57 protein-coding genes and 2 tRNA genes (1 of these 59 only partly in view) are annotated in these 55,269 nt (G+C 65.1%); 36 read left to right on the forward strand and 23 right to left on the reverse strand.

All coding sequences use genetic code 11. The features are described 5' to 3' along the window. Positions 1-329, reverse strand: a 329-nt coding sequence (locus tag VIF40_RS12850) for a hypothetical protein (protein ID WP_331937906.1), incomplete at its 3' end; no start/stop codon positions are given. 182 nt (positions 330-511) lie between these two features. Beyond that, positions 512-604, reverse strand: a tRNA-Ser gene (locus VIF40_RS12855). Between the two features lie 338 nt (positions 605-942). Here VIF40_RS12855 and VIF40_RS12860 point away from each other — a divergent pair. Then, positions 943-1,797: an outer membrane protein gene (locus VIF40_RS12860; RefSeq protein ID WP_331937976.1), complete on the forward strand. Its 855-nt coding sequence runs from the start codon at positions 943-945 to the stop codon at positions 1,795-1,797. A gap of 208 nt (positions 1,798-2,005) precedes the next feature. Here the strand turns inward: VIF40_RS12860 and VIF40_RS12865 are convergent, their stop codons facing one another. Together VIF40_RS12865 and VIF40_RS12870 are read right to left on the reverse strand one after the other, a co-directional pair. Next, positions 2,006-3,271, reverse strand: coding sequence for a glycosyltransferase family 1 protein (locus VIF40_RS12865; protein WP_331937907.1), 1,266 nt, complete (start codon positions 3,269-3,271; stop codon positions 2,006-2,008). A 20-nt stretch (positions 3,272-3,291) separates the two neighbouring features. Beyond that, positions 3,292-5,196 (reverse strand): glycosyltransferase family 2 protein, encoded by a 1,905-nt coding sequence (locus VIF40_RS12870; RefSeq protein WP_331937908.1) that lies wholly within the window; start codon positions 5,194-5,196, stop codon positions 3,292-3,294. Positions 5,197-5,416: 220 nt separating this feature from the next. Here VIF40_RS12870 and VIF40_RS12875 point away from each other — a divergent pair, with 220 nt between their 5' ends. Next, positions 5,417-8,032 carry a plasma-membrane proton-efflux P-type ATPase gene (locus VIF40_RS12875; RefSeq protein WP_331937909.1) on the forward strand — a complete coding sequence of 872 codons (2,616 nt, stop codon included), beginning with the start codon at positions 5,417-5,419 and terminating at the stop codon, positions 8,030-8,032. Positions 8,033-8,056: 24 nt separating this feature from the next. Then, positions 8,057-8,920 (forward strand): polyphosphate kinase 2 family protein, encoded by an 864-nt coding sequence (locus VIF40_RS12880; RefSeq protein ID WP_331937910.1) that lies wholly within the window; start codon positions 8,057-8,059, stop codon positions 8,918-8,920. Between the two features lie 20 nt (positions 8,921-8,940). Here the strand turns inward: VIF40_RS12880 and VIF40_RS12885 are convergent, their stop codons facing one another. Both VIF40_RS12885 and VIF40_RS12890 read right to left on the reverse strand, forming a co-directional pair. Beyond that, a complete protein-coding gene (locus tag VIF40_RS12885; RefSeq protein WP_331937911.1) occupies positions 8,941-9,195 on the reverse strand; it encodes a hypothetical protein in 255 nt (84 codons plus the stop codon). Between the two features lie 141 nt (positions 9,196-9,336). Beyond that, positions 9,337-10,002, reverse strand: coding sequence for a hypothetical protein (locus VIF40_RS12890; protein ID WP_331937912.1), 666 nt, complete (start codon positions 10,000-10,002; stop codon positions 9,337-9,339). Between the two features lie 357 nt (positions 10,003-10,359). Here VIF40_RS12890 and VIF40_RS12895 point away from each other — a divergent pair, with 357 nt between their 5' ends. The 14 genes from VIF40_RS12895 (at position 10,360) to VIF40_RS12965 (ending at position 22,259) form a co-directional block, all read left to right on the forward strand. Beyond that, complete coding sequence (locus VIF40_RS12895) at positions 10,360-10,599, forward strand: hypothetical protein (RefSeq protein WP_331937913.1); 240 nt, start codon at positions 10,360-10,362, stop codon at positions 10,597-10,599. 403 nt (positions 10,600-11,002) lie between these two features. Further along, on the forward strand, positions 11,003-12,253 hold the full coding sequence (locus tag VIF40_RS21505; RefSeq protein WP_414684801.1) for a tyrosine-type recombinase/integrase: 1,251 nt from the start codon (positions 11,003-11,005) through the stop codon (positions 12,251-12,253). Continuing rightward, positions 12,250-12,855, forward strand: coding sequence for a hypothetical protein (locus VIF40_RS12910; RefSeq protein WP_331937914.1), 606 nt, complete (start codon positions 12,250-12,252; stop codon positions 12,853-12,855). The genes VIF40_RS21505 and VIF40_RS12910 overlap by 4 nt, the downstream gene beginning before the upstream one ends. A 141-nt stretch (positions 12,856-12,996) precedes the next feature. Then, positions 12,997-13,239: a hypothetical protein gene (locus VIF40_RS12915; RefSeq protein WP_331937915.1), complete on the forward strand. Its 243-nt coding sequence runs from the start codon at positions 12,997-12,999 to the stop codon at positions 13,237-13,239. 209 nt (positions 13,240-13,448) lie between these two features. Next, positions 13,449-13,679 (forward strand): hypothetical protein, encoded by a 231-nt coding sequence (locus VIF40_RS12920; RefSeq protein WP_331937916.1) that lies wholly within the window; start codon positions 13,449-13,451, stop codon positions 13,677-13,679. After that, positions 13,676-14,122, forward strand: coding sequence for a hypothetical protein (locus VIF40_RS12925; RefSeq protein WP_331937917.1), 447 nt, complete (start codon positions 13,676-13,678; stop codon positions 14,120-14,122). The genes VIF40_RS12920 and VIF40_RS12925 overlap by 4 nt, the downstream gene beginning before the upstream one ends. Further along, the gene (locus VIF40_RS12930; protein WP_331937918.1) at positions 14,119-14,424 is read left to right on the forward strand and encodes a hypothetical protein; all 306 of its coding nucleotides are present in this window, start codon (positions 14,119-14,121) and stop codon (positions 14,422-14,424) included. The genes VIF40_RS12925 and VIF40_RS12930 overlap by 4 nt, the downstream gene beginning before the upstream one ends. Positions 14,425-14,465: 41 nt before the next feature. Then, positions 14,466-15,605, forward strand: a complete 1,140-nt coding sequence (locus VIF40_RS12935; protein ID WP_331937919.1) for an AAA family ATPase — start codon at positions 14,466-14,468, stop codon at positions 15,603-15,605. Between the two features lie 528 nt (positions 15,606-16,133). Next, the gene (locus VIF40_RS12940; RefSeq protein ID WP_331937920.1) at positions 16,134-16,589 is read left to right on the forward strand and encodes a hypothetical protein; all 456 of its coding nucleotides are present in this window, start codon (positions 16,134-16,136) and stop codon (positions 16,587-16,589) included. 64 nt (positions 16,590-16,653) lie between these two features. Then, positions 16,654-17,259, forward strand: coding sequence for a hypothetical protein (locus VIF40_RS12945; protein ID WP_331937921.1), 606 nt, complete (start codon positions 16,654-16,656; stop codon positions 17,257-17,259). Further along, positions 17,256-18,920: a phage major capsid protein gene (locus VIF40_RS12950; RefSeq protein ID WP_331937922.1), complete on the forward strand. Its 1,665-nt coding sequence runs from the start codon at positions 17,256-17,258 to the stop codon at positions 18,918-18,920. The genes VIF40_RS12945 and VIF40_RS12950 overlap by 4 nt, the downstream gene beginning before the upstream one ends. Positions 18,921-19,024: 104 nt before the next feature. Beyond that, positions 19,025-21,574 carry a hypothetical protein gene (locus VIF40_RS12955; RefSeq protein ID WP_331937923.1) on the forward strand — a complete coding sequence of 850 codons (2,550 nt, stop codon included), beginning with the start codon at positions 19,025-19,027 and terminating at the stop codon, positions 21,572-21,574. An 8-nt stretch (positions 21,575-21,582) separates the two neighbouring features. Next, on the forward strand, positions 21,583-21,834 hold the full coding sequence (locus VIF40_RS12960) for a hypothetical protein (RefSeq protein ID WP_331937924.1): 252 nt from the start codon (positions 21,583-21,585) through the stop codon (positions 21,832-21,834). Further along, complete coding sequence (locus tag VIF40_RS12965; RefSeq protein ID WP_331937925.1) at positions 21,831-22,259, forward strand: hypothetical protein; 429 nt, start codon at positions 21,831-21,833, stop codon at positions 22,257-22,259. Before VIF40_RS12960 ends, VIF40_RS12965 begins: the two co-directional genes overlap by 4 nt. Here the strand turns inward: VIF40_RS12965 and VIF40_RS12970 are convergent. Both VIF40_RS12970 and VIF40_RS12975 read right to left on the reverse strand, forming a co-directional pair. Next, entirely contained in the window at positions 22,252-22,692 is a 441-nt protein-coding gene (locus tag VIF40_RS12970) for a type II toxin-antitoxin system PemK/MazF family toxin (RefSeq protein WP_331937926.1), read from the reverse strand. The genes VIF40_RS12965 and VIF40_RS12970 overlap by 8 nt on opposite strands. Before the next feature lie 66 nt (positions 22,693-22,758). Beyond that, entirely contained in the window at positions 22,759-23,019 is a 261-nt protein-coding gene (locus VIF40_RS12975) for a helix-turn-helix transcriptional regulator (RefSeq protein WP_331937927.1), read from the reverse strand. Positions 23,020-23,235: 216 nt separating this feature from the next. Here VIF40_RS12975 and VIF40_RS12980 point away from each other — a divergent pair, with 216 nt between their 5' ends. From VIF40_RS12980 to VIF40_RS13000, 5 genes are all read left to right on the forward strand, one after another. Then, on the forward strand, positions 23,236-23,436 hold the full coding sequence (locus VIF40_RS12980; protein WP_331937928.1) for a hypothetical protein: 201 nt from the start codon (positions 23,236-23,238) through the stop codon (positions 23,434-23,436). Continuing rightward, positions 23,433-23,720, forward strand: a complete 288-nt coding sequence (locus tag VIF40_RS12985) for a hypothetical protein (RefSeq protein WP_331937929.1) — start codon at positions 23,433-23,435, stop codon at positions 23,718-23,720. The genes VIF40_RS12980 and VIF40_RS12985 overlap by 4 nt, the downstream gene beginning before the upstream one ends. 53 nt (positions 23,721-23,773) lie before the next feature. Beyond that, the gene (locus VIF40_RS12990) at positions 23,774-24,139 is read left to right on the forward strand and encodes a hypothetical protein (RefSeq protein ID WP_331937930.1); all 366 of its coding nucleotides are present in this window, start codon (positions 23,774-23,776) and stop codon (positions 24,137-24,139) included. Between the two features lie 175 nt (positions 24,140-24,314). Beyond that, positions 24,315-25,196 carry a hypothetical protein gene (locus VIF40_RS12995; RefSeq protein WP_331937931.1) on the forward strand — a complete coding sequence of 294 codons (882 nt, stop codon included), beginning with the start codon at positions 24,315-24,317 and terminating at the stop codon, positions 25,194-25,196. 21 nt (positions 25,197-25,217) lie between these two features. After that, positions 25,218-25,445 carry a phage antirepressor N-terminal domain-containing protein gene (locus tag VIF40_RS13000; RefSeq protein WP_331937978.1) on the forward strand — a complete coding sequence of 76 codons (228 nt, stop codon included), beginning with the start codon at positions 25,218-25,220 and terminating at the stop codon, positions 25,443-25,445. 487 nt (positions 25,446-25,932) lie between these two features. Here the strand turns inward: VIF40_RS13000 and VIF40_RS13005 are convergent. Further along, a tRNA-Ala gene (locus VIF40_RS13005) sits at positions 25,933-26,008 on the reverse strand. Positions 26,009-26,236: 228 nt separating this feature from the next. Here VIF40_RS13005 and VIF40_RS13010 point away from each other — a divergent pair. The 3 genes from VIF40_RS13010 to VIF40_RS13020 are packed head-to-tail and all read left to right on the forward strand — an operon-like array spanning position 26,237 to position 27,947. Beyond that, a complete protein-coding gene (locus VIF40_RS13010; RefSeq protein ID WP_331937932.1) occupies positions 26,237-26,527 on the forward strand; it encodes a YggT family protein in 291 nt (96 codons plus the stop codon). 1 nt (position 26,528) lies between these two features. Next, positions 26,529-26,876, forward strand: coding sequence for a DUF167 family protein (locus VIF40_RS13015; protein WP_331937933.1), 348 nt, complete (start codon positions 26,529-26,531; stop codon positions 26,874-26,876). Between the two features lie 18 nt (positions 26,877-26,894). Beyond that, positions 26,895-27,947: a MaoC family dehydratase gene (locus tag VIF40_RS13020; RefSeq protein WP_414684804.1), complete on the forward strand. Its 1,053-nt coding sequence runs from the start codon at positions 26,895-26,897 to the stop codon at positions 27,945-27,947. A 74-nt stretch (positions 27,948-28,021) separates the two neighbouring features. Here the strand turns inward: VIF40_RS13020 and VIF40_RS13025 are convergent, their stop codons facing one another. After that, positions 28,022-28,222 (reverse strand): CsbD family protein, encoded by a 201-nt coding sequence (locus tag VIF40_RS13025; RefSeq protein ID WP_331937979.1) that lies wholly within the window; start codon positions 28,220-28,222, stop codon positions 28,022-28,024. 148 nt (positions 28,223-28,370) lie between these two features. On the opposite strand from VIF40_RS13025, the gene VIF40_RS13030 reads away from it, so the two are divergent. From VIF40_RS13030 to VIF40_RS13070, 9 genes are all read left to right on the forward strand, one after another. Then, complete coding sequence (locus VIF40_RS13030; RefSeq protein ID WP_331937935.1) at positions 28,371-29,870, forward strand: S10 family peptidase; 1,500 nt, start codon at positions 28,371-28,373, stop codon at positions 29,868-29,870. A gap of 339 nt (positions 29,871-30,209) precedes the next feature. Further along, positions 30,210-32,714 (forward strand): TonB-dependent receptor, encoded by a 2,505-nt coding sequence (locus VIF40_RS13035; RefSeq protein ID WP_331937936.1) that lies wholly within the window; start codon positions 30,210-30,212, stop codon positions 32,712-32,714. 93 nt (positions 32,715-32,807) lie between these two features. Then, a complete protein-coding gene (locus tag VIF40_RS13040; RefSeq protein WP_331937937.1) occupies positions 32,808-33,491 on the forward strand; it encodes a Fe2+-dependent dioxygenase in 684 nt (227 codons plus the stop codon). Between the two features lie 10 nt (positions 33,492-33,501). Further along, on the forward strand, positions 33,502-34,185 hold the full coding sequence (locus VIF40_RS13045) for a Fe2+-dependent dioxygenase (RefSeq protein WP_331937938.1): 684 nt from the start codon (positions 33,502-33,504) through the stop codon (positions 34,183-34,185). Further along, on the forward strand, positions 34,182-34,976 hold the full coding sequence (gene exbB, locus VIF40_RS13050; RefSeq protein ID WP_331937939.1) for a tonB-system energizer ExbB: 795 nt from the start codon (positions 34,182-34,184) through the stop codon (positions 34,974-34,976). Before VIF40_RS13045 ends, exbB begins: the two co-directional genes overlap by 4 nt. A gap of 6 nt (positions 34,977-34,982) precedes the next feature. After that, on the forward strand, positions 34,983-35,444 hold the full coding sequence (gene exbD / locus VIF40_RS13055; protein WP_331937940.1) for a TonB system transport protein ExbD: 462 nt from the start codon (positions 34,983-34,985) through the stop codon (positions 35,442-35,444). Then, positions 35,441-36,232, forward strand: a complete 792-nt coding sequence (locus VIF40_RS13060; protein WP_331937941.1) for a TonB family protein — start codon at positions 35,441-35,443, stop codon at positions 36,230-36,232. Before exbD ends, VIF40_RS13060 begins: the two co-directional genes overlap by 4 nt. A 52-nt stretch (positions 36,233-36,284) precedes the next feature. Then, a complete protein-coding gene (locus VIF40_RS13065) occupies positions 36,285-37,727 on the forward strand; it encodes an amino acid permease (RefSeq protein WP_331937942.1) in 1,443 nt (480 codons plus the stop codon). A 93-nt stretch (positions 37,728-37,820) separates the two neighbouring features. Further along, complete coding sequence (locus VIF40_RS13070; RefSeq protein ID WP_331937943.1) at positions 37,821-38,501, forward strand: sensor histidine kinase; 681 nt, start codon at positions 37,821-37,823, stop codon at positions 38,499-38,501. Between the two features lie 28 nt (positions 38,502-38,529). Here the strand turns inward: VIF40_RS13070 and VIF40_RS13075 are convergent, their stop codons facing one another. From VIF40_RS13075 to VIF40_RS13095, 5 genes are read right to left on the reverse strand one after another with little or no spacing between them, the layout of a single operon-like run. Further along, positions 38,530-40,974, reverse strand: coding sequence for a glycoside hydrolase family 2 protein (locus VIF40_RS13075; protein ID WP_331937944.1), 2,445 nt, complete (start codon positions 40,972-40,974; stop codon positions 38,530-38,532). An 8-nt stretch (positions 40,975-40,982) separates the two neighbouring features. Continuing rightward, positions 40,983-41,930 carry a DUF1839 family protein gene (locus VIF40_RS13080; RefSeq protein WP_331937945.1) on the reverse strand — a complete coding sequence of 316 codons (948 nt, stop codon included), beginning with the start codon at positions 41,928-41,930 and terminating at the stop codon, positions 40,983-40,985. 19 nt (positions 41,931-41,949) lie between these two features. Further along, positions 41,950-42,861 carry an amino acid--[acyl-carrier-protein] ligase gene (locus VIF40_RS13085; protein ID WP_331937946.1) on the reverse strand — a complete coding sequence of 304 codons (912 nt, stop codon included), beginning with the start codon at positions 42,859-42,861 and terminating at the stop codon, positions 41,950-41,952. 2 nt (positions 42,862-42,863) lie between these two features. Beyond that, positions 42,864-44,021 (reverse strand): acyl-CoA dehydrogenase family protein, encoded by a 1,158-nt coding sequence (locus VIF40_RS13090; protein WP_331937947.1) that lies wholly within the window; start codon positions 44,019-44,021, stop codon positions 42,864-42,866. Then, positions 44,021-44,269, reverse strand: coding sequence for an acyl carrier protein (locus tag VIF40_RS13095; RefSeq protein WP_331937980.1), 249 nt, complete (start codon positions 44,267-44,269; stop codon positions 44,021-44,023). The genes VIF40_RS13090 and VIF40_RS13095 overlap by 1 nt, the downstream gene beginning before the upstream one ends. Positions 44,270-44,782: 513 nt before the next feature. Here VIF40_RS13095 and VIF40_RS13100 point away from each other — a divergent pair. Further along, entirely contained in the window at positions 44,783-46,846 is a 2,064-nt protein-coding gene (locus tag VIF40_RS13100; protein WP_331937948.1) for a GumC family protein, read from the forward strand. Between the two features lie 24 nt (positions 46,847-46,870). On the opposite strand, the gene VIF40_RS13105 is transcribed toward VIF40_RS13100, so the two are convergent. Together VIF40_RS13105 and VIF40_RS13110 are read right to left on the reverse strand one after the other, a co-directional pair. After that, positions 46,871-48,031 (reverse strand): glycosyltransferase, encoded by a 1,161-nt coding sequence (locus VIF40_RS13105; RefSeq protein WP_331937949.1) that lies wholly within the window; start codon positions 48,029-48,031, stop codon positions 46,871-46,873. 79 nt (positions 48,032-48,110) lie between these two features. Next, complete coding sequence (locus tag VIF40_RS13110) at positions 48,111-49,193, reverse strand: polyamine ABC transporter substrate-binding protein (protein ID WP_331937950.1); 1,083 nt, start codon at positions 49,191-49,193, stop codon at positions 48,111-48,113. Between the two features lie 102 nt (positions 49,194-49,295). On the opposite strand from VIF40_RS13110, the gene VIF40_RS13115 reads away from it, so the two are divergent. Beyond that, positions 49,296-49,760, forward strand: a complete 465-nt coding sequence (locus VIF40_RS13115) for an MmcB family DNA repair protein (RefSeq protein ID WP_331937951.1) — start codon at positions 49,296-49,298, stop codon at positions 49,758-49,760. Between the two features lie 31 nt (positions 49,761-49,791). On the opposite strand, the gene VIF40_RS13120 is transcribed toward VIF40_RS13115, so the two are convergent. From VIF40_RS13120 to secD, 6 genes are all read right to left on the reverse strand, one after another. Then, positions 49,792-50,391 carry an ActR/PrrA/RegA family redox response regulator transcription factor gene (locus tag VIF40_RS13120; RefSeq protein ID WP_331937952.1) on the reverse strand — a complete coding sequence of 200 codons (600 nt, stop codon included), beginning with the start codon at positions 50,389-50,391 and terminating at the stop codon, positions 49,792-49,794. A 47-nt stretch (positions 50,392-50,438) separates the two neighbouring features. Then, the gene (locus tag VIF40_RS13125) at positions 50,439-51,794 is read right to left on the reverse strand and encodes an ActS/PrrB/RegB family redox-sensitive histidine kinase (RefSeq protein WP_331937953.1); all 1,356 of its coding nucleotides are present in this window, start codon (positions 51,792-51,794) and stop codon (positions 50,439-50,441) included. 97 nt (positions 51,795-51,891) lie between these two features. Then, the gene (locus VIF40_RS13130) at positions 51,892-52,767 is read right to left on the reverse strand and encodes a phytoene/squalene synthase family protein (RefSeq protein WP_331937954.1); all 876 of its coding nucleotides are present in this window, start codon (positions 52,765-52,767) and stop codon (positions 51,892-51,894) included. 26 nt (positions 52,768-52,793) lie between these two features. After that, positions 52,794-53,174 (reverse strand): Mth938-like domain-containing protein, encoded by a 381-nt coding sequence (locus VIF40_RS13135; protein ID WP_331937955.1) that lies wholly within the window; start codon positions 53,172-53,174, stop codon positions 52,794-52,796. Positions 53,175-53,185: 11 nt separating this feature from the next. Further along, the gene (gene secF / locus VIF40_RS13140; protein WP_331937956.1) at positions 53,186-54,157 is read right to left on the reverse strand and encodes a protein translocase subunit SecF; all 972 of its coding nucleotides are present in this window, start codon (positions 54,155-54,157) and stop codon (positions 53,186-53,188) included. A 13-nt stretch (positions 54,158-54,170) separates the two neighbouring features. After that, a protein-coding gene (gene secD, locus VIF40_RS13145) for a protein translocase subunit SecD (protein ID WP_331937957.1) crosses the window boundary here: on the reverse strand, positions 54,171-55,269 show its 3' portion. It continues 494 nt past the right edge of the window; only the last 1,099 of its 1,593 coding nucleotides appear in the window; its start codon lies off the right edge, out of view — the gene reads right to left on this strand; it ends in the stop codon at positions 54,171-54,173.

The following is a 55,269-nucleotide window of genomic DNA, read 5'->3' on the forward strand; positions in this document are numbered from 1 at the left end:
GCGCCGGTCGCATACTGGCGCAGCGTCTCGAGCGGGATGTCGGGCTTGGCGAGGATGGCGACCGCCCTCTTGAACGGTGGATGCGCGATGAGTTCGCGCGGGTGGGCGGATTTCTCGACAAACGTCTCGATCTCTTCGCTTAGGCGATAGAGTTCCGCGCGGTCGTCCGGCGCCTGCACCTCGGGCGCCGTCGCGGGTTCGCTGGGAGGGTTGCCGGCGCCCGGCAGCGCCGGCGCGAGCACGGCTGCGGCGCGGCGGCGCGCGACGTAGCGGGCGGCGAATACCGCTCCGGCTACGATCGCGGCGCCAAGGAGGATCAGCGGTTCCATTCAGGCCATGGGGCACCTGGTTTGCACCACCAAAGTGACGGAAGGCCCCGCCACCCGCAATGAAGCTGACATTCCTTGCCCACACGCATCAGATGCCGTCGCGATCTGGGCAAAGCGTCCTTGGGCGGCACGGTCAACGCGCGGGACCGGATTCTGGTGTCGCCACACCCCATTCCGTACGATGGCGGAGCCGGGGGGATTCGAACCCCCGATACGTCTTTAAAACGTATAACGGTTTAGCAAACCGCCGCCTTCAGCCTCTCGGCCACGTCTCCGCAGGGCATTCTCCGAAGCTCCGAATCCCGGCGCTTCGGCGAGCGCGAGTTGAGATATGCCAAAGCGGCAAATTCTTGGCAAGTGCGCTTATGCGAGCGGATTATTTTTACAGGGGCTCCAGCACTGTTGCGCATTTGACACAGGCCGGGACAAAAACCACGAATTGCGGCCGCAACGGCTCCGCCTTTGTTGACGATCCTCGTAATGATCCGTAGCTATTCACCACAGACGGCGCACTTCTGTGCCCGGTTGTCGCGGTCGGCGATCGATCGTGCGGAGCTTCGAGGCTTCGGCGGCGGCGGATCGAAGACCCATAAATCTAACTGAGGGCCGTATGATGAAAAAGTCTTTGCTCGCCGCCTCCGCGCTCGCGTTGGCCGTCTCCGCGGGCTCGGCGTTGGCTGCCGACCTGCCGTCGAAGAAGGCGCCCATGCTGATGCCGCCGCCGCCGCCGCCGGCTCTGTGGACCGGCTTCTACGTCGGCTTGAACGCCGGCTACACCTGGAGCGACAGCAGCACCACCTCGATCGCGACCTCGCCGGTCATCCCCGGCGCGCTTCCGGCCGTGCTCTCCGCCTTCGGCTCGGGCCTGCTCAGCACGAACAACGACGGCTTCATCGGCGGTGGCCAGATCGGCTATAACTATCAGTTCGCCAACAGCTTCGTCGCCGGCATCGAGGCCGACATCCAGGGCGTCGCGGGCAGCAACAACGCGGCCACGAGCGTCTCCGGCGTCGGCGGCTTCTCGTCGACTCTCTCGGCTTCCCGCTCGCTCGACTATCTCGGCACGGTTCGCGGCCGCCTCGGCTATCTGATCACCCCGTCGCTGCTCGTCTACGGCACGGGCGGTCTCGCCTATGGCCAGGCCAATCTGACGACCTCGGTCTTCCAGGCGGCCGGCGCTGCGGTCGGCACCGCCGCGGGCAGCTTCTCCGACACCCGCGTCGGCTGGACCGCCGGCGGCGGCGTCGAGTGGCTGTTCCTGCCGAAGTGGAGCGCCAAGGTCGAATATCTCTATTACGATCTGGGCTCGGTCACGACGAGTTCTGCTCTGACCTACAACGTCGCTCCCGGCGTGATCGGCACGACGCAGAGTTCCGCTCGCTTCAACGGCCATGTGGTCCGCGCTGGCGTGAACTATCACTTCAACCTGTTCAGCCCGGCGGCTGCTCCGGTCGTCGCCAAATATTGATTTGGCCGCGGCCCGACAGGGTCGAGCAAATTGACGGAAAAGCCCGGCGCGCTCGCGTCGGGCTTTTTGCTTTTCTGGCGCTTTCTCTCGATCCGGCCCAGGGCGAGTCGCGCATCGTCGCTCGGCCCGGCTTTCGCCGGCCTCGTTCATCGGCCGAGGGCGGGATAGGGCAAGGCGCCGGGCTCTCGCGCCGAGGATGCGGAGCCGCTCAGAGGGAGTCGAGAAACGTTTCGACGCGCTCGAAATAGCGCGGCCAATTCGGCGCCTCGAAGCTCTGCGCGGCGCGAATGGCGGCGAGACGGCGCGGCGACTGCGCAGGAACGAAATCGGTTATGGCGCGCTTCCAGCCGAGCCCGTCGATCGGCGACAGAAAGACCGCGCGCTCCTGCGCGACCTCGCGAAACACCGGAATGTCGGAGACGATCGCCGGCGTTCCGAGCGACAGCGCCTCGACCACCGGCAAGCCATAGCCCTCCGCGAAGCTCGGCATCAGCAGCGCATTGGCGTTGGCGATCAGCCGGCGCAGATCGGCCGTGGCGAGATCGCCGGCCCAGCGCACGCAGGGACGAATCGTCTCGCCGCGGCGCAGCGTGTCGACGATCTGCTCATTTTCCCAGCCGCGTCCGCCGACCAGGACCAGCTTGGGCGCCGGTTGCGGGCCGGCGGCGAGGGCGCGCCAGACATTGAGCAGCATCAGGTGATTCTTGCGCGGCTCCAGCGTCGAAAGCAGCACGAAGTAATCGCAGCGCGCGAGCGCGTCGTCATGCGCGGTTTCTCCTGGCTGCTCGAGCGTCGAGGGCGGCGGCTCGACATGGATCGGAATGCGCGCGCCCCCGCTTGCGCCCTGGCGCGCGATCTCCTGCGCCAAGCGCTCGGCGACGACATGGCTCGTCGTCAGCAGCGCATGGGCGTGGCGCAGAATCGTGTCGATTCGGCGTTGAAAGAGCCGGCCATAGCCGGGCCGGAAGAATTCTGGTCGGTCGAGCGGCAAGAGATCATGCATGAAGAAGACGGCGCGCATGTCCGGGCGTCGCGCGAGCCATCGAAACAGCGCCGGGAACTCGCAGGCGTGCTGCGCGATATTGAGATAGAGCGACGAGGGCGCGAGCCTGCGCGGCGCGTCATTGGCGAGGCGCAGCGGCATGCGCCACAGCAATTCGCTCAGAGCGCCGCGCGGCCGCTCTCGCGTCGTCGGGGACAGATCGTCCGCGACGCCGAGCAGCCAGCCGCGGAGCCGCATCCATTCCGCCGCATCGTCGCGCGTCGCCGGCGCGACATCCGCGACGATGCGGGCGAGACGCGACGGCGCCAGCACATGCGGGCCGCGCATTCCGTAATGCGCGCCGCAATCGAGGCGGGGATGCGCGGCGAAATGGCGCGCGAAAGCGAGGTCCAGCCGCCCGATGCCGGCGGCGCCCGATGCGCGTCCGAGCGAGACGAGATGGGTGGCGTCATAGACGATCGGGCGCGTCATCTTCTCTTCTTCGCGTCGCCCTACCAGAGCGCCGGATGGCGCGCATAGAGCGACAAAGCGGGATGATAATAGGGGTCGTCGCGAATGACGGCGCGCCAGCGGTCGCGGAAATAGTCGCGCTCTTTCGCATAGACGCTCATCGGACGGAACAGCGCCGAGCCGCGCGACGCCGATTCGTAATGCAGCAGCCGCGCCTGCGGGACATAGAGCGAGGTCCAGCCGCGCTCGGCGAGCCGCAGGCAGAGATCGGTGTCGTTGAACTCGATCGGCAGATTGATCTCGTCGAAGCCGCCGACCGAGTCGAATTTGCGTCGCTCCACCGCCATGCAGGCGGCGGTGACGGCGGAGGTCTCATGCGCATGGCCGGCGCGGCCGAGCCAGGATGGCGCATCCGGCGCGACCAGCGCGCCGAAATGGCCGGCGTCCTGGCCGAGGCCTATGGTGACGCCCGCATGCTGGATGCGGCCGTCCGGATAGAGCAGCAGCGCGCCGACCGCGCCGGTCTGCGGCGCCATGGCGCGACGCGAAAGCGTCTCCAGCCAATCGGGGCTGACGACGACCGTGTCATTGTTGAGAAAGACGACGACGGCGCCGGTCGAGGCGCGGACGGCGTCATTGTTGAGCCGCGCGAAATTGAACGGCTCCGGCCGCGAGAGCAGGCGCACGCGCGGGTCCGTCTTCGCCTTCTCGAAGAGGACTAAAGTCTCGGCCTTGCGGCTGCCATTGTCGACGATGACCAGCTCGAAGGCGGGATGCGTCGACAGGCGCAATAGGCTTTCGATACAGGGGCCGAGAAGATCGGCCCGATCGCGCGTCAGCACGATGATGGAGACGCTCGGCGCCGGCTCCGCAGGGGCGGGCGCGGGCGGCGCGACGATCGCCTCCTCGGATTCGGCGTCGCGGGTGAGAAGCCAGCGGCGCAGATGGGCGATCTCGTCGCGCGCGAGACGGAACGGCGCCGCGCGCATCGCCTCGCCGATCTCCGGCGCCGCGAGAGTCGAGACGGCGTAGAAGGCGCAGCGGCCGAGATAGGGGCCCGCCGCTTCGAGCGACGGGCTCCAATCGGGCTTGAGGCTCGGCCGCAGACCGCGTTGCGTGCGCAGCAGCTCGTCGGCGTAGATCAGCTTCGTCCGCGGAGCGCGCGCGATCGCCTCGGCGAGAGCGGCGAAAGCGTGATCGGCCAATTCATCGCCGGGCAGCAGCCGCGCGACGAAATCCGTCTCCGCGAGCAGCGAGGCGAGCTCTTCTTCGCTGCGCGCGATGCGTGCGCGAAGCGGGTAGGATTGTCTCTCGATCGAAGCGAGCGTGACGGCGGAGCGATCCGGTTCCGCATCTCGACCCGGCATCAGAATGGCGAAGCGCGGCCCGGCTCGCGGATCGCTGCGCGGCGCGTCGAATCCCGCGGGCTCGAAGCGGCGGGCGCGCCGCGCCTGCCAGGTCTCGAAATCGTCGAGCGGCTCCCAATTGCTGGCCCAATCGAGCGCATTTTCGGCCTCGGCGCGAAAGCCGAAGAGCGTGGGCAGGAAATAGGACCACAGCTTGCCGGGCTTGCGGCGCCAGACGCGCGTCAGCATCTCGAGCAGGCCGACGGGCCGCACGCTCTCGATCTCGAAAGCGAAAGCGCCGGGCGCGTTGGTCGGGCTGACGAGAATCGCGCGCGCGTCGGCGGGCATGGCGCCGATCCATACGCCCGCGCCGGCGACTGGACCGGGGAGAATGCGATCGATGACGCGGGAGGGCGTCACGAAGCGCAGGACAGGACGTACGGGATCGTCCAGCAGGCTCGTGCGAAAGACGATCTCGACAAAACGGCTCGCGCCGAAATCCGCGACGCGCAGCCAAGGCTCCTTCGAGAGGGAGAAAAAGCGGCCGTCGCGGACGATGACGTCCTTTTCGGGGGTCAGCGCATAGGTCTGCCGCGTCAAATGCGATCCACTTCTCGATCTGCGGCGCATCGTGTCGGCGCGCGCCGAATGGCGGTCCTCTTGGGCGTGGGGCGCCGGCTTGTCAACTCGATGGTTAATGCCGCCGACGTTGAATTCATGATGAAGCGGAGACTATTTCCTGGCGGAAACGGCTCTATGTCTCGCGAGACGCGCTCGCTGTCGCGGGCGGCCCTCGAGAGATTCGCCAAAGGGAAACGCCATGTCCCTGACCACCAGGTCGCGCCCGACGCATGCCGCAGAGGTTCCTCCGGCCGCGGCCGATTACAGCAAAATGCCGATGGACGAAGTGCTCGCGCGGCTCGGCGTCGATCCGAAGCGCGGGCTTGCGCCGGATGAGGCGCGCCGCCGGCTGAAAGCCTACGGCCGCAATGAGCTGGCCGAGAAGCGCGTCGGCATCTGGCGGAAAGTCCTCGGCTATTTCGCCGGGCCCATGGCTTATATGATCGAAGCCGCGGCGCTGGTTTCCGCGCTGATCGGCCATTGGAACGACTTCGCCATCATCTTCGCGCTGCTGCTCTTCAACGCCGCGCTGGAGTTCTGGCAGGATCGCAAGGCCTCCAATGCGCTCGCGGCGTTGAAGAAGGGTCTCGCGCCGGAGGCGACCGTGCTGCGCGACGGCGACTGGAGCACGAAGCAAGCGGCCGAGCTCGTGCCCGGCGACATTGTGAAGATCAGGCTGGGCGTCGTCGTGCCCGCCGATTTACGGCTGGTTTCCGGCGATTACGCCTCGATCGACCAGGCGGCGCTGACCGGCGAATCGCTGCCCGTCGCCAAAAAGCCCGGCGACGCCGCTTTTTCCGGCAGCATCGTCAAGCAGGGCGAGATGATCGGCGTCGTCACGGCGACCGGCTCCAATACGTTCTTCGGCCGCACGGCGAGCCTCGTCGCCGGCGCCGGCGCGGTGAGCCATGCGCAAAAGGCCATGTTCGAGATCGGCGATTTTCTCATCGTCGTCGCTGTCGCGCTCGCGGTCGTGCTGGTCGCGGTGAAGGTCTATCGCGATCTCGTCGTCGCCGACGACTGGGGCGTGTCGGACGCGCTCTCCATATTGCAATTCGTGCTGGTGCTGATGGTCGCCTCCATTCCCGTGGCCATGCCTGCGGTGTTCTCCGTCACGATGGCGCTCGGCGCGCTGGCGCTGTCCAAGCAGAAGGCGATCGTCTCCAAGCTCTCGGCGATCGAGGAAATGGCCGGCGTCGATATTCTGTGCTCCGACAAGACGGGCACGCTGACCAAGAATCAGCTGACGCTGAGCGAGCCGATCCTGTTCGACTCCAAGGACGGGCAGGACTGCATCCTCGCCGCGGCGCTCGCCTCCAAGCTCGAGGATCGCGACGCCATCGACACAGCCTGCATCGACGCGCTGAAGGACAAGGACGCGCTGAAAACCTATTCGCTGACGAAATTCGTCCCCTTCGATCCGGTGAGCAAGCGCACGCAGGCGACGGTGACGGATCGCCAAGGCAAATCGATCATCGTCTCCAAAGGCGCGCCGCAGGCGATCGTCGATCTCGTCCATCCGGATGCGAGCGTCGCGCAGCGCGTGAAGACGATCGTCGACGAGCTCGCCGAAAAGGGCTCGCGCTCGCTCGCCGTGGCGCGCTCGGAGGATGCCGGCGAGACCTTCCATCTGCTGGGCGTTTTGCCAATGTTCGATCCGCCGCGCGCCGATTCCAAGGCGACGATCGCCGCCGCGCGCGCCAAGGGCGTCGTGGTGAAGATGGTGACCGGCGACGATACGGCGATCGCCATAGAGACCGCGCGGCAGCTCGGCCTCGGCGATCATATCGTCGCCGCAGCCGATATTTTTCCGAAAGACCTCGATCCCAATCATCTCTCCGCCGACGTCGTCGACGCGATCGAGCGGGCGGATGGTTTCGCGCGCGTCTTTCCGGAGCACAAATATGCGATCGTCAAGGCGTTGCAGCAGCGCGGCCATATCGTCGCCATGACCGGCGACGGCGTCAATGACGCGCCGGCGCTGAAGCAGGCCGATTGCGGCGTCGCCGTCTCCGGCGCGACCGACGCGGCGCGCGGCGCCGCAGCGTTGATCCTCACCGCGCCCGGTCTTTCCGTCATCGATAGCGCGATCGACGAGGCGCGGCGCATCTTCGGCCGAATCGAGAGCTACACCACCTATCGCGTGGCGCTGACGATCGACATCATGTTCGTCGTCGTGCTGTCGAGCGTGTTTCTGGGCTTCACGCCGCTCACCGCGGCGATGATCGTCGTGATGTCGCTGCTCGACGACGCGCCGATCATGACCATCGCCTATGACAACACGCCCGTCGCCCCGCTGCCGATTCGCTGGCGGATGCCGCGTCTGCTGTCCATTGCGACCGTGCTCGGCCTCGTCTGCGTCCTCGAATCCTTCGGGCTGCTGCTGATCGGCGTCAGGGCGCTGGCGCATGAGCCGCTCGGGCAAGCGATGCAGCTGTTCACGCCGCAGCAATTGCAGACGATGATGTTCCTGCAGCTCGTCGTCGGCGGCCATCTGCTGCTGCTCGTGGCGCGCACGCGGCGCTGGTTCTTCATGCCGCCGTTCCCTGCCGCCAAGCTGTTCTTCGCGATCGTGGCGACGCAGATACTGGCCGCGGCGATGTGCTATTTCGGCTGGCTGGTTCCGCCGATCTCGCTGCGGCTCATCGGCATCGTCTGGGCCTATTGCCTCGCCTTCATGTTCATTCTCGGCTTCGTCCGCAAGGTCGTCGCGCGCGTCGTGGACCACAGGATGAAGCGCCAGGAGAAAAGCGTCGCCACTGTCGAGCGGCCGCTCGCCGGCGGCCTCACGCTGGCGCAGGAGAAGGCTCCGTGAAAGCCTTATCGGGAAGGAAAAGCAATGGATTGGCGTGACAAATATATCGTCGAGCCGGGCGCGAAGCTGCGCCTATCCGATTACGACCCCTCCGAAACGGGCAAGCACAAAACTCACGAGGAGGCGCTGCCCAAGATCAAGGAGCATGTCGAGCGGATGGCGAAGCTGCAATATCTGCTCTACGCCGACGGCTCGCAGGCTCTGCTCATCGTGCTGCAGGGGCTCGACGCCGCGGGCAAGGACGGCACCATTCGGCATTTGTTCTCGGGCATGAATCCGCAGGGCGTCTCCGTCGCCTGCTTCAAGCAGCCGACGCCGCTCGAGCAGGAGCATGACTTTCTCTGGCGCATCCACGCCCATGCGCCGCCCAAGGGCCATGTCGTCATCTTCAATCGCTCGCATTACGAGGATGTGCTGGTCGTGCGCGTGCACAAGCTCGTCCCGCGCGACATATGGTCCAAGCGCTATGACGAGATCAATGAATTCGAGCATCTGCTGACGCGCGACGGCAATGTGCGCATCCTGAAATTCTATCTGCACATCAGCCCGCAGGAGCAGCTCGCGCGCTTCAAGCAGCGGCTCGACGATCCGGCGCGCAATTGGAAGATCAGCGAGAACGACTACACGGAGCGCGAATATTGGCCGCACTATGTGGAGGCCTATGAGGAGGCGCTCTCGCGCACCAGCGTCAAAAATGCGCCCTGGTTCATCGTGCCCTCGAATCACAAATGGTTTCGCGACCTCGTCATCTCGCGCATCGTCGTCGACACGCTGGACGAGATGGGGCTGAAGCTGCCGCCGACGCGCGTCGATCTCGGGCAGATCGCCAAAAAATATCACGCGGCTGCGGCGGAGGCGAAGAACGGAACCTTCGGGAAGGGGAAATAGGCGCAGAAGTAGGCCGCGCGTCAGTCGGCCTTGCGCTGGGGCGATCCGTCGCTCTCGTCGCGGCGACGGAATCGCAGCACCGCGCCCGGCGCACGATTGCGGGCGCTGATGCGGCTGCGGCCGGTGCCCGTGAGCACGTACCGGCCGCGGCTGTCGTCCCAACGCATCAGATCGGCCGCTATGGCGCGCTGACGCAGCGCCATGGTCATCGGGTCCTGCACATGCGGCGGCGCAATGTCGCCATGGGCATCGACCTTCTTCAAGGCCTCGATCAACGTGGTTTCTTGAGAGTCCGTCATCGCTCTCCGTATATGACGCCGATCGGGCCGAGGAGCAAGGATTTTGAACGAATAGCAAAGGCGAAGGTTAGCGCCCTGTTGCAAAGAGACGGCGCGCGCCGATGCGGCGTCTCACGCTCAACGGGCGGCCTGGGGGAGGCGGCGCTTCCATCTCTCGCCGGCCTGCAGCTCTGTTCCCAGAACCCAGCGCAGCTGGATGGAGCGACGCACCCGGCGGCCGGTCGTCGCGACCTCCGCGGCGACGGCGACCGAAACGGCCGGCTGCGCCATGACGGCGACCGGCGACGGAGCGGGTGATCGGCGGGGTGGGGGAGCGGGAGCCGGGACGAGCGCGAGCGCCGGGGTGATTTCGGGAGCGGCTTCCTTCGGCGCGCGGCGCGGCCGACGAATCGGCGCCTCGGCTTTCGACACGGGCTCGGCGGCCTTCTTCACCCCGGGCGGACGGCCGCGCTTGCGGCGAACGGGCTCCTCCAGGAGCTCGGGCTGGGGCGCCGCGATCTCGACGAGGCTCGGCAGCACGCGGCCGGTCGTCGCGAGCGGAGCGTCCGCCGCCGGCTCGATCTTTTTACCGAAGACGAGGTCGGCCGCTTTCATCGCGGCTTCATAGGTGTCGTCATGGTGCGTTTCACGTTCGACGACTCGCGGCGCGAAGGACGCGAGGTCGAGAAACGCCGGTTTCGGTTCCGCCGCCGTCGTTTCTTCGAGCAGAGGGAGGCGGCCCGCCGCCGCCTTGGCGGAGCGAGATTTGAATTCCTTCACGAAGGGGCGGACGATGCGGCGCATGGGTCTCCGGCGTCGATAGGGGCGAAACGACCTCGGTCGGATGATCTCTCATCCGAATCGGCTACGTCAGCTCTTAGCTTTTCTAGGATGAACGGAAAATCCGAACCCCGGTAGAGTGGGCGAATACTTAGCCGATGTCGAGCGGAAATGCTACGACGGTAACAGAATTGTTACTCTGGCGCACGCGACGATAGGCGTGTTTCGCCCCATCTCTACTTTGTCGTGCGCATCGATTCGCAGTGGCCGCCAATGACCGCTTTGCGCCGAGGTTTGCGTCGCGGCGCGGCGACAGCGGGATTGAAGTCGCGCGAAGCGCCTCTAATTGCATGGCGATAGACGAAAACTCGGGAGCCGATCATGGAGTCCTGCGAACAGCCGCTCGCGTCGATGCCATTCTGCGAGGCGGTGAGCTGCGTATGGGCCAAAGGCGAAACCGCCCTCAATTCGGTTTTGCAGACGCCGGCTTCGGCGAGCATCGGCGATTGGGGCCTGACGCTCCTCGTGGGGCTCATTCTCATCAATCTCGTCATCATGCTGTTCAGAGCCGCGTTTCCACGCCGCCGATTCGACGAGCACGCTCCGACCCCGCGGGCGTGAGCGGCTTTTTCGATTTCTATTGTCGCTCTGCGCAGGAGTCCGATTCGTCTGGCCGCTCGACGAAGGACGCGCGGCGCGGAGCGCGCGAGACTTGCCGGTCGCTGCGCCGACGCTTCGCGCCGCACCTCTCGTTCGGAAATGAGCGTGGGGGAGACGGCTAGGCCGCTCGCTCCTCGGCTGCCAGATGTTTTCCTAGGTGGAGCTTGGTGGAGCTGCGGGGAATCGAACCCCGGACCTCTGCAGTGCGATTGCAGTTTTTTCGCTTTGTCGCAGTTTGACGGGATTTGCCACGCATCACGAAGTAGCTGAAAAACATTGTGTTTAAGTTTGATCGTCGCATATTCGGTTTGTCGGCGCTTGTGCTGTCGTGGTAGCTATCTGGTAGCTACAGCACGGGGCGCTCATGATCACGCTCAAAGACATTGCCATCCTGCAGGCCGGCTCGACGATATGGGACGAGGGCAGGGGGGCCGTTCCGGGTTTCGGCGCCCGGCGCCAGAAGGATCGGCCATCCTACGTCCTGAAATATCGCACACAGGACGGGCGCCAGCGCTGGCATACGATCGGCCGGCACGGCGCGCCATGGACGCCCGATCTTGCCCGAGCCGAGGCGCGACGGTTGCTCGGGGAAATCGTTTCGGGCGGCGATCCTGCGGCGGACAGGCAAGAGGGCCGCAAGGCCGCGACCGTCGCCGAGTTGGCGGACCTCTACCTCGCCGATGCAGAGGCGGGCAAAATCCTGCGGCGAGGCAAGGCGAAAAAGGCGTCGACTCTGGCGACCGACAAGGGCCGCGTCGAGCGGCACATTAAGCCGCAGATCGGGCGTTTGAAGGTCCGGGCCGTGACACGGCTGGATATCGAGCGATTCTATAACGCCGTCGCCAGCGGTGAGACCGCCGCCCGAATCAAGACTGGAAAGCATGGGCTCGCCCGTGTGACCGGGGGGCGAGGCACTGCGACGCGGACGCTCGCCTTGGTGGGTGTCATCTTCTCTTATGGCGTTCGGCTCGGGTTGCGGCCTGATAATCCTACCCATGGCGTCGAAAAATACGCCTATGAGCAGCGGGAGCGGCGCGCTTCCGATGCTGAATATGCCGCCCTCGGCGCGGCTCTACATGCAATGTCGAATCAGATTTGGCCCGTCGCCATCGCTGGCGTGCGCTTTCTTGCCCTCACGGGGTGGCGCCGTGGGGAAATGCTCGCGCTGAAATGGGCCGAGGTCGACCTCGGCGCTCGGACGGCGCGACTGAGCGACACGAAGACCGGAGCCTCGACTCGGCCTCTCTCGCGCGCTGCCTGCGCAATCCTTAAAGCGCTCCCGCGATCCGGGGCTCTCGTTTTTCCGTCGCCCAAAGACAGTAAAAAGCCGACGGGCGGTTTTCACAAGATTTGGTTGCGGATCGCCGAGGCCGCGAGCCTGCCGTCGGACATAACCCCGCATGTGTTGCGGCATAGCTTCGCCTCGGTCGCCGCCGATCTCGGCCTCTCGGAACTGACGATCGGAGCGCTCATCGGCCACAAGGGCCGATCGATCACGAGCCGCTACGTCCATAGCGCCGACGCTATTCTCCTTGCCGCGGCCGATCTCGTCGCCGATCGAATCGCCGAGCTGATGCGCCAGCCGCTCACTCAGGTCGAGGGGGCGAGCCGATGAAGCCGACATTTATTCGATCGCTCGATGGCAAGCTCCTCGGCACAAGAGGGAGCCAGGAATTTTCAAATTTGCTGGCGGAAAATGAGACGCTGCGACGGTTATGTGACGGTTGGAGGCGCATGTATGACGGTCGTGCGCTCGAGCGGCAGGCCGCGAATTTCGTGAATGAAACGCTCAAGCGCGAAGATTTGAGCGCCGACGAGAGACGTCGATTGCGCAATAGCAAAAGGGCCGTGAAGGCATGCCTCTCGGTGATGGACGGTCTCGACCCGCGATCTCGACTTGTGGTCGCCCGCGCACTCGAGGCGACGCTACTCATCGGCCATTATTCAGACCCCGGAGACGCTCAGCTGGGGCGCATAGGCTTAATGTTCCGCGTGCTGCAGGCGGGTTACATGCGCGACAGAGGCTCGAACAATCCCAAATATGCCGCGCTCGATGAGGCGATAAGGGCCGAGCGCGGCGACGGTCCAGCTTCAAATCCCTATAAAGAGGCCGCCGCAATATTGAGCGGTGTGAATGCTCGACTCGAGCATGACGGATTCGCGCCCGTAAAGGTCGACGCGCTGGGCAGCCGGCTCAAAAAATTTCCGCGTTCTTGAAGAGCGCGTAAGAAGTTTTCCGCGTTCTTGAAGAGCGCGGAAGATGATTGAGACATCCGCCCATCCCGCGGGTAATTGAAAGGTCGCCTCAAACGAGCGCAGCGCGAAACAATGCGTGCCGCGCGAAGCAAGGGTGACCGAATGTCATATGCTTCTCACAATGCTGACGACCTCCTCTCCCGCAAGGACATTGCCGCCGCGCTGACCGCTGCCGGCTACCCTGTCTCGCCTCACACGCTCTCCACCTATGCGACCCGCGGCGGCGGCCCGCTCTATCGCCTGTTTGGCAAGAAACCGCTCTATCGCTGGGCCGATGCGCTCGAATGGGCGCAGAGCCGCATGAGCAAGCCGATCCGCACGACCTCCGAGCTGGAGGCCGCCTGAACCATGGCCTCAAAAACGTCGAAGCCGGCCGCCTCGGGAGCGGACCGGCCTCGGAACTGTGATCACGTTGGCGCGCTGATCGGTTCCGAGAATATCCTCCCCGCCATCCACCTTCAAGCTCGTCGTGTCGCGCACCTCGCGCGCCGCTACCGCCTGCCGCCGATCGCCGCGGGCGTCGTCGCTGGCCTCGTATTCGGGGAGGCGAGCCGATGAGCAATGTCCTCCCCTTCGCGAAGGCTACAGGCAATCGACTCGTCATCGACGGCGGCCTCGATAAGGCCACCGGCCAGCAAATCTTTTTCGTCGAATATGTCTCCGAAGGAGCGAGGCTCGGGGTCTGGCTCGGCGGCTCCTATGCGGGAGCGCGGGCCTATGCTCTCGCCGCTTCACGGGCCGATCGCGTCCCCGTCTTTGATCTGATCGGGGAGGCGCACACATGAGCACGCCTCCTCTCCTCATGATCGCTGAAGGCCGCAAGCCCCGGCTCCGCAAAGCGCTCAAGGAGCGCCCGAAAGAGCTGGCGCTGCATATGGACGTCGCGAAGCTTTTGCGCGACCACGCGCGCCCGGACTGGCGCTGGACGCATTTTCCGGCCGGCGAGGCGCGGGATGTGCGGACTGCCTCGAAGCTCAAACGAATGGGCGTTGCTCGGGGATGGCCTGATTTCGTTCTCGTGTCGCCGCGGGGGCTCTTGCATAGCCTCGAGTTGAAGCGCCTTGGCGAGATGCTGTCGGATGACCAAGAAGCGTTCAGAGCATGGTGCATCTCGCGCGGCGCGCCGCACGTCGTCGCGTGGACATTTGACGAGGCGCTCGCCGCACTGAGCGAGTGGCGCGTGCTGCGGATCGAAATCGCCGCGGCGGGAAATGGGGGCGCCCGATGAGCGCGCCTCTCCCCGATCCACTCACGGCCGAAGCGGCAGGCGCTTATCGCGCCATGTTGCCAAAGCGCCGCGGTCGTGAGACGGCGCCGCAGCGCGACGCGTTCTCGCGCGAAATGCTGCGCGCTCACATTCTCGAAATGCTCGGCCCGATCCCCGCCGACGCATTGGCCGCGTTCGTCGCGCTCGACCTCGGTGATGACGATCTCGCCTATGATTACCTCGCCGCCGTCGTCCAGCGCGTGCGCGAGGCCGCGCACTCCATGAATGAGCTGCGCCGCGCGGCGGAACGGGAGAGCGAATGAGTCGCCCTCTCGCCCTCGACGATTTCGGCGAGCCGCCGCTGGTGGAGCCGGCGGACCTCCCGCCGCCGATCGGCGAGCCAGTTGTTGCTGCGCCACGCGCCCGCAAGATGGCGCTCGAATGGTTCGACGACGCGGCGACTCTCGCGCTCGACGAGCCGTCAAATCCGCTCATTGAAGACCTGCTCGACGAGGGCGCATTTTCTGTCGTCTATGGCGATTCCAACTCCGGCAAGACTTTTATCGCGCTCGACATGGCGCACGCCGTTGCCACGGGCCGCGATTGGAATGGCAAGCGGACCCGCCGCGGTCTCGTCGTCTATGTCGCGGCCGAAGGCGGCACGCGCATCACGCGCCGCCTTGCTGCACTTCGCAGGCGCTACCCGCTCGAAAAGCCGCTCTTCGCCCTGATCCGCTATCCGGTCGATCTCCGCTCGAGCGACGCGAACGCGAAAGAGCTGCTGTCGCTTATCCGCAGCGCCGAAGCGCAATGCGGCGAGCGCGCGGCTTGGATTATCGTCGACACCTTGTCGCGCGCGCTCGCCGGAGGCGATGAGAACAGTTCCGTCGATATGGGGCGCGTCGTCCAGGCCGCCGACCATATCCGGGCCGAGACGGGCGCACATTTCAGCTACGTCCATCACTGCGGCAAAGACGCTGCTCGCGGCGCTCGCGGTCATTCCCTCGTGCGCGCCGCGACCGACACGGAGATCGAAGTCGCCGCCGGGGCGATCCGGGCGACCAAACAGCGCGACATGGAATGCGGCGCCGAGTTCGGCTTCGCGCTCGCCGACGAAATCCTCGGCGAGGATGCGTCGGGTCGGACGATCAAGTCGGCCGTCGTCGAGTGGGGCGCTACCACGCCGTCGAAGAGCAAACCGACGAAGGCGATTCCGCGTGCGCAGCAATTGCTGATGGACACGCTCGCCGAGGCCATCGGCGACGCTGGCGAGGACCTGCGTCCTTTCGGGAATACCGGGCCGCTGGTTCGGGCCGTCGCCGAGCAGCACGTTCGTTCGCGCTATTTTGACAGGATCGCCGCGCAGCCGCGTGAGGGCGAAACCAAGCGCCAGCTATTCGACCGGCAGCGAAAATCCTTCGAGCGCTCGCTCGAGGCGGCTCTTCGCATGAAGCTCGTCGTCGCTGCGAGCATCAAAGAGGAGCGTCTCATATGGACCCCCTGAAAATGTCCGGTCCGACGTGCGGACTGCGGACGGACGCGGACACCCTAAAGGGTTGTGTCCGCAAATGTCCGCTCCGCAAGTTCCGCCCGATGGTGGACGCGAGCGGACAATCTGCGGACATGTCCACCGCGTCCACAATGTCCGCAATGTCCGCAATGGGGAGCGCGTCCTGTGGCTCCCGTGACCATCGGCCGGGGCGGGACACAGCGGGACAAATGTCCCGGTATGTCCCGGTATGTCCCGCAGACGGAGGCGGACATCGACTCCTCCTCGTGTCGCCTCGACCGGACCGGACGGCTCGCTCCCGATAGACCAGAATTGGGCAAACCGATCGCTAGCCCGGCGCGCGATGCTTACCCACGGCCTCCGCAGGCGCGGCGCGGGGCATCACAGCAGGGGGTGGGGGTAAAAATCCTCGACCCGTAGGGGCGCTGTAACCGGACGGGGTCTCACGCGCAGATTTTTTCGGCCGGGGCGAAAAATCAAACGGGTTGCCTCACCAACCTAAAATCACTTCGGCATAACGGTTTGATTTTACGTATCTATTTGATTGTTTCGCGACCGATTGAATTCAGCAAAAAATCACCAGAAATAGGTCGGACAGGCAAGCCAATGAAAACACGAGACTTTCCCGCCTCTGAATTCACTTCGGGCGATGGCGGGCGAAGGAAAACGACTGACGCATTTCTCGACCTGCCGCCTGCCGACCAGGTTGCTCTCGCCGTGGCGATCGGCGCGGCCTACCGACGAGGCCGGATGGATGCGCTGGCCCTCGATCCCGAGACCGGGAAGGCCGAACGCGCGGCGTGGCGGAATTTCACAATTTGCCGCTACGCGCTCGAGCGCTATTCGGACCTGTCCACGCGCGGAAAGGCCGAAGCGATCGCAAGGGACATGCTCCGACACCCGGCGACAAAAGCCGCCCTCGGCGGCGAGGCTTTGAGCGCCGATCGGATTCGAAAAATCCTTTCCGGGCGCTGGTGAAAAAACGCACGTGGGTTGTGGACCCCCCTTTGATTAACCCTCGCCGCCGGCCATCGTCGCGCTCATGAACACGAAACCAGACCACACACAATTACTCGACGCGCTCGCCGTTTCTCCGGTCGGCGCCGAAATCCGCCAGCAGATCGCCGCGAGGCGTCTCGCGGAGCGCCAGCGTCTCGTCGATGAGATCGTCGAGGCCGAGCGCGCCTATCTCGCCGAGCTGCCCGAGCTCGACGAGGCAATCACGAAGTCCCTCGCGAGGGTCCGAAAGGCCGAGCAGGCGCTGCTCGATGCCAAGGAGACCCTTCGAATCGCGAACGCTGCGCGGTCGGGAGCGCGCGCCGAATATGAGCGCGCGGCTTTCGTGAACAGATGTCAGCTCCGCGATATGGCGTCGCCGCTCGTCGAGGAATTCCGCCGCTGGATCAGCGATGAGCGAGAGAAGACTCGTCGCCGCTTCTCTGCGCAGCATTTCCTCGAGCAGACCCTGCTCGAGCAGAACATCGTTCGCACAGCGAGCAATTCGAAAGGGGTGAACGCTCGCCAAGACGCGCTCATAGCAGCTTACGCGCGCTGCGAGGCCCTCGAATTCGAGCCGGATGATGAAGTGGTCAAGGCCGAAATCGAGCGCATTCGCGCCGAGCTTCCCGAAATCGAGGACGCGAAATGAAAGCCTATTCCCGCCTCATCGCCGACGCGGCGCCGACCAGCTCGACCAGCTCGCGCACGATCTCTTTCACATTCGCGACGCCCAATATCGCCCGCGACGGCCATCGCATCATGCCCGGCGCCTGGCAGTCGCGCGGCCATGATGGCTTGATGAATTTCCGCGCATCGCCCGTTTTTCTATGGGCGCACGACATGACGCAGCCGCCCGTCGGCAAAGTTTCCAGCCTCGCTGAGAAGGACGGCTTCCTTCGCGGCGTCGTCACCTTCGCCGAAACGCCGTTCGCTGAAGAGATATTTCAGCTCTATGGCGGCGGCTTCATGCGCGGCGCCTCTGTTTCCTGGATTCCCGTCGAATCGAAGCGCGGCGCGGGTCCGAACCGCGAGCCCGGCGCTCTCGACTTCACGAAGGTGGAGCTGCTCGAGATCAGCGCTGTTCCGGTGGGCTGCGATCCCGATGCTCTCGCCGAGGCGCGTGGCCTCGGCCTCACGCTTTCGAGCCTGGGCGCATGGGCCGACCAGGCGGCGCACGCCTCGAATGTCACGCTCCGGGAGAACGCCCTGGCGCTGACGCGCGCTCTTTCGACGGCCGCGAATGTCTCGGCGTCGCCGTCCACTATCGAGACCCGTCGCGCCTATGCGCAGGCCAAGCGTGGCGGCTTTCGATCCTTTGGCGAATGGGCGCGCGCCGTCATCGACGCCGGAGACAATTTCGTCACGGATCATCGACTCCTTCGCGCCCCCTCCGGCGCGGGCGAGGTCGATCCGACGTCGGGCGGTTTCGCTGTTCCCGACGAATTCATTTCTGATCTTGTCGGTTCACTCTACGCGGAGTCTGTTCTCGCGCCGCTCTGCGACCGACATGAGCGGGAGAATGGCCGCCCTGTTAAGCGGCCGATGATCGATGAAACATCGCGCGTGGACGGCTCGCGCTGGGGCGGCGTCAAAGTTTTATGGAAGGAGGAGGCTGCGACCGTCTCGTCGACGCTGCCGCGGCTGAAACAGTATGAGTTCCAGCCTCATTCGCTCCTCGGCTATTGCGTCGTCTCGAACGAGCTGGCCGGCGATGCGCCTATGCTCGGCAGCTATCTCACGCGGGCATTCGGCTCGGAAATGTCTTTCGTGCTCGATCGCGCCATCCTTTTGGGAAAGGGCGCGGGACAGCCGCTCGGCATTCTGAACACGCCTTCCCTGATCTCGGTCGCGGCCGAAGGTGGCCAATCAGCCGCGACGATCGTCCGCGAAAACATTCAAAAAATGTGGCAGCGCCTGCCGGCGCCGTCCCGGCGGCGGGCAGTATGGATCGTGAATGAGGACGCGTCGCACGAACTCGATAGGCCGGATAGCTCCGGCGGTTGGGCTGGCGTCTTCGTGCAGCCTTCGAATGGCGAGCGCTTCGCACGTTTGAAGGGCGCGCCGGTTCTCGAACTCGAGCAAGCGCCAGCCCTTGGAACGCTCGGCGATATCGTCCTCGCCGATCTCTCGCAATACATTCTGGTGGAGAACTACGCGATGGCGATCAGTGGTCACGCGCAGTTTTTGAACGATCAGCTCGTGTTCCGCTTCCGCATGCGCGTCGATGGCGCGCCGGCATGGTCGAGCCCGATCACACCCTACAACGGCACCCAGACGCGCTCGCCCTTCGTGGCGCTCGCCGCGAGATAAAAAAGAATTCGCACGCGAGGAGAGCCCCAGCGTGCGGTATGTCGGGGAGAGAGAAAGCCGGGGGCGCACGCGCCCTCGGCACCGCATACCAGGGAAAGTGAATAATGGCCGTCTCACTCGAAACCATTCGCACGTTGACGACTCGCGCTCGGACCGAGGGCGTCGACGCAGCGCGCCGCGAGCTGGAGTCCTACGCCTCCGCGCAGATGAAAATCTCATCGTCTGCAAACGTGATGCGATCGTCGAACGACAACGCATCCCGCTCGGTCCTGTCCGCCGCCACGGCGTTCGACAAGCTCGAGCGCTCCATCGATCCGGTCGCGCGCGCCAATACGCGCTTCGAAGCCGAACAGCGCAAAGTCACGCGAGCGATTAACGAAGGCGCGGTATCGGCCGAGCGTGCGCAGCGCGCCATGTCCCTGATCGGCGCCCGTCGCGATGATGCGCTTGCAAAGGCCGGCTCCGGCGCCGCCGCCGCGGAGTTCGAAGCCGCGACGAAGAGCGCCGGCCGCTTTAATCTTGCGCTCGAGGGGGTGCGTTCATTTACTTGGAATAATTCCAGCTTTTCAGGCAACGATATCGATCGCGTCATCAATCCGATTCAGGGCCTCGGCCGCGCACTGGGCTCGATACCGACGATCGCTATAGCATCCGCTGCGGCGGCTGAGGTGGCGCTCACTGCGATCGGCGCCACGGCGCAGCGGACGCTCGCCGAGCTTCAGGACGTGTCCCGCCAATCCGGCCTTGGCGTAAATCAGATCGCTGGCGCGCAGATCGTCGGCGCGCGCTCCGGCCTGACGCAAGAGCAGACGCGCGGCGCGCTCACCAATGCCGGCAATGAGTTCGCGCAATATCAGCGCAACGCCGGCGGCGTAAAAGACGCGCTCGAGCAGGTCGACGAAGGCTTTTTGAAGGTCGCGGACAAGGCGCGCTCGGCCGGCGAGTTCATCGATCTCGTCGAGCAGAAAATCCGCGCACTGCCGAATGCCGAAGGTCTCGACCTCTCGCAAAAACTGTTCGGCGAAGACGCTGGCGCGAAGCTGTTCGCCAATATCCAAAACGGCGCGCTCTCGATGCGTTCGCTCGGCGACGAAGCAGCGCGCGCCGGAACGATCAATGAGGAGCTGGCGCGTCATGCAACCGAAGTGCAGCATCAAATTGACGAGGCTGCGGAGGTCGCGCGAACGAAGCTGCTCGTCGCCTTTCAGGACCTCGGAAACCCTGTCGATAATCTGAAACTCGGATGGTGGGGCGTCGTCGGGTCAATCGGCGATGCCGTTTCGAAGTCGGAAGAATTGAAGCAGCTCCTACAAGGCTTGATGCATCCTATCGACACGATGATGAACGCGCCGAAGGTGATCGGAAAGCTATTCGAGCAGCAACAGCCGCAGCCAATCGGCCGATTGATCGACATGAATGCGTCGAGCGATTTCGACCAGCGCAAGGCCGACTTTTTCGCGCGTGGCCCGAAACTGGCGTCAGTCACTGCCGGTGAGACACGCGCTCGCTATGCGGCGCGAGAGGACGAAGGGGCGAGCGGCAGCAAGCGCGCGAGCGGGATAAGCGATGAGCAGCGCGCCGCCGAGGCCTACACGAAGGTCACGCATGAACTCGAAAATCAGAAGGCGCTTCTCACCTCGACGGGCGAAGAGCACGATAAGATCGCGCTGAAGATCGATATCGAGCGCCACCAGTTGGAACTCGGGACCGGCGCGACCGAACAGATGAAGACGCGCGTCGCCGAGATGGTGACGGAACTCGACAAGGCGAAAAAGGCGCAAGACGCGCTGAACGAATCGACCAAGTCATTCAATACGGCCTACAGCGCCGCGGCGAATACAGTCTCCGGAGCCATCAAAGACATCGTGCATGGCGGCAAGCCGGCCGACGCACTGCAAAAAGTGCTCACGTCGGCGCAGGACAACCTGCTCGACGCGGCGCTCACCGGCGGCGGCCCTTACGCCAAGCTGCTCGGGCTCGGCGGCGGCAAGAATGGCGAGGTCGGCGGCCTATTCGGCGGGATCGCAAGCGCGCTCGGTCTCGGTGGAAATCAGACGACCGCGCAAATGAACGTCCAGGCGGCGAACGTCGTCGTCAACGGTGGAATCGGCGGCGCCGGAGCCGGTGGTGGCGGTGGACTCCTCGGGGCGATCGGCTCGCTCTTCAACAGCGGATCGTCTGGAACGAACGAGGCGCAGGTCGCGACGGGCTTCTATGCCGACGGCGGCCCAACTGGATGGTCGAAGCGAGTCGAAATGCTCCCGGCCGCCGCATTTCACAGCGCCCCGCATTTTTCGGACGGCGGGAAAGTCGGGCGCCCTGCGATCCTCCATGATGGCGAGATCGTTCTGAACGCCATGCACCAAGCCAATATCGCGCGGCAAATTATGCCGTCGGCGCAGAGCCTCGCCTATGCGCGCTCGCTCGCCGGTGCCGGCAATGACAATGCGCAGGGCTCGAATGGCGGTGCTCCGGTCGGGAAATCCGAAGTGCATTTTCACGGCGCGCCGGAGGGAACGCAAATGAAGGAGAGCGTCGACAGAAACGGCAACCGCCGCACCGATATCACCTTCAAGGAAATGGTGGCGGGCGCGATCAAATCCCCCACTGGCGTCAGCGCCCTGCGCAGCGCCGGCCGCATGACGAAATACTGAGGCGCATCATGGACGAGGCTCTATTCGAAAAAGACTGGGAAACCCTGAAGCGCCTTCTCCTCGAGCAGGCACAGAAAGACGGGGTTTCGCCGGCGGTGACTGACGCCATCCTCGCGGACGCCAAACCCTTCGCGCGCGATCTCGTCGCGGGCAAGCCGCCGATCTATATCATCCTCGCCCTGTGCTCTCGGCACTTCGACGAGGTCATTGCTCCGATCGTCGCCGCGATCCGCGAGAGCGACGAGGCGGTGAAGCATTGAACCTGATCCGGTCGCCACTCACACCGGCGGAAGAGGCTGATGCTGTTGCGCGGCGCAAGGCGATCTATGAGACGATCCATCCTGAGACGAAGCATGGCGCGGCTGGGGCAAATGCGCGATGGAATGCAACGGAAAATTCTGCCGTTGCATTTACATCCGCTACGGCCGAGGCGACCGGCAAGAGCGAGCGCGCCGTCCGCATGGCCGCCGCCCGCGGCGCAAAGCTCGGCTCCGATCTAAAGGCCATCGCCGGCACATCGCTGGACAAGGGCGTGGAGCTGGACGCGCTGGCGAGAAAAGAAAACCCCGCCTCGGAAGGCGGGGTTGTCGGTCCTGCGGACTTGTTATCGTCAATGTGGACCCGCCACCCGGAGGCGGACTTGAGGCGCACCACGTTCCCGCGAGCGCAATCGTCGTCTATCTAGGCTCAGACATGCTTTTTGTCAATGAATCGAGCCCGATCGCAAAGAGCACAGCGCGGCGAATCCGCTCTAATTCATCATTTGAAACAATGATTTGAAGATATTTGCGCTTGCCCGTTGCTCTGTCTCTGCCCGTATAGGGCAGGCCGAGCCGATCAAACGAGACCGTAGCAAGCATATCTGCTTTTGCCCATTTTATGCGTCCCTCGTAAGGGGGAGGAGCGTCGACAGGCAATTCAATTCGGCATTGGTAGTGAATGCCCGCGCGTGCCGGTGTCGTGCTTAGCGGGACAACAGTGCAAAGTCTGTCTCGATATGGAAGCCGCGGGGAAATTACGACTGCAAGCCTTTCTTTCACCATCTCTGGTTCACGAAATCCAGTCGTATAGTCGCAAATAACTATCATTCCAATTTTGGGTGGGAACTGCAGAGCCATTCGATCGAGCGCCTTCCAACCTCGTGCTGAGATTTCGCGCACTTTTACGCAGAATCGAGCAAAAGCCTACCGCCCCTTCCTCAGCCTCACGCCCGGCCCCTCGCCATTCTCGTCGACGAAGATCACGCCGGCCGATTCGAGCGCAGCGACGATCTTAGCCGCAGTGTCGGCGCGCCCGCCAAGCTCCCCGTCCTGAGATTCGAGGCGACGGATCGTCACGATCGATAGGCCGCTCGCTTCCGAAAGATCGGTTTGCTTCCAGCCCACAAGCTCCCGCGCCGCCTTCAGTTGGCGAATTGATATTCGCAATATCTTTTCGATTGACATTCGCCCCGCCTCTGACTGATATTCTAAATATCACGACCCGCTCACCCGAGCAACCCGCCGCCGGAATCCACCCTTTCCGGCGAACGCCCGAGGCTTGCCCATGTCCTGGAAAATTGCCGCGACCCTCTATTTTCTCGCTCCCTTTGCCCTCGTGGCGCTGCCTCTCTTCATCGTCGAGACCGCTCGCGCCGTCGCCGCCATTCGGAGAGGCTGACCATGGCCATCATCGAATTTCCCACCCCTGCGCCGCGCCCTCGCATCACGGCCGAAGAACTCGCCTCCCGCCTCCTAGAGAAGGTCGAGGCCGGCGCCGAGGCGCTGTTGCGTCGAATGGTCGAGATGAACCCCGAGTTCTGGCGGCGGCTCGCTGAGCCGAAAGGCGTCGTCGTCGCCATCCGCGCCGAGGGGCGCCCGTGACGCTGATCGAGCTTCCCCGCCGCCGGGCCGCCCCGCGCGTCTTCGTCGAGCCCGAACCGGACCTCTCGCGCCGAGTCGCCCGCGCTCTCTCGGCCCTCGGCGACCTTCCCGAGGGCTTCGATCTTCCCGGCCTCGACGATCTCGCCGCAGCGCTGATCGATATTGCCGACGAGCTGGGCGGGGACACGGACCTCGAGCCGGACCCCGACGACGAGCCGGAAGAGGATCGCGACGAGTGCGACCTCCCGCTCTTCGTCCATGCGGGACGCGCGCGCCCGCCGTAGGGGCTCCCACAAGGACCGCGCATTCGATCAATCTGCATTCAAAGGAAAATCATATGACCACCACCACCACCAGCGCCGCGACTTCGGCCAATGTGGCCGCGCTCGACTTCCGGCCGTGGGAGCATAGAGCCGATGAATGGACGCCGCCCTCTAACGCCGAATGGGCGAGCCTTGCGAATCCCTATCTCATCACCATCCGCTTGGCATGGCTGACGCTTTTTAAGACGAAGCCCGAGGTGATGAAGATCGTCGAGAGCATGAACGACGACGATGGCCGGCAGATGATGGAGGGCTTCGTCGACACCATTGATTTTTTCAAAAGCACGCTCGCAATCTTGCAGAACGCCGAGGCGCGCATTCTGTGCGCTGGCGCGGCTGTGATTGTGCGCGACGAAGACGCAGCCGAGGCAAGCTCATGACCTCGCCCTTGCGCCTTCCCCGTCTCCTCGCCGCTCGCGCGCTCCTATGGCTCGCCCGACGCGCCGATTATGTCCCGCCGCCGGCCGATTGCCCGCCGACCCTGCGGGAGCTGGCGCTCGCTCTCGGCCGGGCGAAGCTGGCCCGCTGGCATCGAGCGCTGGGGAGGATCGGCCGATGAACTTCTCTCGATGGTTCAAAGCCGCCGGCGCCGACTTCCTCGACATGAGGCTGCGCAAGCTCCCGGCCGGCCTCTTCAAGCACTGGTATTTCGTCCGCTGTCTCGCCGCCTGCAACGGTGGGGCGCTGCCGCCGGTGGAGCAGCTGGCGTTCCTGCTCGGCTCTCGGGCCGCCGTGGTCGAGCGTCGGCTCGCGGCGCTGCGGTCGGCCGGGCTGCTCGAGGAGGTCGACGGCGAGCTCCGCATCGTCGATGGTGATGACAGCGCCGCCGAAGAGGACGAGGAGAGCGAGGAGGAGACCCGGCGCCCTCTCTCTGCCGCGGAACGGACCCGGCGCTGGCGCGAGCGGCGAGCCGGCGGTGACGAAGTGGTGACGGCCGAGCGTGACGCCGGCGCGGTGACGCCGGAATATATAGAAGATCAAATCTTAGAATCTATCTCTTCCGGTGACGGTGACGAGCCGTCACAGGACGCTCCGGACTTCTCCGCTTTCTGGCGGGCCTTTCCCAAGCGGGAGGGCGACAACCCCGAAGCGCCGGCCCGCGCGGCCTGGCGCAAGGCGCTCGCCGGTGGAGCCAGTGCAACCGAGATCATGCGCGGGGCGCGGGCCTATGCTGCGGCGACGGCGGGCCGAGAGCGGAAATTCATCGTCTCTGCAGGGCGATGGCTCGCCGAGGGCCGCTATCGCGACGCAGGGCCGCCGCAGCCGAGCGCCGCGGTTGCCGCCGCTGGCGTATGGATTGAAGCCGGCTCGACCGCGTGGAGCGCCTGGACGCAGCATTGGCTCGCGACGAAGGGAAAACGCCCGCCGATCGATGGAAAGGGAGGATGGCGCTTCCCGAGCCCCATGCCGGCGGACGCGATCGCCGAGGCTGCGTGAGGCAAATTCAACCATGCGGATATCCGCTTGGTTGCGATGCGGCGCATCTGCGAAAATCTCGGGATGAGCTGGGCGAGGCAGAGCGTAAAGCTCGAACAGCAAAAGGAAAAGTTCAACCGTTGCGATATCGAAACAGTTGCCGAAGACGGCAAGCCCCGCGAAATGGTCGCCATCCCGACCCGCAAGCTCGCCCTTTGGCTCGCGTGCATGTCCGGTCGAATGGAGCGCGCAGGGGGGGCATGGGGGTAAAATTCCACGGCGCGAAAGGGAGCCCGAACCGGCACAGGTGATTCGCGCGCAAAACCGCGAATTAGCGAATGGGTATTTTTCGATGGCCCCGAGGGGGAAAAACCAAAGCCGACGCACCTGAAGCTCGTGACGGGAAATCCCGGCAAGAGGCCGCTTCCGGGCGCCAGCTCTTGCGCCACATCCCCGGCCCGCCTAATCTATGAGCAAGCCGAAGGTTTCCCTGAGCCGGACGCAACAGCGAAACGCCCCGACGCCGGATGAACGCGCGGGGCGTTTTTGCGTCTGTCGCTACGCGGCGGAAAATTCCATCGGAACTCGGATAATCCGCTTCGTCGCTCAAAAGGGCGAAGGAAGTGATTCGTTCAGCTCTCAGAATGGTCGAGGCGAGGGGCCGAATTTGTGGCCGGATGGGATGGCGTTCGGTAGCTATCTGGTAGCTTTGTCGCCAGCAGGCTCGCATATTCGGCTTATAACGTATTGATTTCCTTGGTGGAGCTGCGGGGAATCGAACCCCGGACCTCTGCAGTGCGATTGCAGCGCTCTCCCATCTGAGCTACAGCCCCGTTCCGAGGCGCTGGATACTCGGCGCCTATTCGGCTGTCAATCCGCTCCGCGTCGAAATCGTTCCGAGCGACCGCGATCGAGCCGACGCCCGGGCCGCGCCACGGCTGCGCCGTCGCTTTCTCCGCGCAACGGGGGGAGGTGGGGGACGGCGGGGCGATGGCGGGGATTGCGGCGGCTGGACAGGAAGGATAGAGACGTCTTCGAATTCGACCGGTGGAACGCGCAACATGCAATATGCCGTGGTCAATCTGCTCTTCACGATCATCGACCTCTATTGGTGGGTCGTCATCGCCATGGCCGTGATGTCCTGGCTCATCGCTTTCGACGTGGTGAACACCAGGTCGCGGGTGGTCTATTCGCTGTGGAACGCGCTCAATGCGCTGACCGAGCCGGTCCTGCGGCCGATCCGCAGCGTGCTGCCGAGCCTCGGCGGCATGGATATCTCGCCCATCATCCTGCTGCTCGCGCTGCAATTCCTGCGCAATCTGCTTGCCGGCCAGCTCGGCGGCATGGGCTGACATGGCCAATGCCTCGGCCGATGCGACGGCCGCAGCCTGGAGCGCGGAGGGTGATGGAGTCGCCCTCTGGGTCAGGCTGACGCCCAAGGGCGGCCGCGACTCCGTCGACGGCGTCGAGCGTCTGGCCGACGGCAGAGCCGTGCTCAAGGCGCGGGTTCGGGCGGCGCCGGAGGATGGCCGCGCCAATGACGCGCTGGTCGAGCTCCTCGCCGAGACGCTCGGCGCGCCGCGCAAAGCCGTGTCGATCGCCTCCGGTCACACGGCGCGGCTGAAAAAGCTGTTCATCGCGGGCGATCCCGCACGGCTCCTCGCAGCGCTGGAGAAGACCGGCGCGACAAAAAATGGTTGAGGCATGAGCAAGTCGAAGATGAGCAAGTCGAAGGTCGGAAATTTCTTCGAGGATTTCTCTTTGGGCCAGGTGATCCGGCACGCCGCCCCGCGCACGGTGACCGTGGGCGACGTCGCGCTCTACACAGCGCTCTATCTGCCGCGCTTCGCCGTGCAGTCGTCGGCGGCCTTCGCGCAGGCCATCGGCTATCGCGAGGCGCCGATCGACGACATTCTGGTCTTCCATTTCGTGCTCGGCAAGACCGTGCCGGATGTGTCGCTGAACGCCATCGCCAATCTCGGCTACGCCGATTTCAAATTTCTGGCGCCGGTCTATCCGGGCGACACGCTGACGGCGACCTCGGAGGTCATCGGCCTCAAGGAGAACTCCAATAAGGAGACCGGCGTCGTCTATGTCCGCTCCACCGGCAAGAATCAGCGTGGCGAGACCGTGCTCGACTACGCCCGCTGGGTGATGGTGAAGAAGCGCGACAAGGACGCCCCGGTCGGGCCGGAGGTCGTGCCGACGCTGCCCAAATCCGTCGCGCCGGCCGATCTCGGCAAGGCCGTGCCGCCGATCGACGTCGCCGCCTATGACAAGGACCTGGCCGGCTCGCCCTATTTCTGGAGCGATTACGACGTCGGCGAGAAGATCGACCATATAGACGGGATGACGGTGGAAGAGGCCGAGCATCAGATCGCCACGCGCCTCTACCAGAACAATTCCAAGGTCCATTTCAACCAATATTACGAAGCGCAGGGGCGGTTCGGAAAGCGTATCATCTATGGCGGGCATGTGATCTCGCTCGCGCGCGCGCTCTCCTTCAACGGCCTCGAGAATGCTTTCCATATTTCGGCGGTGAATGGCGGACGCCATGTCAATCCGCTATTTGCGGGCGGCACCGTCTTCGCCTGGTCGGAGGTGCTGGACAAGGCCGAGATTCCCGGCCGCTCGGACATCGGTGCGCTGCGCCTGCGGCTCGTCGCCGCCAAGGATCACCCGCCGGCCGATTTCCCGCTCACGACGGCGGAGGGCAAGCCGCATCCCGCCGTGCTGCTCGACCTCGATTATTGGGCGGTTCTGCCGCGCTGACGTCGAAAGTCGCGGCGGCCGGAGAACCGGCCGCCGCTTTGTCTCTCCCCTGGGAGCGGAGAGGCGTCGCTGGCTCAGTGGAGCGTTTTCAGCCAGTCATCGACGTCTTTGCTGACGGCTTCCTTGCTCTTGCCGTAGCGTTTCTGCAGCTCGCCTTCGAATTGGTCGCGCTTGCCCTGGATTCTGGTCAGGTCGTCATCGGTCAGGTCGCCCCACTTCTCTTTGATCCTGCCTTTGGCCTGCTTCCAATTGCCTTCGATCTGGTTCCATTCCATCTTTTTTCTCCTCTGCTGTGGCGCATCTATTTCGAGCGCCGCATGGGATCGGATGACAATTCTTGCCGCCGCAGATGGTTCCATCGCCCTTCGCCACGCTCGAGCGCGGCGCTATTTGTCGTGCAATCGTGAAACGAGAGGTCTGGATATGATTTCGAAAGCCTGGATTGCGCTCGCGCTCGCTCTGATTTTCTCTGCGTCGTCGAGCCTCGCCGCGCCGCCCGCCGCGCCGAAAAAAGAGAGCGAGGAGGTCGCCGATCAATCGCAAGGCCTTCCGACGGAGGTCACGACCACGCATTCGATGACGATTCGCGGCGAGAAGCTGTCCTTTCTCTCGCGCGCCGGCGCAGTGCGGCTGCGCGATGCGCAGAGCGGCGCGCCGCGGGTCGACGTCGCTTTCGTCTCGTATGAGCGTTCCGATGTCGACGCGTTGGCGCGGCCGATCGCTTTCGTGTTCAACGGCGGCCCGGGCGCTGCCTCCGCCTGGCTCGCCCTCGGCGGCGTCTCGCCCTGGCGGCTGTCGCTCGGCTCCGGTCCGCTCTCGCCTTCGGCGCCGCCCGTCGTCGTCGACAATGCCGAGAGCTGGCTGCCTTTCGTCGATCTCGTCTTCATCGATCCGCCGGGCACGGGCTACAGCAAGTTCCTCACCGACAATGAGGAGATGCGAAAGCACTTCTTCTCGACGCAGGGCGACGCCGAGGCGCTTGCCGTGGTCGTGCGCAAATGGCTGGCGACGCATCGGCGCCTCGCCTCGCCCAAATTTCTCGTCGGCGAGAGCTATGGCGGCTTTCGTGCGGTCGAGCTCGCCCATGCGCTGCGCGAGCGCGAGAGCGTCGGCGTCGAGGGCCTCGTGCTGATCTCGCCGGCGCTCGATTTCGCCTGGCTCGACAGCCCGCGCAATCTTTTGTCTCTGGCCGGCCGCCTGCCGTCCTATGCGGCCGTCGCGCGCGACGCCAAGCAGCGTTCCGAGCTCGCCGATGTCGAGGCCTACGCCTCGGGCGAATTCCTCGTCGATCTGCTCAAGGGCCCGCGCGACAAGGAGGCGCTGGAGCGGCTCGATTCGAATGTCGCGCGCTTCACCGGGCTCGATGCGCGCATCGTGGAGGAGGAGGGCGGCCGCGTCTCGCTCAAGACCTTCCTGCGTGATCGCCTGCGCGCCTCGCGTCTGGTCTCCAGCGCCTATGACGGCGAGGTGACGGGCTTCGATCCGCGACCCTTCTCGCGGGAGAGCGAATGGGCCGATCCCGTGCTCGACGCGCTCGCCGCGCCGCTCGGCGCAGCCATGACGCGCGTGACGATCGAGAAGCTGCAATGGCCGATCGGCGACGCGCGCTATGAGATTCTCAATCACAAGGTCGCGCGGGAGTGGGACTTTGGACGCGGCGGCCGCGCCAACGCCGAGGCGGTCTCGACGCTGCGCGACGAGCTCGCGCTCGATTCGCGCCTCAAGGTGCTCGTCGCCCATGGGCTCGCCGATCTGGTGACGCCCTATTTCGCCAGCAAGCTGCTGCTCGACCAGCTGCCGGCCTTCGGCGAGGCGTCGCGGCTGCGGCTCGTGACCGTGCCCGGCGGGCACATGTCCTATATCCGCGACGACTCCCGCAGGCTGCTGCGCGACGAGGCGCGCAAGACGATCGAAGGCAAATGAGTCGGCAAAAGCGATTGTGACGATCGGGGGCGGCGCGAAGCGGGCATGCGCTCGAAGCGTCGTCCCTCGAGCAACTTACGTTCGACGCGCGCGCCGGCCGGCGCGGTGAGACGAGCGAGATAGTTCCATCCAATTCTAAAATGGAAATATTCCAATCAGCGCCTTTCGAACAATGTTCGAAAGGCGACAGAAGCTTTTGTCGCGAGCGCTTCAAGAATTGAGTTCTTGCAAGATTTCCAGTCTACGCATCCCTCGATTGACCCTGCCCCTAGCGGAAAATACTCATAGTGGAATACCTTACCGGCTTCGCCGGATTGGATTTCACGGGGGCAGGACAGAATGAACACCATCAAAGCGCCGTTTTCGCTGCGCAGCCTGAGACGCGGCGCATCCGCGCCGGCTCCGCGCATCGACGGCCCGTCCGCGAAAGTCTTGGGAGCCGCGGCGTTGCTGGTCGCGAGCGTCGGCGTCGCGGCCGCGCAGGAAGCCACCCAGCCGCTGCCGGCGGTGCGCGTCGACGCGCCGAAAGAAAAGCCGAAGCCGGTCGTCCATGCGGCTCCGGCCGCGCATCACGCCGCCAAGCCGCGGCGGACGACGCATGTTCCGGCGCAGCAGCCGGCCGCGCCACAGGCGGGCGCGCAGGGCGGCCAGGCCGCGCAGGCCGGGGCAGGGGGCGGGGCGGCTCCGGCCGACGCCAATCCCTATGCCGATCCCAAGGCGCCCTATAAGGTCGATCGCCTATCGTCGAACAAATTCACCGAGCCGGTGCTGAACACGCCGCGCACGATCACCGTGCTCACCAAGGAAGTGCTCGCGGACAAGAATGCGACCACTCTGCGCGAGATCGGCCGCAGCACGGCGGGCGTGACGCTCGGCACGGGCGAGGGCGGCAACGCTTTCGGCGACCGTTTCTTCATCCGCGGCTTCGACGCCCGCAACGATATATTCGTCGACGGCGTGCGCGATCCGGGCGTGAGCATTCGCGAGAATTTCTACACGGAGCAGGTGGAGATATTGCGCGGTCCCGGCTCCAGCTTCTCGGGCCGAGGCACCGCCGGCGGCGCGGTCAATATCGTCACCAAGCAAGCGGGCGAAAAGGATTTCTACGACCTCAAGTTCGGCGGCGGTCCGTCGGACAATTCCAAGCGCCTGACGGTCGACGTCAACAAATCGATCAGCCCGATTCTCGACGTGCGCGTCAATGGCGTGTGGCAGGACTCGAATGTGGCGGGCCGCAACTATGTCGTCGACGATCGCAATGGCGTGTCGGGCTCGGTGGTGTTCAAGCCGACGTCCGATCTGAAGCTGACCGCCTCCTACACGCATGTGCGTCTCGACGGATTGCCGGATTTCGGCGTTCCGTACAATCGCGCCGCTCGGCGGCCGCTGACCGAGGGCGTCACCAGCCGCAATCTCTATTACGGGCTGGTCAATCGCGACTTCCAGAGGTCGCAGCAAGACTTCGGCACCTTCACCGGCGAATATCGCGTCAACGAATACGTCACGCTGAGCAGCAAGCTGCGGCAGGAGCGCTCGACGCTCGACTATATAGGGACTTTGGCGGAATCGCCGAATCTAACCAATCTCACGGTCAACTTGAATCCGCAGAGCCGTTATCAAGTCACCAACACGCTCTCCAATCAGACCGAGGCCTCGGTGAAATTCGACACCGGCCCGGTGAAGCACGCGATCGTCGTGGGAACAGAATTCTCGCGCGAGTTCGTGACCCGCGACTCCTACACCGGGTTGACGTCGGAGAATTCGGGCGTGACCTTCTCGGGGAACGGATCGCTCAGCGGCGTCAGCATCTTCTATCCGCCGAACGAGCTCGCGTTCTCGTCGCAGCCGCGTCGCGCGCACAATCCCACCTATATCGGCGTCGACTCCAAGGCCGGTTATCTCATCGAGACCGCCAATTATCAGGATCTCGTCATTCTGAACGGCGGCGTGCGCTACGATGATTACAACATCACCTCGCGCTCGGCGACGACATGGGCGCAGAACCATTCGGGGATGGTGAACTACAACTTCGGCGCTGTCGTGAAGCCGCTGCCCAATGTCAGCATTTTTGCGGCCTATGCGACGTCCTCCAATCCGATCGGCGCGGAGCTCGACGGCGCGGCGGCCAATTATGGCGGCATCAATGCGGCTTCGCAGATTTTCACGCCGCAGATGAACAAGGCTTGGGAGGTCGGCGCCAAATGGGAGTTGTTCGATCGTCATCTCCTGGCGACGGCGTCCTACTTCCAGACCAATGTCTCTAACGCCCGCGAGGTCAATTCCGGCGTGACCACGGCCGGCGCCGCCTATGAGGTCAATGGCGTCGATCTCGAGGTCGCCGGCAAGATCAACGAGAAATGGAGCGTCACCGGCGGCTTGGTGGTGATGGATTCGCGTGTCAAATCATCCTATGTGCCGACCAATGTCGGCCTGCAGCTCGCCAATATCGCGCATGAATCGTTCAGCCTGCTCTCGAAATACGAGATCGGCGATCTGTTCGGCTTCGCCCCGGATCGGCTCGAGATCGGCGGCCAGGCGGTCTACAAGTCGAAGGTCTATGGCGGCAACAATCTCGTCGCCAATGGCTCGACGGTGGTGAACGCTTTCGGATTGCCCACGCCGACTGCGGCCAATCCCTATGTGAATGTTCCCAATGTGCTGCCGTCCGCGTGGCGTTTCGACGCCTTCGCCGAGGCGAAAATCACCGAGAACATCACGTTCAAGGTCTCTGTCGTGAATATGTTCGACCGCACCTATTACGACGCTTTCTATCAGAGCGCGACGCCCTTCGTGCAGGTGGCGCCCGGCCGCACCGTGCTGTTCGAGGCGCGCGCCAAATTCTGAGACGCATCGTCGCAGGCGCCGGCTCCCTTGGAAAAGTTTCAAACAAGGAGCCGGCGCCTTCCCTCGGCGCTTCGAAACATGGAATGTGCGGAAATGCTGATCTGCGTCCCGGACGTCCTGACCAAGGAGACCGTCGCCCAGTTCCGCAGCGTCATGGACGCCGCGGAATGGGAGGACGGCGCCTCCACCGCTGGAGCGCAGCCGCCCTCGGTGAAGAGCAATGAGCAGCTCCCGCCCAATGGCGAATTGTCGCGGCGCCTCGGCGAGCGCCTGCTGCAGGCGGTCGTCTCGCATCCGGGCTTCATTTCGGCGGCGATCCCGCTGCGTATCTATCCGCCTATGTTCAATCGCTATCGCGTCGGCCATCATTTCGGCGTCCATGTCGACAATGCGGTGCGCGGCGATCCGCTGACCGGCATGCGCATTCGCGCCGACCTCGCGGTCACTGTCTTTCTCTCCGAGCCGGAGGACTATGACGGCGGCGAGCTGGTCGTCGACGACGCTTACGACTCTCGTCAGGTCAAGCTTCCGGCGGGCGCGCTCGCTGTCTATCCGGCGAGCGATCTGCACATGGTCGCGCCGGTCACGCGCGGCGCGCGTGTCGCCTCCTTCTTCTGGGCGCAGAGCATGGTCCGCCAGGAGAGCGTGCGCGACGTGATCTATGATCTCGACACGGCGATCCAGGAGCTCGCGCCGCGCCTCGGCGGCGATGACGAGAATGTGATGAAGCTCGGCGGCGTCTATCACAATCTCATTCGCCATTGGAGCGAGGTATGAGGGTCGCGCCATGCTGATCTGCATACCCGATGTGCTCGATGCGCGGCAGGTCGCCTATTTTCGCGATGCGATGTCGCAGACCGTGTGGGAAGACGGCCGCACGACGGCAGGTTCGCAATCGAGCCTCGTGAAGAATAATCTGCAATTGCCGCAAGACGGCGCCGCAGCCCGCGAATTGGGCGATATCGTGCTCGATGCGCTCGCAGCCTGTCCGACTTTCGTCTCCGCGGCTCTGCCGCTGAAGATTTTTCCGCCGCTGTTCAACCGCTATGGCGCGGGGCATGACTTCGGCCTGCATGTCGACAACGCCATTCGCGGCGTGCCACGCACATTGGTGCGCATTCGCACCGATCTCTCCGTCACACTGTTTCTCGCCGATCCCGCCGAATATGACGGCGGCGAATTGGTGATCGAGGACCATTTCGGCGCGCAGGAAGTGAAGCTGCCCGCCGGTCATCTGGTGCTCTATCCTTCGACGAGCCTGCATCTCGTGCGAGAGGTGACGCGCGGCGAGCGCGTCGCTTCGTTCTTTTGGCTTCAAAGCATGATTCGCGACAACGTGGTACGTTCGTTGCTATTTGATTTGGACCAGACGATTCAAGATCTCACGGAGAGGCTCGGAGCCGGCGATCCCGCCTGCGTCAAGCTGACGGGCGTCTATCACAATCTCATTCGCATATGGGCGGAAGCATGAAACGATCACTCCTGACGTTCGAGATCGCGGCCTCGTCTCTCCTCTACTCGACGGCTCTCTCCTTTGCGGAAGGGCGCGCGGACATCGTCAATCGTCCGCATGATCTTTCCGTGTCGAGCATGTTCCTCAACGCCGACATCGTCGTGAAGATCGTCATGCTGGGCCTCGTCGCCGCCTCCATCGGCACATGGACGGTGCTCATCGCCAAGACGATCGAATTGAAGCGCGCGCGCACGCGCGTTCGCGACTCGATCGAGCGTTTGCAGGATGCGCGCGGCCTCGCGGAAGCGCGTCTCGCGCTCGGCTCCGCCGATCCTCTCGCGAGCGCTTTGATCGCCGAGGCGCTGCGCGAGTTTCGTCTCTCCTCCGATCTCTCTTCGGCCGGCGGATTGAAAGACCGCGTGGCCTCGAGCTTCGCGGAGATCGAGCGCGCCGAGAGCCTCTCCATTCGTCGCGGCACGGGCCTGCTCGCCTCTGTCGGCTCCACCGGCCCCTTCATCGGCCTGTTTGGCACGGTGTGGGGCATTATGAATGCTTTCATCGGCATTTCGAAAGCGCAGACGACCAATCTCGCCGTGGTCGCGCCGGGCATCGCCGAGGCGCTGCTCGCGACCGCCATCGGCCTCGTCGCCGCCATTCCCGCCGTGCTGATCTACAATCATCTCGCGCGTCAGACGGGCGCCTATCTCGAGCTCGTCTCCAATCTCTCCGGCGAGCTGCTGCGCATCGTCTCGCGCGATCTCGATCGCGGCGTCCAGCAGGCGCCCGCTGTCCTGCGCGCCGCGGAGTAGAGCGTCATGGCCGGCAATATCGGAGGATCGCCGCGCGGCGCGCTCGAAGAGACGCACGAGATCAATGTCACGCCCTTCATCGACGTGATGCTCGTGCTCTTGATCATCTTCATGGTGGCGGCGCCGCTCGCCACTGTCGATCTTCCCGTCGATCTGCCGGCCGCGAGCGCCGCGACGCATACGAAGCCCGATAAGCCGATCTATCTGAGCATTCAAGCCGATCTCGCGCTGGCGCTGGGCGAGACGCCGGTCAAGCGCAATGATCTGATCGCCTCGCTCGACGCGCTCGCCGGCGGCGACAAGGACAAGCGCGTTTTCCTGCGCGCCGACACGGCGGTTCCCTATGGCGAGATGATGGCCATTCTCGAGCGCCTGCGCGCCGGCGGCTACACCAAGGTCTCGCTGGTCGCGCTCGACGCCGGCGGCGCTGCGACGGGCGGCGCTGCGACGGGCGGGGCTGCGAAATGAGCGTCGCCGCCGATCTCGGCAATTCGGGCGCGAGCAATCGCGTCTGGCGCGGCGCGGCGTTGGCGGCGCTGGCTGCGCATCTTCTCCTCCTCGCCGCGATTTTCGTGGTCTTCGAGATCGAGCCGGACGACGACTCCAGCGGCGCGCCGGCGATCGAGATCGGCCTCGCGCCCGCCGCGCCCCATGTCGAGGATTCGCCCGACGCTCCGCCCGGCCCGCAGGCAGATGAGGCGGCCGCCGCCGCGCCGGCTGTCGCCGCCTCGCAGACCAAGGACAATGACGATCCCAAGATCGCCCGCGTCGAGGCCGACGACGCCGATTACGCGACAGCCGAAAAGCACGAGAAGCCGGTGGAGGAGCCGACGAAGCGCGAGGCGACGCCGGTGATCTCCGCAGAATCGGCGGCCTCCGAGGCTGCCGCGCCGCCGCAGACCGACGCGCTCGCCGAGGCGCCGCGCGCCATCGCTCCGGTCCAAGGCGCCGACAAGGCCGCCCGCGCGGCCAAGCTCACCTGGCTGAAGGCGCTGATGGCGCATCTCAATCGCTCCAAGCGCTATCCGGGCGGGGCGGGACGGCGGGCCGGCGAGGTCGCCGTCGCCTTCACGCTCGACCGGCTCGGTCATGTGGTGAGCGCGAGCGTCAAGCGCTCCGCCGGCGATCGGACTTTCGACGATGCCGCGCTCGCCATGATGAAGCGCGCCGATCCGGTTCCGCCGCCGCCGCCGGCCGTGGCCGACGAGGGCCTCACCTTCGAGGTTCCGGTTCAGTTTCGCGCCGATAAGCACTGAGCCGGCGACCGAATATGCTAAGCTTCGGGGAGGATTCGACCGAAGGGGCGGCATGACCGAGAGAGGCTCTTTCCTGCGCGGTCTCGCGCGCGTCAAATCGCTGGAGACGCTCGCGGCGGAGGCTGGCGGCCAGAGCGGGCTGCGCCGCGTGCTGGGCCTCTGGCAATTGACCAGCATCGGCCTCGGCGGCCTGATCGGCGTCGGCATTTTCGTTTTGACCGGCGTGGTTGCGGCGACGCAGGCGGGGCCGGCGGTCTCACTGTCATTCCTCATCGCCGGCGTCGCCAGCGCGGCCGCGGCGCTCTGCTATGCGGAATTCGCCGGCATGATCCCGGCCGCAGGCAGCGCCTACACTTACGCCTATGCGGTGCTCGGCGAGCTCGCGGCCTGGATCATCGGCTGGGATCTGCTGCTCGAATATGCGCTCGTCGTCGCGGTCGTCTCGATCGGCTGGTCTGGATATCTGCAGGCGCTGCTCGGCCAGCTCGGCGTTTCGCTGCCGGTGTGGGCCGCGGGCGCGGCGGGGACGGGGGAGGGCCGGGTCGTCGATCTCGCGGCGATATTCGGCGCGCTTTTTGTTTCCGGCGTGCTGGTGCTGCGCATCGAATGGGGCGCGCGTTTCAACACCGTCATGGTGGTGGTGAAGACGGCCGCGGTTCTGCTCATCGTGGCTGCGGGGCTGCCGCATGTGCGCGTCGAGAATTGGACGCCCTTCATGCCTTATGGCTTCGGCGGCGTCGTCGAGGGTGCGGCCGTCGTGTTCTTCGCCGTCTTCGGCTACGACACGCTGACCACCGCGGCCGAGGAGGCGAAAGACCCGCAGCGCCAGCTGCCACGCGCGGTGCTGCTCTCGCTCGGCGTCGCGCTCACGCTCTATGTGGCGGTGTCGCTCGTGCTCACCGGAATGGTGCGCTACGACACGCTGAACAATCCCGCGCCGGTCGCCGCGGCCTTCACCGCCGTCGGCCTGCCCTGGGCGACGTTCATCATCTCCGTCGCGGCGGTCGCCGGCATCATCAGCGTCATGCTGGCGTTTCTGCTCGGCTGCGCGCGCATCTGCTTCGCCATGAGTCGAGACGGGCTGCTGCCGCCATGGTTCTCGCATGCGCATCCGCGCTTTCACACGCCGCATCGACCGACGCTCGTCATCGGCGCGCTGACGGCCATCGTCGCAGGGCTCTATCCGATCCGCGAGGTCGCCGAGCTCGTCAATATCGGAACGCTGTCGGCCTTTGTGGTCATCTGCATTTCCGTGATCGTCATGCGGCGCACGCGGCCGGATGCGCCGCGCAGCTTTCGCACGCCGCTCGTGCCTTTCATTCCGCTCGTCGGCGTCGGCTTCTCGCTCTGGCTTCTCTCCAAATTGCCGGCCGCGGCCTGGGAGCGCTTCGCGATTTGGATGGTTCTGGGGCTGATCTTTTATTTTTCCTACGGCCACGCGCGCAGCAAGCTCGCGCGTGCGGCGGCCGCGAGCGCGCAATCGACGCGAGTGTAGCTTGAAAATTCGCGACGTCCGCTTCACATAAAAGAAAACAGGTCCGCGCGACGGACGTCGTTTCCGACACGTTGCTCGGCGGGATCGGACCGGATGAGTGAAGTCGCGGGCGTATCCTCGACTGTCGAGGGCAAGAACAGGATCGCCGAGCTCGAGGCCGAACTCGCCAGAGTCCAGGCCGAGCTGCGCGCCGAGACGGATCGCTATCGCGAGCTTCGCCATCGCGTGCGCAATGATCTGCAGGCGCTGACGACATTGATCTCCGCGCAATCGCGACGTCTCGAGAGGCCCGAAGGCTGCAGCAATTGCGCCATGCGCTTGCGCAGCGCGGTGGAGCTCCACAATGCGCTGGACGATGACGACGAGGCCGAAATCTGCATGTCCTCCTATCTCTGGGCGCTCTCCGAAGCGCGCCGCAAAGCTTTCGACGAGCGCATTGTCGGCGAGGCGATCGCCGACGAGGATATTTTTCTCGATTATCGCCGCGCGCAATGCGTCGGCCTCGTCTATGTCGAAGCCGTCACCAATGCGATGAAGCACGCGTTTCCGGGCGCGGCGCATGGCGAGGTGCAGGTGCTGCTGCGCCGCATCGGCGACAGGCTCGAGCTGACGATCGCCGACAATGGCTGCGGTTTCGATCTGGCCAAAGTGGTGAAGGGCGACGGGCTGCAGCTGATACGCGGCCTCGCGCGTCAGCTGAAAGGCGAAGCCTCCTTCGAGCGTCTGCCGATCGGCACATTGGTGCGGCTCGTCTTTCCGGAGCATGCCGGGTGACGGCCGCGCCGATTCGGCGCGCATTTGCTCAGCCGTAGCGGACCGCTTCTCCATTCAGCGCTCTCGCCACCCCCTTCGGCCGCGCATCCGCCGATCGCGCGACGAGGCGGATGCGCCGCGTCGCGCCGGGTGAAAGATGCAGCCAGTTTTCCTGCGGGACAAAGGATTCGTCGTCGATCGCCACCGATTGCGCGGCGATCTCCGTCGTCAAGGCGAGGATGAATCCGTCTTCGTCTTCTTCGATCTTAGCTTTCAGCCCGAGCTGCGATTTCGCAGCGCTGCGTCCGAGCGGAAAATGGAAGGCCTCGATCTCCGCGCCGCCTGCCGCGCCGACGAAGCGCGCCACGGTCAAGTCATGCGACGGCGGCCCGAAATTATAGGCGAGCGCCGTGTCGAAAAAGCCGCCCCAGAATTCCGCGTCGCGCAATGTCGCGACGCTATGCGGCTCGACCGCGACGTTGCGGCTCGCGCGCATCACCGGCACATGGCCGTCGCGGAAGCAGGTGAGCGTGATTTCGCCCTCGACGCGCTGCGGGCCGTCATTGCGCAAATGGACGAAGAGGCCGTTGACGCTTTCGTCGGTCAAGATCAGCGCGAGCGGACGAAAGGCCCGCTTCAACGCATGATAGGCGGATTTCGGCTCGCCATGCGCGTCCATGACGCCCCAGCCGGCGCCGGGCCACAGATCCTTGAAGAACCAGACGATGGCGCCGTGAGTCGTCGAGCCGCCGCGCCGCCATTCGCCGATCGCGGCCTCCATCGTCTCGGCGACCGCCGCGCGCGCGCTGTCGAGATAGAGCTGCGGATCGCTCTCGCGCAGCGTCGCCGGATCGCAGCCATAGAGCAGGCGCATGTAATGCTCGGTGACGTCGCCGAACGTCTGTGTCGCGCCCGTGTCGCGCGCGATGCGGGCCGCGAACAGCGGCGAGGCCAGCGGCGCGTCGCCGAAGTCGCGTCGCAACGAGTCGTCTTCCGCCATATTGGCGAAGCCGAGACATTCCGAGGCGAAGCGCACATTGGCGCGCCGCGCGTCGTCCAATCCGCGTCGATAGGCGCCGACGCCATAGTAATGCGATACGCCTTCGTCGACATGGAACGGCAGCGGGCCGCCGGACGGCGAATTCTCGACATAGATCGCATCGGCGCGCTGCGCGCGAACGAGGCCCTGCAGCGTCTCGTCGAAGAGCGGCGAGCGCCATTTGGCCTCCGCGAGGCCGAGCATGGAGGCCTGCTGATAAACTTCGCTGCCGCCGCAGAGAACGACGAGAGACGGAGAAATCTGCGTGCGCTTCAGAAACTCCGCGGCCTCTCGCTCGACGCTGGCGCGGAAGGCCGCATCCTGAATCGGATAGTCGAAATTGGCGAAGGCGAAATCCTGCCAGACCATGAGCCCGAGCTCGTCGCAGAGCGCGTAGAAATCATCGCTCTCATAGAGCGTGACGCCCGGAACGCGAACCATATTCATGCCGGCGTCGCGCATGGCGCGCAGCAGCGGCGCGCAATCCTCGCGCCCTCCGGCGAGCGACACGGCGTCGGCCGTCGTCCAGCAGGCGCCGCGGCAAAATAGCGGAATATCGTTCACCCGTAGCGCGAAACCCGCGCCATCATCGCCGCGGTCGACGCGAATGTCGCGAAAGCCGGTGCGGCCGAGATCGATGCGGCGATCGCCGATCTGCGCAGCGACCGCATAGAGATGCGGCTCGCCATGCGTATGCGGCGTCCACAGCGTCGCGTCGGGCAAAGCGAGCTCGGCGATGATGCGATTGTCCGACACGGGCTCGAAGCGCGCTTCCGCATCGCCGCAGAGGAGCCGCGCCTCCGCATCCGCGCCGCCCGCGAGCGCGAGCGTGACGCGCAGGCTCGCGCGACGCTCGCGCACGGCGGGACGCATGTCGACATCCAGCAGACGCAGCGCGCCATGTTCGATCAATTCGACCGCGCGCCAGGGCCCGACCGGCGGCGTCGGCGGCGCGAAGCCGGGCAGGCGGCCGAGCGCGGTGGTGCGGATATGGCGCAGGCCCGCCGGCGTGATCATGCGCGGCCGCCAGCGCGCGCGACCGCTCTTTGTCGCAATCTCGCGCTCGACGGAACGAAAGCGAATATGAAGATCATGCGCGCCCGGCGCTTCGATCTCTATGGCGTGCGCATGGAACATATTGTCCGAGCGCAGCGCGAGCCGTCCGTCGAGATAGACATCGGCGAGGCTCGCTAGTCCATGCAGTCGCAATTCTGCCGGCGCCGCATTGGTGAAGGACGTCTTGTACCAGACGTCGAGCGCGTCGAGCGGCGGCAGATCGTCGATGCGCGCGCCATCCTCGATCAGCGCCTGCGCGAGCGTTCCGGGAACGCGGGCGGCGCGCCAGCGCGTCGCCGTGGGAATGGCGGAAGGCTCCGTCCATTCGCCGGGCTCGTCGATCGCAAAAGACCAGGAGGCGAGGCGCGAGCGCCTCTCTCCTTCGACGCTCGCGCGCATCGGCGTTCTCAGCGAAGCTTGGTCGCGAGACCGGCGAATAATCCGTCATAGACGCAGGCGAGCTCGTCGAGCGTCTCGCGCGGATCATAGACGCGCTTGCGCGAGGAGGCGCGCGCCGCCTGGAATTGCATCGCCTTGGCGCCGGCGGAAATGCGACGGCAGGCCTCCACTTCCGCGGCGAGATCGCCGTCCGGCCGCAGCCAGTCGAGATGGCTGCCGAGCAGCTCGAAATTGGCGCCGAGCTGACGGAATGTGTTGAAGGCGAGGCTGTGGAAGAAGCAGGGCGGGCGCGCCTCGAGCACGCTCCACAGCGCCGGGAAGCGCGCGGCGAAGGCGCGGATCGGATTGTCGTTCGGGCGACGCGCGAAATGCTCGCGCGCCAGCGCTTCCGCCGATCCGCGAAGGTCGTCATGCGCGCGCTCGCGGTCGAAGCGCACGAATTCGGCGTAAGGAAATAGCGCCGACGGATCGCGCGCCTCGCCGGCGCGGCCGAAGATGGCGTCGAAGTCCTCGCCCGCCAGCGCGAAATATCCGTCATTGTGGAAATAGTCGATCCGCCGCGCGGCGAGATCGATCGCGGCGACGCCGATCGTCGTCTTGGAGTGATCGATGCGATAGGTGACGCCGCGCGTGTCCGGCAGATGATAGCCGTCCACCTCCACCATCACCACGCGGCCGCGCGCCGTCTGGCGCGCGATATGATCGTCGAGCCGATCATAGAGCGCGAGCTCCTCGACGCGCAGGCCGTAGAGTCGCTCGAGATCGGCGAGGCGCGGCTTGAAGAAGGTGAATTGATCCTCCTCGCAGTCCTGCGTCAGCGTGAATCCGAGCATGGCCTCGGGCTCGAAGCCGCGCATGGCGACGAGCTCGATCAGGAGATCGACATAGCAATTGGTCTGCGGCCAGTCGCGCTCCGCATGGTGGAGCGCATGGCGGAAATGCGGCTTCGCCGGCATTAGCGGCGGGAGCTCCGCATCAGAGAGCGAGAGCGGTGCGGACTGAGGTCGGCCAACCATTGGTGTCGATCCCGTGATGTTTGAACAAAGCGAGCGCGAGGCGCTCCATGCCGAAGCCGACGCAAGCTGTGTGCGCGGTCTCGCCGGTGGTGGTCTTGATGTCCCAGAGCTCGCCGAAATGATCCTGGTGATAGTTGAAGCTCTGGCAGGCGGTCGGATTTTCGTCGCTCTCGATCGGCACCAGCAGCTCGAATTTGAGCGCCTGCTCGCGCTGGCTCGACGCCATCATGCGTCCGGCGCGGCCGAAGAAGGGGTCGTTGGCGACATCGATATGATGCGGCAGCTCGAGCGTCTCGGCGAATTCGCGCGCGCGCTCCAGCCAGGATTCGCGAAAGCTCGCGGCCTGCTCCGGCCGGCCCATGCGGACGAATTCCCGCATGCGGAACATTTGCATGCGCGCCGGGTCCTTGGACGGCTCGTGGCGGAAGCAATAGGATTGAATGTCGAAGAGGCCGCCCTCGGCCGCGAGCGGCCCCCGCCGCGCGACGATCGGATAGAGCGGATAGCAGGCGGCCGGCGTGAGAACGATGTCGGTCGCTTCCTGTCCGCTGGTCCAATGGCCGCCATTGTGGATATTGTCGAGAAGGGCGAGATGGTCCTTCTCATTGCCCGCGAAGCTGTGCACCGTGCCGGCGAGCTGCGGGAAATTCTTCATATAGCCGCTCTTCTCGAAGAGCGCGCGATTCATGCCGGGCGGAAAGCGGATGACCTCGGCGCCGTCATTCGCGCCGAAGCGCGTGATGAGCCGGTCCATTCCCTCGATGACCGCCTCGAAGGCCTGTCCGCGGCCATAGAGTCCGTCGACGCCGGTCGCATGCAGCACGCCTTTGGCGAAGAGGCGATCCATGAAGCTGTCGCAGGCCTGGCACATGGTCAGTCTCCCAGTCGCTGGTCGATGCGCTGCGCGAGCAGCAGATTGGACAGATTGGTGAAAATGCGGTCGTTGGAGATCATCACCTGCGCCGAGAGCGCGTCGCGCATGTGACGGCCGACGCTGAATGGCGTGTCGTTCTTGTAGCCGGCGATGCCTGCGATCAGCAGCGCATGATTGATGATCTCGATCGAGAGCTGCGACGAGCCGATCTTGATGTTGTTCATCGCCACGGCGAAGCTCATCGAATTGAGATCGTCGGCTTTCTTCTGCGCGGCGGCGAAGCGCTTCAGCCCTTCGACGATATTGGCGCGCATCAGCTGCAGCTTGCTCGTCGCCTCGGCGAGGCGCAGCGCGCCGGGAGCCGGGCCGTTGGGATGGCGGCGCGCATCCTTGCGCACGAAGGATTGCGCACGCGCGAGCGCGTCCGAGGCGACGCCGTACCACACCGCGCTCCACAGGAGATGGGCGGTCGCGAGCATGGATTCCGAAGCGATCTCGGCGAAGTCATGGGTGAATATCTGCTCGACGGGCGCCTCGCCGCTGAAGGTGAAGCCCTCGCTGCAGGTGCCGCGCATGCCGAGCGCATCCCAGCCGCCGGTGCGCTCGAGCCGATACTGGCCCTTCTCGAGCACCGCCATCTGCTGATCGGAGGGCGGCGCCTCCGGCGCGCGGCGCGCGGTGACCAGGATCGCGTCCGAATAGGCGCCATAAGAGATGAGCGCGCCTTCCTTGGCGATACGGAAAATCGCGCCGTCGCGCTCGAATGCGCAAATGCTGTTGCGCATGTTGCCGCCGATGCCGCCTTCCGTCGTCGCCGAGCCGAGCAGCAGCTGCTCGTCGCAGAGGCGGCGCATGAAGGCCTCGTGCCATGCGCTGCCGCGGCCATGCGCGATCAGGCTGGAGGCCTTGATCTGATGCATCGCGAAGATCATCGCGGTCGAGGCGCATTGATGGCCGAGCGAGGTGCAGATCTCGGCGACATCGGCGAGCGTGGCGCCGCCGCCGCCGAATTCGATCGGGATCAGCAGCGACAGCAGTCGCGCGTCTTTGAGCGCCTGGATCGCTTCGATCGGGAAGCGACCATTGCGGTCGACATCGTCGGCGTGGCGGGCGGCTGTCGCAACGACATGCGCTCCGCGATCGAGCGGCGCATTCATCAAGCGGCTTCCTCTGCCTTGAGCTCGTGAAGGCAGCCGGCGATCGCGGCGATCGACGAGAAGCTGCGGCGATTGAGCATGCGATCGGGGAATTCGATGTCGAACGTCTCTTCCAGCGCCAGCATGAGCTGGACGGCTGCGAAGGATGTGAGGCCGGTCGCGTAGAGATCGGCGTCGTCGCCGATCGTCGCCGCAGTGACCGACAAACGTCCTTGTTCGTCGACGAGTCGTCTTATCGTATCGAGCATCATAATCTCCATCGACCAAGCTCTAGTTTCATCGTCACCATACGCCGTTGCGCAGTATTTTCAGCTCATTTGCGGTTCGTTGGTGAACAGTTTGCGGATTTGATCGTTGCCAAATTCGTTCCGTAAAATTTGACCCGTTTCGGAAAGCATTCGACGCGATTTGCGTGAAAATGATACGCGGCTATGATGGTCTGGACACATGCGAGACATCCGAGGCGTCCCGTTATCTGTCACGACCGGCCTCGGGCGAGCGAAGCCTGGCCACAGGACCCTATTTTCGACATGAAGAGGATGAATGAGAGAGAGAAGTTTAAGAAAAGTTAACCTTGAACTGAAACATTCGCGTCAAACGCGAATGCGGGGCTCTACTCGCTTGTTCGACGTCGGAACGGAACTCGCGTGATGTTGGATTATGACTCCGGGTCAAAAAGTCTCGCAGAGCGTGAGCGTCCTGAGCGTGACCGCCCTGCCGCGGAAGCGCCGCGCCCCCGTTCCTCGGTGACGCCGGGACGGTTGATCGCGCTCGCGCTTCGCAACAAGCTGTTCATCCTCGCCGTGGCGCTCGCCTGCGCGGCGGGCGGATATGCGCTGACCAAGCTGCTGACGCCGCGCTATGTCGCGGCCGCGCAGATCTATCTCGATCCGCGCGGGCTTCCCGGGCTCGAGGGCGACGCCAATCAGGGCCAGGATTCGACCGGCTTCATCAATTTCGTCGAGACGCAAACGCGCATTTTGACCTCGCAGGTCGTGCTGGAGCGCGTCGTGGCGGCGGAAAATCTCACCGAAGACCCCGAGTTCGGCGCGGCGACCTCCATTTTCGGCAAGCTTTTCGGGCGCTTCGGCCGTACGCCGACGAAGGAGGAGATCGCCGACGGCGCGGTCCGCGTGCTGGGCACGAAGATCATGGTGCGGCGCCCGGAGCGCACCTTCATCATCGACATCGCCGCCTCCAGCGACAATGCGCAGAAATCGGCCCGCATCGCCAATGCTGTGGCGCAAGCCTATATCGACGTGCGCTCGGCCATGCATTCGGACGCCGCGCATCAGGCGGCGACGTCCTTCACCGGGCGTCTCGACGGATTGCGCGAGCGCCTGCTCGTCGCCGAAAAGGCGGTCGAGGAATATAAGGCGGAAAACGGCTTCGTCGGCACGCGCGACTCCTATATCGGCGAGCAGCGGCTCAAGGAGCTCAATCAGCAGTTGACCTTCGCCCGCACGCGGCTCGAGGACACGCGCTCGCGTTACGAGCAGGCGCAGCGGGCGGTGCATTCGGACACCGAGCTCGCGGCCATCGCCGCCAATATGAACCTCATGACCTTGAACGCTCTGCGCGGACAGCAGGCGGAGGCGGCGCAAAAGCTCGCCGATCTCTCCGCCGAGCTCGGGCCGCAGCATCCGGTCGTCAAAAATGCGATGGCGCGGCTCGCCGAAACGCGGCGCCTCGTCAGCACGGAGCTGGCGCGCGTCGCCGTGTCGCTGCGCAAGGATTACGAGCGGGCGCGCGGCACGGAGGAGGCGCTGAACCGCGAGATGCAGAAGCTCGAGGGCAAGGCCGTCGTCTCGGCGCAAGCCTCGGTCAAGCTTCGCGATCTCGAGCGCGAGGTCGAGGTCAGCCGCACCATCTACGAATCCTTCCTCACGCGCTCGCGTCAGACCGGCGAGGCCCGTCAGCTCGACGCCGCCAGCACGCATATCATCACGATGGCGACGCCGCCGATCGCGCGCAGCTTCCCGCCCGGCGCCGGGCTGATGACCGGCGCGGGCTTTGTCGCCGGCCTCACGGTCGGCCTCGGCATCGTCTTTCTGCGCGAGCGCGGCTTCGGCGGCTCCGATCCGGAGGAGGGGCTGCGGCGCGACACGGAGGCGGCGCCTTTGCGCGTCGCCGTGACCGATGCGACGAAATTCACCGTGCGCGGTCCGACGGCGGGGCCGGACAGGCTCGAATTGACGCGGCTCGGCATTCCCTTCGTGCGGCCCTTCGCCGATCGTCGCGAGCTCGAGGCGGTGGTGTCGCGCTTCTGCGCGCTGGTCGAGGAGAGCGAGCGTCGACCGCTGGTCGTCGGGCTCGTCGGCGATGCGCCGGGCTCGATCCGCACGGTGATGGCGGTCAATATCGCTCTGGCGTTGCGCTTGCAGCATCTCGAGGTCGCGCTCGTCGACGCCGATCGCGATCGCGCCGCGCTCACCGTCCTGATCGAGGACGGTCTTCAGGCTTTCGGCGACGCCGACGATCCCTTCGTGCGCACCGACGACAGCGTGCTGTTGGCGCTGCCGGCGATCGATCGGCGCTCGCGCGTCGGCGCGGTCGAGCGCATCGTGGATGGATTCCGCGACGGCAGTCCGGCCGAGGTCGACATCGTGCTCTGCGACGGCGTCGGACAGGACGAGAGCATGTTCGAGCGGCTCGACTTCGTGGCGCCGGTGCTCGGCCGCGACCAGGACGAAGAGACCGCGATCGCCGAGCTGCCGGAGCCGCTGCGCGCCAAGATCGCCTTGATTCTAAGGGTCGATCATAGCGATCCCTGGCTGCCGCGGCGCGATGCGCGCCGGCGATCGGAGACGCGCAAGACCGCCTGACGGCGGCGGTCCTTTTTTGCGACCTTACTCGGCGGGAATCGGCGCCGGCCCCATGGGCTCGATATCGAGCGAGGCGGCGACCGCGGCGGCGGCGTCGCGCCAGCACTGATCATAGAGCGGCGACAGCGGGCGCGACGAGCGGCCCTCGTCCTGGCGGCGCTCGTCCTGCCGACACTCGTCCTGGGCGAGTCGTTCGGCGTAGATGCGCGCATCCGCCTCGTGCGGGACCAGGATCAGCGAGCCGTCGGCGATCGCCCGGCGATAGGCCCGATGATGGTCGAACTCGTCCGCCTCGCTGGGCGCGTTGACGATCAACGGCTTGCCGGACTGCAGGCAGGCGAGCACGCTGCCGCGGCGGGACGTCAGCCCTTCGGGAAAGCGGTAGAGGAAGCAGTCGACCTCGGCGAACAGCGCATGCAGCGCCCGCGCGCCGTCCACATAGCCGGTCACGAGGCAATCCGCGGAAAGGCCGAGCGCTTCCACCTTTGCCCGAAACTCCTCCTCGACCCGATCGACGCCCTTGATGAAGTCGCCGATGAAGAGGCAGAGCGCCGGATGGCCGGCGTCGCGGAGCCGGGCGGCGACGTCCAGCACGAAGTCCGATTGCTTCTTCGGATAGATCGAGCCGAAATGACCGATGACGATGCGCCCTTCGGCGCGCGCCTCGCGGATGCGGTGGGCGAGCGGGGAGGGGCCGTCGGGCGCGGTCGGCGGGATATTGGAGGGAATGGGCGCGATGACGCTGCGCGCGGCCAGCAGCCGTGTCACGCCGCCTTTGGCGAAGCCCTCGCGCACGAAGGGCGAGGAGAAGACGAAACGCTGAGCGAAAAGGGCGTAGGCCGTGATCACCAGCCTGCGCCGCCAGTCGAGATCGGCCCATTCATGCAGGACGAGGATGCGGCCGCGCCCGCGCAGCAGCGCCATGACGAGAGCGACGAGCGGCGTCAGCACGACTTTTTTCCAGGCGACGACCGGCAGATTGATCGCCAGCGCGTCGACCTCGCCCAGCGCGCGCCAGATCGCCGCCCAATCGCCGGCCCGGCCGGAGACCGGGAGCCGTTGCGCCTCGAGGCCGAGCTCGCCCCAGCGCGCCGCGACATGGCGCGCGAAGGATTCGACGCCGCAGGGCTGCGTCGTCGTCGAGACCAGAAACAGCGTTTTCTTGCGTTCGGTCGCGCGGATCATGAAAGGGTCCCGTCATGCGTCAAAATGAGACAGTGGCGCCGCCGCCACCCATTGCGGAGCAAGAGGCGAACCGTTTCGCTCAGCGGCCGGTCTTCACCCTGGTCCATTCGCGAGTGACGATCTTCTGGATCGGCTGATCCGGCGCCGTGACGGTGAAGAGGCGCTTCATCGTCGCCGCATCGGGATAGATGGCCGGATTTTCGGCGATCTCCTTGTCGACCAGCGGGCGCGAGGCGGCGACGCCATTGGCGAAATTGGCGACCTTGGTGTTGCGGGCCGCGATCTCCGGCCGCAGCAGATAATCGATGAAGAGATGCGCCTCGTCCGGATGCGGCGCGTCCTTGGGAATGGCGAGGCTGTCCAGCGACATCAGCGTTCCTTCCTGCGGGATCACATAATTGATCTCGACGCCATTGGCGGCCTCGCGCGCGCGGTTGCGGGCCTGAAAGCTGTCGCCGGCCCAGCCGATCGCGAGGCATATGTCGCCATTGGCCAGCGCATTGATATATTCCGAAGAGTGAAATTTCTTGATATGGCGCCGCAGGCCGGAGAGCAGATCGGCGGCGCGGCGAATGTCGCCCGGTTCCTTGGAATTGGGATCGAGCTTCAGATAATTGAGCGCGATCGAGAACATATCCTCGGGACTGTCGAGCACATAGACGCCGCAATCGGCGAATTTGCGCAGATTCTCGGGCTTCAGCACCTGATCCCAGGAGGCGATCGGCTTGTCGCCGATGCGCTCCTTGATCTTGGCGACATTGTAGGCGACGCCGGTGGTGAACCACATATAGCTCACCGCATGGGCGTTGCCCGGATCGTAGCGGGCGAGCCGCTGCGCGATCTCCGGCCAGAGATTATCGATGTTTTTCAGCTTGCTCTTGTCGAGCGGCCGATACACGCCGGCCTTGATCTGCCGTTGCAGAAAGGTCGCCGACGGAACCACGACGTCATAGCCGGCGTTGCCGGCGAGCAGGCGCGTCTCCAGAATTTCATTGGAGTCATAGGTGTCGTAGACGACCTTGACGCCGGTCTCGCGGGTGAAGTCCTCCAGCACGCCCGGGTCGATATAATCGCTCCAATTGAAAATATTGACGATCCGTTCCGCGCTTTGCGCGGCGACGGAGCCGCCGAGCAGCAGCAGACATGCGGCGAGGATTCTCATCTCCTTGGCTCTCCCTCATCGCCCGGCGATTCGTTTCCCCGCTTGCGCGGCGCGCCGCCTCATGGGCAAAATATGGTCCGGCCGCACACGAGCCGTTTCGAGATGTCCCCGATGGATCTGGCGCGTCCGCTCGAAAGTCTGCGTGAACAAAACGCCCGTCTCGTGACGCGTGGCGCGCGCCGCTATCTTCGCGCCGCCGGATTTTCCGTGCTCGCGGAGCTGCCGCTGCCCGGCGGGCGGCGCGCCGATCTCGTCGCGCTCGGAACGGATGGCGCTTTGCGCATCGTCGAGGTGAAGAGCTCGCTCGCCGATTTCCGCGCCGATCGCAAATGGATGGATTATCGCCTCCATTGCGACCGCTTTTATTTCGCTATCCCCTGCGATCTGTCCGAGGAGGCGTTTCCGACCGACGCCGGCCTCATCGTCGCCGACGCGCATGGGGCGATGCTGACGCGCGAGGCGCCGGCTCACAAGCTCGCGCCGGCGAGCCGCAAGGCCATGCTGCTGCGTTTCGCGGCCGCGGCGGCCGAGCGGCTTCATCACGCTCTGCACAGCGACGAGTTCTGAGCCCGCGCCGCCGCGGATCAAGGCGGCGCGCTCATCTCGGCGCGCGTTTGGCCAATATGCGCTGCAGCGTGCGGCGATGCATGTTGAGACGGCGCGCCGTCTCCGACACATTGCGGTCGCAGGATTCATAGACGCGCTGAATATGCTCCCAGCGCACGCGATCCGCCGACATCGGATTGTCGACAGCATCCGGCTTGTCGATCTTCGTCGCCATCAGCGCATGATAGATCTCGTCGGCGTCGGCCGGCTTGGCGAGATAGTCGAAGGCGCCGAGCTTCACCGCCGTCACCGCCGTGGCGATATTGCCATAGCCGGTGAGGATGATGCCGCGCGCGTCCGGCCGCCTCACCTTGAGCGAGGAGATCACGTCGATCCCATTGCCGTCGCCGAGCCGCATGTCGATGATGGCGAAGGCGGGCGGGGCGGCCTCGACGGCGGCGAGGCCCTCGGCGACGCTCTCGACCGCGGTGACGAGGAAGCCGCGCGCCTCCATCGCGCGCGTGAGCCGGCCGAGGAAAGGCTTGTCGTCCTCCACGATCAGCAGCGAGCGGTCCTGCGGGAGCTCCCCGAGCGCGGCCTCCACGGCCGCATCGAAATCGGTGTGTTCGGTTGCGCCAGCGTCGTCGATCATGCGTCGTCGTCCTGGTTTGGGGTCGCTCAATATATCATCACGCTGCGTCAGACGAAGGCGTTTGTTTCGCGTCCGGCGGCGTCGCCGCTGGCCGCCGAGCGCTCGAGCGCGCTGCGCGGCCAGGTGATCGTCACCTTGGCCCCTGTCTGCGGAGCCTGGACATTGGCCGTCGTCACCGTGGCGCCGGAGCGCTCGAGCAGCGTCTTGGCGATGAAGAGGCCGAGGCCGAGGCCGGAGCCGGGCTCGTTCTTCGTGCGCCGATCCGTCGGCCGTCCGCTGACATAAGGATCGCCGAGGCGGTTCAGAATCGCCTGCGAGAAGCCGGGGCCGTCGTCCTCAATGACGACGACGACGAGCTCCCGCGACCACAGCGCCTCGATGCGCACTTTCGAATGGGCGAAATCGACGGCGTTCTCGACGAGATTGCCGAGGCCGTAGACGATGCCCGGATTGCGCGAGAAGGTCGGCTCGGCGGGAGGGCCTTGCCGCATCAGCTCGATTGCCACGCCAAAGGCGCGATGCGGCTCGACGACCTCCTCGAGCAAGGTCTCGAGCGTCTGCATGTCGAGCAGGCCGCCGGTGTCGGCCTGGCCGAGCGAGACCAGCTTGCGCAAAATATCGCGGCAACGCCGCGCCTCCTGCGCGAGCAGAGCGAGATCGTCGGCGAGCGCCGGCGCTGTCGCGGGCGCCGATTTTTGCAGCTCCTTCGTCACCACGGCGATGGTCGCCAGCGGCGTGCCGAGCTCATGCGCGGCGGCGGCGGCGAGTCCGTCCAGCTGCGAGAGATGCTGCTCGCGTTCCAGCACCAGCTCGGTCGCGGCCAGCGCCGTCGACAATTGGCGCGCCTCGTCGGAGACGCGGGCGGCGTAGAGGCCGACGAAGGCCGCGCTCAGCACCAGCGCCGTCCACACGCCGGTGCGGTAGAGCAGCGGGAAATGCAGCTCGACTCCCTCGTACCAGGGCAGCGGCTGATATTCGACGGTCAGTATCGTCGCCGAGGCGATCATCAGCACGCCGAGCAGAATGGTCAGCTTGCGCGGCAGCGACACGGCCGAGATCATCACCGGCGCCAGAAACAGCATGGCGAAGGGATTGGCGACGCCGCCGGTGAGATAGAGCAGAGCGGAAAGCTGCAATATGTCATAGGACAAGAGCAGCGCCGCCTCGCCGTCGTCGAGGCGAAACGAGCGCGTCGTGCCCAGCCGCAGCGCGGCGTTGAGGCAGGCCGAGGTCGCTATGGCGATGAAGCTCAGCCCGATCGGGAAATCGAACTGGAAATAGAAGAAGGTCGCGAGCGTCGCGATCGTCTGGCCGGCGATCGCCAGCCAGCGCAGGATGATGAGCGTGTCGACGCGAAGCTGGCGGGCCTGATGGCCGAAATCGGCGTCGGCGGGATTGGTCATGAGGCGGCGTTGTCTCGGATATTGCAGCAGCGCGAGACGCGCGGCCTTTCGATTGATAGCGCGTTTCGCCCGCTGTCCGCAGCGATTTTCCGCAGGACTATATGCCGCGGCCCCGCGCCGCGCGCCATAGCCGCCATTGCCGTCGCCATTGCGCAGGCTCGGCGATGGAGCGGAACGGATCGAAGCCTTTGCGCTCCATTTCTCCGAGATAGAGCGGAATCAAGGCGGCGGGCAGCAGAGCGGCGCGCGCGGGGCCGTCGCCGCGCACCGCTCTGCGCGCTTTATCGAAATAATCGCGCGCTTTTCCGCGCAGCTCCGCCAGCGCTCCTGCAATCGCGGGAGTCGCCTCGGTCTCGGCGAAATCGCCGTCGGCGCGATGGCGCGCCAGCACATCGACGGGCAAGAATCGCTGCCCCTGCGCCAGATGGCGGGGCAGGGCGCGCAGAATCGTCGTGAGGCCCAAGGCGCGTCCGGCGTCGCGCAGCGCGTCTTCCTGCCGGCTCACGTCCTGCGCGTCGATGGCGATGGCGCGCCAGCGCATGGGCGCGCCGAACACACGGTCGCAATAGGTTTCCAGCGCTTCGAGACTCTCCATCGGCTCGTCATAGAGATCGAAGCTATGGGCCTCGAGCAGATCGACGACCTCCTCGCGCGCGATCGCATGGCGGTCGAGCGTGTCGATGAGCGCGTCGGCGATGGGATGGGCGCGCGCGGCTTCGCTGTCGGTCGCCGCCTCCAGCGAATCATACCACCAGCGCAGGCGCATCTCTCCGAGAATCGGCTGTGAGACGCGGGCGCGGACGCTGGCGATCTCGGCCGCGAAAGCGCCGATCGCATGGAGATGCGGACGCGCGCTCGCCGGCGCGAAGAGGCTGGCGAGCCAGAGATCGAGCTCCTGCTCGCGCAGCGCCGCCTCGCAATGCCGATAATGGTCGGCGAGCTCCGTCTCGCGCTTGGTCGCGGCGTCGTCCATGGGCGGGAAAACCTCGTCGGCTCGGCTCACACCACGATCAGCACGGCCGCCACGCGCCGGTCTTCGTCGCGCAGCAAATTATAGGTGCGCACCGCCGCCCCGGTGGCCATGGCCTCGACCAGGATGCCCGCTGCCTTCAACCGGGCGCGCAAAGCCGCCGAGGGCGGGCGCAGATTCTCGCCGGAGCCGAAGATCAGCAGCTCTACCGCTCCAGCGGGCTCGGCGAAGAGCGGCGCCAGCGTCGCCTCGTCGATCTGCTCCGCCGCTACCGCCTCCAGCGCGTGAATTCCCGAGGGCAGGGCGAGCAGCGAGCCGCGATGCGACATTTCCGCGAAGCGAAAGCCGCCGCCGCCATAGCTCTCTATCCTGTGGCGACCCGGAACGAAGCCTCGACCCTGCTCTGCCATGGGGGCGGCCTTCACGCCGTTTTGGGCTTGGCGCGCGTCGCCTTGGCGGCGGCCTTGCTCGGCGCCGTCTCGGTCGCCTTGTCGGTGTCCTCGTTGCGCAGGCCGAGATAGATCAGCATGGGCGAGCAGATGAAGACCGAGGAATAGGTGGCGACGAAAATGCCCCAGATCATCGCCAGCGAGAAGGAGCGGATCACATGGCCGCCGAAGATCGCCAGCGACAGCAGCGCCAGAAACACCGTCGTCGCCGTCATGATCGTGCGCGGCAGCACCGCGTTGATCGACAGATCTATCATCTGATCGGTCGGCATTTTCTTGTATTTGCGCATCATCTCGCGAATTCGGTCGAGCACGACGACGGTCTCGTTCAGCGAATAGCCGACGATGGTCAAGATCGCCGCTATGGACGTCGTGTTGAACTCGAGCTGGGTGAGCGAGAAGAAGCCGACGGTGAGCAGAAGATCATGCATTGTCGCGATGACCGCGCCGATGGCGAATTGCCATTCGAAGCGGAACCACAGATAGGTCAGCACGGCGACGATCGACAGCACGACGCCGAGCGTGCCCGATTGCACCAGCTCGCCGGAGACGCGCGGGCCGACCACCTCGACGCGGCGCAGCTCGTAATCGCCGCCGACGGAATTGCGGACCTTCTCCACCGCCGCCTGCTGGGCGGAATCGCCGCCCGTCTGCGGGCCGAAGCGCAAGGTCGCATCGGAGTCGTTGCCGAAGGACTGCACCTCTATGTCGCCGAGCTCGAGCTTCTCGAGGCCCGTGCGCAGCGTCGCGATCTCGGCGTGGCCGGATTTGGCGCGCAGCTCGATGACCGTGCCGCCGGCGAAGTCGATGCCGAAATTCATGCCGATGAAGACGAACAGCAGCACAGAGCAGATCGAGAGAACCGCCGAGAAGGGATAGCTCACGCGGCGGAACCGCATGAACGGGAATTTGGTGTTCTCCGGGGCGAGACGCAGCAGCTTCATATCTGTTTCACCCTCAGATCGGCAGGCGCGTCGGGCGCGCGAAATGATACCAGACCGCGATCATCATCCGCGTCATGGTGACCGCGGTGACGATGGTCGTCAGAATGCCGAGCGCGAGCGAAACGGCGAAGCCGCGCACCGGGCCCGACCCCAAGAAATAGAGGATCGCCGCCGCGACGAACATTGTGACATTGGAGTCGACGATGGTCGCAAAGGCGCGGTTGAAGCCCGCGTCCAGCGAGGCGAGGATCGAGCGCCCGCCATGCTGCTCCTCGCGAATACGCTCATAGATCAGCACGTTGGAGTCGACCGCCATGCCGATCGTCAGCACGATTCCGGCGATGCCGGGCAGCGTCAGCGTCGAGCCGAGCAGCACGAGGCCGGCGAAAATAAAGGCGATATGGACGAACAGCGCCAGATTGGCGAAGATTCCGAACACGCCATAGGTGATGAGCATATAGACGACGACGAGGCCGGCGCCGACATAGGCCGCGCGCTTGCCGGCGTCGATCGAATCCTGGCCGAGGCCGGGGCCGACGGTACGCTCCTCGATGATGTCGAGCTTGGCGGGCAGGGCGCCGGCGCGCAGCAGGATCGACAGATTATTGGCCTGCTCGACCGTGAAATGGCCGGAAATCTGGCCGGAGCCGCCGGTGATCGGCTGCAGGATGCGCGGCGCCGAGATCACCTTATTGTCGAGCACGATGGCGAACAGCCGGCCGACATTCTTGGAGGTCACTTCGCCGAATTTCTGCGCGCCGCGAATGTTGAAGCGGAAATTGACCACCGGCTCGCCGCCGCGCTGCTGGTCGAAACCCGGCTGGGCGTCGGTCAGATCCTCGCCCTGCACCATGATCTGCTTCTCGATGGCGATCTTGCCCTGCTGGTCGACCTGGTCGAGCTCCTCGAGCTCGGACTGGCTCTGGCCCGGCTCGGCGACGAGGCGGAACTCCAGCTTGGCGGTCTGGCCGAGAATGGTCTTGAGCTGCTCGGGGTCCTGGAGGCCGGGCACCTGCACGATGATGCGGTCGTCGCCCTCGCGCTGAATGCTGGGCTCGCGCGTGCCGAGCGCGTCGACGCGGCGGCGGATGACCTCGATCGACTGGTCGACG

Origin of the sequence: Methylosinus sp. (assembly GCF_036560965.1) — a bacterium.
Lineage (GTDB): Bacteria > Pseudomonadota > Alphaproteobacteria > Rhizobiales > Beijerinckiaceae > Methylosinus.

Bases quoted from the DNA above. Each gene is read 5' to 3' on its own strand.
- VIF40_RS12860 (WP_331937976.1), top strand. From the start codon at position 943: ATGAAAAAGTCTTTGCTCGCCGCCTCCGCGCTCGCGTTGGCCGTCTCC.
- VIF40_RS12865 (WP_331937907.1), bottom strand. From the start codon at position 3,271: ATGACGCGCCCGATCGTCTATGACGCCACCCATCTCGTCTCGCTCGGA.
- VIF40_RS12875 (WP_331937909.1), top strand. From the start codon at position 5,417: ATGTCCCTGACCACCAGGTCGCGCCCGACGCATGCCGCAGAGGTTCCT.
- VIF40_RS12880 (WP_331937910.1), top strand. From the start codon at position 8,057: ATGGATTGGCGTGACAAATATATCGTCGAGCCGGGCGCGAAGCTGCGC.
- VIF40_RS12890 (WP_331937912.1), bottom strand. From the start codon at position 10,002: ATGCGCCGCATCGTCCGCCCCTTCGTGAAGGAATTCAAATCTCGCTCC.
- VIF40_RS12895 (WP_331937913.1), top strand. From the start codon at position 10,360: ATGGAGTCCTGCGAACAGCCGCTCGCGTCGATGCCATTCTGCGAGGCG.
- VIF40_RS21505 (WP_414684801.1), top strand. From the start codon at position 11,003: ATGATCACGCTCAAAGACATTGCCATCCTGCAGGCCGGCTCGACGATA.
- VIF40_RS12910 (WP_331937914.1), top strand. From the start codon at position 12,250: ATGAAGCCGACATTTATTCGATCGCTCGATGGCAAGCTCCTCGGCACA.
- VIF40_RS12915 (WP_331937915.1), top strand. From the start codon at position 12,997: ATGTCATATGCTTCTCACAATGCTGACGACCTCCTCTCCCGCAAGGAC.
- VIF40_RS12920 (WP_331937916.1), top strand. From the start codon at position 13,449: ATGAGCAATGTCCTCCCCTTCGCGAAGGCTACAGGCAATCGACTCGTC.
- VIF40_RS12925 (WP_331937917.1), top strand. From the start codon at position 13,676: ATGAGCACGCCTCCTCTCCTCATGATCGCTGAAGGCCGCAAGCCCCGG.
- VIF40_RS12930 (WP_331937918.1), top strand. From the start codon at position 14,119: ATGAGCGCGCCTCTCCCCGATCCACTCACGGCCGAAGCGGCAGGCGCT.
- VIF40_RS12945 (WP_331937921.1), top strand. From the start codon at position 16,654: ATGAACACGAAACCAGACCACACACAATTACTCGACGCGCTCGCCGTT.
- VIF40_RS12950 (WP_331937922.1), top strand. From the start codon at position 17,256: ATGAAAGCCTATTCCCGCCTCATCGCCGACGCGGCGCCGACCAGCTCG.
- VIF40_RS12955 (WP_331937923.1), top strand. From the start codon at position 19,025: ATGGCCGTCTCACTCGAAACCATTCGCACGTTGACGACTCGCGCTCGG.
- VIF40_RS12960 (WP_331937924.1), top strand. From the start codon at position 21,583: ATGGACGAGGCTCTATTCGAAAAAGACTGGGAAACCCTGAAGCGCCTT.
- VIF40_RS12970 (WP_331937926.1), bottom strand. From the start codon at position 22,692: ATGGCTCTGCAGTTCCCACCCAAAATTGGAATGATAGTTATTTGCGAC.
- VIF40_RS12975 (WP_331937927.1), bottom strand. From the start codon at position 23,019: ATGTCAATCGAAAAGATATTGCGAATATCAATTCGCCAACTGAAGGCG.
- VIF40_RS12980 (WP_331937928.1), top strand. From the start codon at position 23,236: ATGGCCATCATCGAATTTCCCACCCCTGCGCCGCGCCCTCGCATCACG.
- VIF40_RS12990 (WP_331937930.1), top strand. From the start codon at position 23,774: ATGACCACCACCACCACCAGCGCCGCGACTTCGGCCAATGTGGCCGCG.
- VIF40_RS12995 (WP_331937931.1), top strand. From the start codon at position 24,315: ATGAACTTCTCTCGATGGTTCAAAGCCGCCGGCGCCGACTTCCTCGAC.
- VIF40_RS13010 (WP_331937932.1), top strand. From the start codon at position 26,237: ATGCAATATGCCGTGGTCAATCTGCTCTTCACGATCATCGACCTCTAT.
- VIF40_RS13015 (WP_331937933.1), top strand. From the start codon at position 26,529: ATGGCCAATGCCTCGGCCGATGCGACGGCCGCAGCCTGGAGCGCGGAG.
- VIF40_RS13020 (WP_414684804.1), top strand. From the start codon at position 26,895: ATGAGCAAGTCGAAGGTCGGAAATTTCTTCGAGGATTTCTCTTTGGGC.
- VIF40_RS13025 (WP_331937979.1), bottom strand. From the start codon at position 28,222: ATGGAATGGAACCAGATCGAAGGCAATTGGAAGCAGGCCAAAGGCAGG.
- VIF40_RS13030 (WP_331937935.1), top strand. From the start codon at position 28,371: ATGATTTCGAAAGCCTGGATTGCGCTCGCGCTCGCTCTGATTTTCTCT.
- VIF40_RS13035 (WP_331937936.1), top strand. From the start codon at position 30,210: ATGAACACCATCAAAGCGCCGTTTTCGCTGCGCAGCCTGAGACGCGGC.
- VIF40_RS13040 (WP_331937937.1), top strand. From the start codon at position 32,808: ATGCTGATCTGCGTCCCGGACGTCCTGACCAAGGAGACCGTCGCCCAG.
- VIF40_RS13045 (WP_331937938.1), top strand. From the start codon at position 33,502: ATGCTGATCTGCATACCCGATGTGCTCGATGCGCGGCAGGTCGCCTAT.
- exbB (WP_331937939.1), top strand. From the start codon at position 34,182: ATGAAACGATCACTCCTGACGTTCGAGATCGCGGCCTCGTCTCTCCTC.
- exbD (WP_331937940.1), top strand. From the start codon at position 34,983: ATGGCCGGCAATATCGGAGGATCGCCGCGCGGCGCGCTCGAAGAGACG.
- VIF40_RS13060 (WP_331937941.1), top strand. From the start codon at position 35,441: ATGAGCGTCGCCGCCGATCTCGGCAATTCGGGCGCGAGCAATCGCGTC.
- VIF40_RS13065 (WP_331937942.1), top strand. From the start codon at position 36,285: ATGACCGAGAGAGGCTCTTTCCTGCGCGGTCTCGCGCGCGTCAAATCG.
- VIF40_RS13070 (WP_331937943.1), top strand. From the start codon at position 37,821: ATGAGTGAAGTCGCGGGCGTATCCTCGACTGTCGAGGGCAAGAACAGG.
- VIF40_RS13075 (WP_331937944.1), bottom strand. From the start codon at position 40,974: ATGCGCGCGAGCGTCGAAGGAGAGAGGCGCTCGCGCCTCGCCTCCTGG.
- VIF40_RS13080 (WP_331937945.1), bottom strand. From the start codon at position 41,930: ATGCCGGCGAAGCCGCATTTCCGCCATGCGCTCCACCATGCGGAGCGC.
- VIF40_RS13085 (WP_331937946.1), bottom strand. From the start codon at position 42,861: ATGTGCCAGGCCTGCGACAGCTTCATGGATCGCCTCTTCGCCAAAGGC.
- VIF40_RS13090 (WP_331937947.1), bottom strand. From the start codon at position 44,021: ATGAATGCGCCGCTCGATCGCGGAGCGCATGTCGTTGCGACAGCCGCC.
- VIF40_RS13095 (WP_331937980.1), bottom strand. From the start codon at position 44,269: ATGCTCGATACGATAAGACGACTCGTCGACGAACAAGGACGTTTGTCG.
- VIF40_RS13105 (WP_331937949.1), bottom strand. From the start codon at position 48,031: ATGATCCGCGCGACCGAACGCAAGAAAACGCTGTTTCTGGTCTCGACG.
- VIF40_RS13110 (WP_331937950.1), bottom strand. From the start codon at position 49,193: ATGAGAATCCTCGCCGCATGTCTGCTGCTGCTCGGCGGCTCCGTCGCC.
- VIF40_RS13115 (WP_331937951.1), top strand. From the start codon at position 49,296: ATGTCCCCGATGGATCTGGCGCGTCCGCTCGAAAGTCTGCGTGAACAA.
- VIF40_RS13120 (WP_331937952.1), bottom strand. From the start codon at position 50,391: ATGATCGACGACGCTGGCGCAACCGAACACACCGATTTCGATGCGGCC.
- VIF40_RS13125 (WP_331937953.1), bottom strand. From the start codon at position 51,794: ATGACCAATCCCGCCGACGCCGATTTCGGCCATCAGGCCCGCCAGCTT.
- VIF40_RS13130 (WP_331937954.1), bottom strand. From the start codon at position 52,767: ATGGACGACGCCGCGACCAAGCGCGAGACGGAGCTCGCCGACCATTAT.
- VIF40_RS13135 (WP_331937955.1), bottom strand. From the start codon at position 53,174: ATGGCAGAGCAGGGTCGAGGCTTCGTTCCGGGTCGCCACAGGATAGAG.
- secF (WP_331937956.1), bottom strand. From the start codon at position 54,157: ATGAAGCTGCTGCGTCTCGCCCCGGAGAACACCAAATTCCCGTTCATG.